At 54.2% G+C, this 57,671-nt stretch carries 36 protein-coding genes (2 of these 36 cut by a window edge); 26 read left to right on the forward strand and 10 right to left on the reverse strand.

Annotated elements, in window-relative coordinates:
• The 11 genes from NSS83_RS32425 to NSS83_RS32475 all read left to right on the forward strand — a co-directional run.
• Positions 1-813, forward strand: partial view of a DUF5696 domain-containing protein gene (locus NSS83_RS32425; protein WP_341186560.1) — the 3' end only. It extends 1,752 nt beyond the left edge of the window; 813 of the gene's 2,565 nt are visible here — the last part of the coding sequence; the start codon falls outside the window, past its left edge; the stop codon is at positions 811-813.
• Entirely contained in the window at positions 810-1,715 is a 906-nt protein-coding gene (locus NSS83_RS32430; RefSeq protein ID WP_341020733.1) for a sugar ABC transporter permease, read from the forward strand. Before NSS83_RS32425 ends, NSS83_RS32430 begins: the two co-directional genes overlap by 4 nt.
• Positions 1,716-1,731: 16 nt before the next feature.
• Positions 1,732-2,682: a carbohydrate ABC transporter permease gene (locus NSS83_RS32435; RefSeq protein ID WP_341186559.1), complete on the forward strand. Its 951-nt coding sequence runs from the start codon at positions 1,732-1,734 to the stop codon at positions 2,680-2,682.
• 19 nt (positions 2,683-2,701) lie between these two features.
• Positions 2,702-3,961: an endo-1,4-beta-xylanase gene (locus NSS83_RS32440; protein WP_341347334.1), complete on the forward strand. Its 1,260-nt coding sequence runs from the start codon at positions 2,702-2,704 to the stop codon at positions 3,959-3,961.
• Between the two features lie 136 nt (positions 3,962-4,097).
• The gene (locus tag NSS83_RS32445) at positions 4,098-5,771 is read left to right on the forward strand and encodes an extracellular solute-binding protein (RefSeq protein WP_341186557.1); all 1,674 of its coding nucleotides are present in this window, start codon (positions 4,098-4,100) and stop codon (positions 5,769-5,771) included.
• Between the two features lie 33 nt (positions 5,772-5,804).
• Entirely contained in the window at positions 5,805-7,562 is a 1,758-nt protein-coding gene (locus NSS83_RS32450; protein WP_341347335.1) for a histidine kinase, read from the forward strand.
• The gene (locus NSS83_RS32455) at positions 7,531-9,174 is read left to right on the forward strand and encodes a response regulator (protein WP_341348795.1); all 1,644 of its coding nucleotides are present in this window, start codon (positions 7,531-7,533) and stop codon (positions 9,172-9,174) included. The genes NSS83_RS32450 and NSS83_RS32455 overlap by 32 nt, the downstream gene beginning before the upstream one ends.
• Before the next feature lie 128 nt (positions 9,175-9,302).
• Positions 9,303-11,009 carry an RICIN domain-containing protein gene (locus tag NSS83_RS32460; RefSeq protein ID WP_341347336.1) on the forward strand — a complete coding sequence of 569 codons (1,707 nt, stop codon included), beginning with the start codon at positions 9,303-9,305 and terminating at the stop codon, positions 11,007-11,009.
• Positions 11,010-11,832: 823 nt separating this feature from the next.
• On the forward strand, positions 11,833-13,026 hold the full coding sequence (locus NSS83_RS32465; protein WP_341346975.1) for an IS256 family transposase: 1,194 nt from the start codon (positions 11,833-11,835) through the stop codon (positions 13,024-13,026).
• 585 nt (positions 13,027-13,611) lie between these two features.
• Positions 13,612-14,775: a glycoside hydrolase family 27 protein gene (locus NSS83_RS32470; RefSeq protein ID WP_341186552.1), complete on the forward strand. Its 1,164-nt coding sequence runs from the start codon at positions 13,612-13,614 to the stop codon at positions 14,773-14,775.
• Between the two features lie 15 nt (positions 14,776-14,790).
• Positions 14,791-14,988 carry a hypothetical protein gene (locus tag NSS83_RS32475; RefSeq protein WP_341347337.1) on the forward strand — a complete coding sequence of 66 codons (198 nt, stop codon included), beginning with the start codon at positions 14,791-14,793 and terminating at the stop codon, positions 14,986-14,988.
• Positions 14,989-15,087: 99 nt separating this feature from the next.
• Here the strand turns inward: NSS83_RS32475 and NSS83_RS32480 are convergent, their stop codons facing one another.
• Positions 15,088-15,696, reverse strand: a complete 609-nt coding sequence (locus NSS83_RS32480; protein WP_341347338.1) for a TetR-like C-terminal domain-containing protein — start codon at positions 15,694-15,696, stop codon at positions 15,088-15,090.
• A gap of 188 nt (positions 15,697-15,884) precedes the next feature.
• Here NSS83_RS32480 and NSS83_RS32485 point away from each other — a divergent pair, with 188 nt between their 5' ends.
• Entirely contained in the window at positions 15,885-16,913 is a 1,029-nt protein-coding gene (locus NSS83_RS32485) for an aldo/keto reductase (protein WP_341347339.1), read from the forward strand.
• 109 nt (positions 16,914-17,022) lie between these two features.
• Here the strand turns inward: NSS83_RS32485 and NSS83_RS32490 are convergent, their stop codons facing one another.
• Positions 17,023-22,230, reverse strand: a complete 5,208-nt coding sequence (locus tag NSS83_RS32490; RefSeq protein ID WP_341347340.1) for an S-layer homology domain-containing protein — start codon at positions 22,228-22,230, stop codon at positions 17,023-17,025.
• A 424-nt stretch (positions 22,231-22,654) separates the two neighbouring features.
• On the opposite strand from NSS83_RS32490, the gene NSS83_RS32495 reads away from it, so the two are divergent.
• The 7 genes from NSS83_RS32495 (at position 22,655) to NSS83_RS32525 (ending at position 32,000) form a co-directional block, all read left to right on the forward strand.
• On the forward strand, positions 22,655-24,475 hold the full coding sequence (locus tag NSS83_RS32495) for a sensor histidine kinase (RefSeq protein ID WP_341186549.1): 1,821 nt from the start codon (positions 22,655-22,657) through the stop codon (positions 24,473-24,475).
• 2 nt (positions 24,476-24,477) lie between these two features.
• Positions 24,478-26,064 (forward strand): response regulator, encoded by a 1,587-nt coding sequence (locus tag NSS83_RS32500; protein ID WP_341186833.1) that lies wholly within the window; start codon positions 24,478-24,480, stop codon positions 26,062-26,064.
• Between the two features lie 199 nt (positions 26,065-26,263).
• Positions 26,264-27,577, forward strand: coding sequence for a sugar ABC transporter substrate-binding protein (locus tag NSS83_RS32505; RefSeq protein WP_341186548.1), 1,314 nt, complete (start codon positions 26,264-26,266; stop codon positions 27,575-27,577).
• A gap of 63 nt (positions 27,578-27,640) precedes the next feature.
• On the forward strand, positions 27,641-28,552 hold the full coding sequence (locus tag NSS83_RS32510) for a sugar ABC transporter permease (protein ID WP_341186547.1): 912 nt from the start codon (positions 27,641-27,643) through the stop codon (positions 28,550-28,552).
• An 11-nt stretch (positions 28,553-28,563) separates the two neighbouring features.
• The gene (locus NSS83_RS32515; RefSeq protein ID WP_339313710.1) at positions 28,564-29,394 is read left to right on the forward strand and encodes a carbohydrate ABC transporter permease; all 831 of its coding nucleotides are present in this window, start codon (positions 28,564-28,566) and stop codon (positions 29,392-29,394) included.
• 100 nt (positions 29,395-29,494) lie between these two features.
• Complete coding sequence (locus tag NSS83_RS32520; RefSeq protein ID WP_341347341.1) at positions 29,495-30,802, forward strand: extracellular solute-binding protein; 1,308 nt, start codon at positions 29,495-29,497, stop codon at positions 30,800-30,802.
• A 79-nt stretch (positions 30,803-30,881) separates the two neighbouring features.
• Complete coding sequence (locus NSS83_RS32525) at positions 30,882-32,000, forward strand: GNAT family N-acetyltransferase (RefSeq protein WP_341347342.1); 1,119 nt, start codon at positions 30,882-30,884, stop codon at positions 31,998-32,000.
• Positions 32,001-32,436: 436 nt separating this feature from the next.
• On the opposite strand, the gene NSS83_RS32530 is transcribed toward NSS83_RS32525, so the two are convergent.
• Together NSS83_RS32530 and NSS83_RS32535 are read right to left on the reverse strand one after the other, a co-directional pair.
• Positions 32,437-34,044 (reverse strand): helix-turn-helix domain-containing protein, encoded by a 1,608-nt coding sequence (locus NSS83_RS32530; RefSeq protein ID WP_209992378.1) that lies wholly within the window; start codon positions 34,042-34,044, stop codon positions 32,437-32,439.
• Complete coding sequence (locus NSS83_RS32535) at positions 34,034-35,833, reverse strand: histidine kinase (protein ID WP_341347343.1); 1,800 nt, start codon at positions 35,831-35,833, stop codon at positions 34,034-34,036. Before NSS83_RS32535 ends, NSS83_RS32530 begins: the two co-directional genes overlap by 11 nt.
• Before the next feature lie 190 nt (positions 35,834-36,023).
• Here NSS83_RS32535 and NSS83_RS32540 point away from each other — a divergent pair, with 190 nt between their 5' ends.
• The 4 genes from NSS83_RS32540 to uidA are packed head-to-tail and all read left to right on the forward strand — an operon-like array spanning position 36,024 to position 41,035.
• Positions 36,024-36,968, forward strand: coding sequence for a sugar ABC transporter permease (locus NSS83_RS32540; protein WP_341186542.1), 945 nt, complete (start codon positions 36,024-36,026; stop codon positions 36,966-36,968).
• Between the two features lie 11 nt (positions 36,969-36,979).
• Positions 36,980-37,810, forward strand: coding sequence for a carbohydrate ABC transporter permease (locus NSS83_RS32545; RefSeq protein ID WP_341186541.1), 831 nt, complete (start codon positions 36,980-36,982; stop codon positions 37,808-37,810).
• 27 nt (positions 37,811-37,837) lie between these two features.
• A complete protein-coding gene (locus NSS83_RS32550; protein WP_341347344.1) occupies positions 37,838-39,187 on the forward strand; it encodes a sugar ABC transporter substrate-binding protein in 1,350 nt (449 codons plus the stop codon).
• Positions 39,188-39,223: 36 nt separating this feature from the next.
• Positions 39,224-41,035 (forward strand): beta-glucuronidase, encoded by a 1,812-nt coding sequence (uidA, locus tag NSS83_RS32555; protein ID WP_341347345.1) that lies wholly within the window; start codon positions 39,224-39,226, stop codon positions 41,033-41,035.
• Positions 41,036-41,510: 475 nt separating this feature from the next.
• Here uidA and NSS83_RS32560 read toward each other — a convergent pair whose 3' ends face one another.
• Positions 41,511-42,353: an AraC family transcriptional regulator gene (locus NSS83_RS32560; protein ID WP_341347346.1), complete on the reverse strand. Its 843-nt coding sequence runs from the start codon at positions 42,351-42,353 to the stop codon at positions 41,511-41,513.
• A 149-nt stretch (positions 42,354-42,502) separates the two neighbouring features.
• On the opposite strand from NSS83_RS32560, the gene NSS83_RS32565 reads away from it, so the two are divergent.
• A complete protein-coding gene (locus tag NSS83_RS32565) occupies positions 42,503-44,479 on the forward strand; it encodes a hypothetical protein (protein ID WP_341347347.1) in 1,977 nt (658 codons plus the stop codon).
• A gap of 67 nt (positions 44,480-44,546) precedes the next feature.
• On the opposite strand, the gene NSS83_RS32570 is transcribed toward NSS83_RS32565, so the two are convergent.
• Together NSS83_RS32570 and NSS83_RS32575 are read right to left on the reverse strand one after the other, a co-directional pair.
• On the reverse strand, positions 44,547-45,047 hold the full coding sequence (locus NSS83_RS32570; RefSeq protein WP_341347348.1) for a GNAT family N-acetyltransferase: 501 nt from the start codon (positions 45,045-45,047) through the stop codon (positions 44,547-44,549).
• Between the two features lie 119 nt (positions 45,048-45,166).
• The gene (locus tag NSS83_RS32575) at positions 45,167-46,024 is read right to left on the reverse strand and encodes an AraC family transcriptional regulator (protein ID WP_341186535.1); all 858 of its coding nucleotides are present in this window, start codon (positions 46,022-46,024) and stop codon (positions 45,167-45,169) included.
• A gap of 249 nt (positions 46,025-46,273) precedes the next feature.
• Here NSS83_RS32575 and NSS83_RS32580 point away from each other — a divergent pair, with 249 nt between their 5' ends.
• Together NSS83_RS32580 and NSS83_RS32585 are read left to right on the forward strand one after the other, a co-directional pair.
• Complete coding sequence (locus NSS83_RS32580; RefSeq protein ID WP_341347349.1) at positions 46,274-47,950, forward strand: carbohydrate-binding protein; 1,677 nt, start codon at positions 46,274-46,276, stop codon at positions 47,948-47,950.
• Positions 47,951-48,211: 261 nt separating this feature from the next.
• Entirely contained in the window at positions 48,212-53,986 is a 5,775-nt protein-coding gene (locus NSS83_RS32585) for an S-layer homology domain-containing protein (protein ID WP_341347350.1), read from the forward strand.
• 346 nt (positions 53,987-54,332) lie between these two features.
• Here the strand turns inward: NSS83_RS32585 and NSS83_RS32590 are convergent, their stop codons facing one another.
• The 3 genes in view from NSS83_RS32590 to NSS83_RS32600 are tightly spaced (at most 2 nt apart) and all read right to left on the reverse strand, a layout consistent with a single transcriptional unit that may run on beyond the window.
• Complete coding sequence (locus NSS83_RS32590) at positions 54,333-55,295, reverse strand: substrate-binding domain-containing protein (RefSeq protein ID WP_341186532.1); 963 nt, start codon at positions 55,293-55,295, stop codon at positions 54,333-54,335.
• Complete coding sequence (locus NSS83_RS32595; RefSeq protein ID WP_341186531.1) at positions 55,292-56,890, reverse strand: response regulator; 1,599 nt, start codon at positions 56,888-56,890, stop codon at positions 55,292-55,294. Before NSS83_RS32595 ends, NSS83_RS32590 begins: the two co-directional genes overlap by 4 nt.
• 2 nt (positions 56,891-56,892) lie before the next feature.
• Positions 56,893-57,671: the end of a sensor histidine kinase gene (locus NSS83_RS32600; RefSeq protein WP_341347351.1), read on the reverse strand. Its footprint extends 1,024 nt past the window's final position; only the last 779 of its 1,803 coding nucleotides appear in the window; its start codon lies beyond the right edge, outside the window; it ends in the stop codon at positions 56,893-56,895.

Below are 57,671 nucleotides of genomic sequence, written 5' to 3' on the forward strand. Positions count from 1 at the left end.
TCCCGGATGCTCAGTGAGATTCCGGCCGCCGTCTATCCGTATAATATGGCCTTGAACCGGCGGGACCGTTCCTTCACCCCTGCCTATATTATTTCGCCAAGCAGGATCGGCGGATATGTTGATGCCACGCTGAAGGAGATTGCGCCGTTTCAGACCGGCGGCATCTCCCTGAGGGATATGGCCGATCAATTGAACAGCGATTTCCGTAAAAATCAAGAGATTGACCGGTCAGCGTCCGAGCAGATATCGGTCCAGTCTCTGGAGAAGATCACCGGAGCGTCCATGCGCATTCTCGCGGACGGCGGGAATGCCTACGCCCTTCCGTATCTCTCTGACATTACGGATGCTCCGGTGTCCAGCAGCCGGTTCAAGCTGGAGGATGAGGAGATTCCGTTCTATCCGATGGTGGTGCGGGGATATGTGAATTACACCGGCAAGCCTTTTAACCTGTCCACGTTCACGAATCCAAGGCAATATATCCTGAAGAGCCTGGAGTATGGCTCCGGCCTCTATTATGAATGGATGCATGCGCCTAATTACAAGGTGAAGGATACCGACTTCGATAACCTGTATGCGGTCCATTATGAGCAGTGGATTAACCAGGCGGCTGATATGTATACCGAAGTGAACGGAGTGATGAAGAACGTTCAGAATCAGCGGCTGACCGGTCATGAGAAGCTGGCAGACGGTGTCTATAAAAGCACTTACGGTAACGGGATGTCTGTCATCGTCAACTACAATAAGACCGCAGTCCTTGCAGAGGGCCGGACGGTTGAGGCCGAAAGCTATATTACAGGTGGTGAGCAATCTTGAAATCCATACTTAGACTGGACCGCAGATCCTACAATGAGCAGAAGGCAATCATGGGTTTCTTCTATGTGCTGCCCTGGCTGCTGGGGTTCATCTTCTTCTTCCTGATTCCGTTGTTGTCTTCGCTGCGCTACAGCTTAAGCTCAGTGCAGGCCAACTCCGACGGACTGATTGTTCATTTCAGCGGCTTCCAGAATTATGTCGAAGCGCTGACGGTGAATACCGAATTCAACCGCTCGCTGGCCGATGCCATTATGAATATGGTCATCAATGTGCCGCTGATCGTGATCTTCAGCCTGTTTCTGGCCGTGCTGCTGAATCAGAAATTCATCGGCCGATCGCTGGCCCGCTCGATCTTCTTTCTGCCTGTCATTCTGGCCTCCGGGGTCATTCTAAGCCTGGAGAGCACCAGCCTGATTCAGGCGGTCAACGACCAGAATGCCGGTGCGGGAGCGATTCAGGGGCTGGGCACCTTCGAGCTGGAGGGGCTGATGTTGGACGCGGGCTTAAGCGAATGGGTCGTGAACTATCTGACCAGCGCCGTGAGCCGCATCTATAGTATCGTGAGCCAGTCCGGCGTACAGATTCTGATTTTCCTGGCCGGCATCCAGACCATCTCGCCGCAGCTGTATGAGGCGTCCAAGATGGAAGGGGCAACCGGCTATGAGGCCTTCTGGAAAATCACTTTTCCGATGGTCAGCCCGCTCATTCTGGTGAATTCCATCTATACGATTATTGATTCCTTCTCGAATAACGCCATGACGGATCTGATCCGGGAGACCGGCTTCACCCAGTTTAACTTCGGTCTAAGCTCTGCGATGGCCTGGCTGTATTTCGCCGCAGTGGCCTTAATTCTGGCTGTCAGCAGCTATCTGATCTCGAAGAAGGTCTTCTACTATGATTAAAGGGAGGATGGGACAAATGCATGCGACCCGCTTACTGTCGCTCGAACGCTGGAAGAAATGGGTATGGTCCTTCGTGCGGCTGACACTCATTGCAGGCCTGTCGTTCGTGATCCTCTATCCGGTGCTCCAGAAGATATCCACGGCCTTCAAGGCCAAGAGCGATCTGTATTCGCCGATTGTCGTCTGGCTTCCCGAGCATTACACGCTCGACAATTTCGTCAAAGCAATTGGGATTATGGACTACTGGCAGGCCTTGCTGAACACCTTCACTCTGTCGGCGCTGACTACGATCTTAACCGCCATCTCCTGCGCGCTTGCAGGGTATGGCTTCGCCCGGCTGAAGTTCAAGGGAAGCCAGCTATTGTTCGCCGGAGTTATATTGACCATTCTGGTCCCGCCGATCACGATTCTGATTCCGGTCTACCTGAATTTGAAGGATTTCAGCCTGATGGGGCTGATTCCGCTCTTAACCGGCGGCAAATCGGTGAATCTGCTTAACACCTACTGGCCGTTTATTCTAACCTCTGCTACGGCGAACTCGCTGAAGGCGGGGTTGTACATTTTCATCTTCCGGCAGTTCTTCCGGGGGATTCCCAAAGAGGTGGAGGAAGCGGCTTACATCGACGGGGCCGGGGTAGGCAAGACCTTCTACCGGATTATGCTGCCTAACGCGATACCGTCTATAGTTACGGTGCTGCTCTTCTCGTTTGTGTGGCAATGGAACGACAGCTTCTTCACCACGACCTATCTGACATCCAGCAAGGTGATGGCGACCCAGCTAGGCTCACTGCCGTATAATCTGCAGATCCTGCTGGAGGACGGCGCCAATTCCAAGGCCGATCCGTTCTACCTCAGCATGGTCCAGGATACAGGGATTCTGCTGGCAATCCTGCCGCTGATCATTATCTACCTGTTCGTGCAGCGGTATTTCGTGGAGAGTATTGAACGTACCGGGATTGTGGGTTAACTGTAGAAGGAGGATGACTGTGCGCCAAAATAACAGAACAAGCACTCCGGCCAGACTGGCCCGGAGTATAATCTTCGCAGCCGCGCTTCTATGGTTATCCGGCTGCTCCGCTTCTGGCGGGGACGCGGCTCCGGCTGCCCCCTCGCCCGGGCCGCAGGAGAGCGCGGCGTCATCCCCGGCAGCTTCTCCCGCCGGGACTCCGGTAGCTTCCGCCACAGCTTCGCCTGAAGCTGCTGCGGAAGCTCCGGTGCAACAGGAGGCCACGCCGCTGGCGGCAGCTTATGCGGATTACTTCCCCATAGGCGCTGCGGTGGAGCCGGACCAGACAGAAGGAGCGACGGCAGAGCTGCTGAAGAAGCATGTGAACTGGCTCGTGGCCGAGAATGCGATGAAGCCGGATGCGATTGCACCGGCTGAGGGCACCTTCACCTGGGAACGGGCGGACCGGATCGTCGCCTTCGCCAAGGCGAACGGCATGGGGCTGCGCTTCCACACCCTGGTATGGCACAGCCAGACCCCGGAGTGGTTCTTCCGGGATGAGGCGGGCGGAGCGATGGTCGATGAGACCGATGCGAAGAAGCGCGAAGCGAACAAGAAGCTGCTACTGAAGCGGCTCGACAGCTATGTCACTGCTGTTGTCAGCCGTTACAAGGACGACATCTCCTCCTGGGATGTAGTGAATGAGGTGATAGAGCCTAACGACCCTGACGGTATGCGGGCCAGCGACTGGTACAAGATTACCGGTACCGGATTCATTGAGACCGCCTTCCGGGCGGCCCGCAAGGCTGGAGGACCGGAGCTTAAGCTGTACATTAATGATTACGGCACAGAGAGTCCGGAGAAGCGGGACCGGCTCTACGAGCTGGTGAAGGACATGCTGGCGAAGGGAGTGCCGATCGACGGGGTTGGCCACCAGACCCATATTAATCTGGAATATCCTACGGTGGAGAGCATAATCGGGTCCATGGAGAAGTTCCATGCTCTGGGCCTGGATAATCAGATTACTGAGCTGGATATGAGCCTGTATGTCTATAATGATCTCAGCGATGTCGGCCCTGTAGTCCCCGAGGATATCCTGCAGAAGCAGGCCGCGCGGTATGGTGAGCTATTCGCTGCTCTAAGAGATCGGAAGGAGCTGCTAAGCGGGGTCATGTTCTGGGGCATTGCGGATGATCATACCTGGCTGAGCACCTTCCCGACTGAGCGCACCGAGGCTCCGATGCTGTTCGACCGGCACCATCAGCCCAAACCGGCCTTCCAGGCGGTCACTGATTTCTAAATAGTAAAGAACGGGTAAGCCAAACAAGAATTGCACCTTACAATTCCTTTATTTTTGCCGGGATAATATAATATTCTGGTAGTAATAATCTTGCAAAGTGAGGTTGCAACTGGTGCCCATAACAATCAAGAACACAATGGCCTGGACTGTCGCTGCGTGCATGGCCGTACAACTGTTGACCGCTTGTGAGAAGAGTGATAGCCTTGCGGAGCGTTCTCCGGTCCCTGAAGGACAGCCGGGGAGCGCTCCGCTCTATGAGGAGCCGGGTCTAAGCAAATATGATCCGCCGATTCAGCTGTCGTTCGTACGTGAGAACAACGATGCGCTTGAAGAAATACTGAAAGAATTGCCGGGGGAGTCGCTGGAGCATAACCGCTGGACCGAGCTGTATGAAGAGGTGCTCGGTATTAAGATCACCTATGATTGGACGGAGTGGAGTTCCATCTACTCCCGCAAGCTGGGGGTATCCCTGGCCTCCGGGGATATCCCCGATATTGTGCGGGTGAATGCTTCGCAGCTCAGGGTGCTGAGCAATGCAGGGCTGATCCAGGATTTGAGCGGAGTCTATGACCAGTATGCAACCCCGTTAACCCGCAAGGTGCTGAGCGAGGAAGGGACGGGTCCGTTCGAGACAGCTACCCTCGACGGCAAGCTTATGGCGATCCCGGAGACCAATTCGTCCATTGAGGGTGCGATGTTCCTGTGGATTCGTACGGACTGGCTGGAACGCCTTGGCCTTCAGCCGCCGAAGACGATGGCAGAGGTGCTGGCTATTTCGAAAGCGTTTACGCAGGAAGATCCTGACGGCAACGGCAGGCACGATACCTACGGCCTTGCGGTAACCAAATACCTGTGGGACCCGGTCATGGGACTTACCGGGTTCATGGCCGGTTATGGTGCTTATCCCGGAATCTGGATTAAGGACAAGACCGGCAAGCTGGTCTTTGGAGGGATCCAGCCGGAGATCAAGCATGCTCTGCAGGTGCTTCAGGACTTGTACCGGACAGGACAGATTGACAGGGAATTCGCGTTCAAAGACGGGGTCAAGGCCAGCGACTGGATTGAGCATGAGCAGGTCGGAATGATGTACGGGGAGCAGTGGGGCTCCTTCCTCGTGCAGCTCAGCCGTGAGCAGAATCCGCAGGCCGAGTGGCAGGCCTTCCCGCTGGTCTCGGAGTCCGGGGCAGCGCCGAAGGTGCCGCTTCCGTTCAGTACCAACCAGTTCCTGGCAGTTAAGCAAGGCGTCCAGCACCCCGAGGCGCTGATTAAGCTGATTAACCTGCATCTGGAGAAGAACTGGGGGACTACGAGTGAGGTAGAGCGGTACTATAACGCGCCGCAGGCGGTGTGGAAGCTGTCGCCGGTGACGCCGTTTCCGGTGCAGAAGAACCTGGAGGCCTTCCGGGAGCTGGAGACCTTCCGGCGCACCGGCGATGCCTCCGTGCTTCAGGATGAAGCGAAGACGATCCAGAAGCGGATTGCCGCTTACGAGGCAGGAGGTGCGGACAGCGAGACAGGCTGGGGCTGGGAGCGGACGTATGGGCCTTCGGGCGCTTTTTCCATCCTGGACGGGTATGAACGTAAATCTCAGCTGCTCTATGAGAGCTTCGTCGGCGCACCTACAGAGACGATGATCGAGAAGCAGAATATTCTAAATAATCTTCAGATTGATGCCTTTCTTGATATTATTCAGGGCAGACCGATCAGCGAGTTCGATAATTTCGTGGCACAGTGGAACAAGCTGGGCGGCGAGCAGATTACGGCTGAGGTTAACGACTGGTATGCTAAGAAGGGCGGGAGCGGCAAATGATCGGGCCTGAGCAGACGAGTGGAGGCGGTACACGTGCTTAAGTTTCCTGCGGTGTCGATGCGCCACACTATTTTTATCCGGATGGTTGTGACTTATCTAGCTATTATTCTGCCGATTCTGCTGCTGGGACTCTACCTCTACAACTGGAGCTACAGGAATGCAAGCCAGGATCTGTCCAGAGCGACTCTGTCGCAATTAACCTATTATCTGGAGGACCTGAACCGTGAGGTGGAGTGGATGGAGATCCAGCAGTATGATCTTGCCCAGGATACCGAGCTGAACAAGATTGCCGTTACCTGGAATTATATGGACGATGTTCAAAAGCGGGAGAGCCTGAACTACATCACGCAGCGGCTCACCTCCCTGAAGAACAGCAGCGCCTATATCGGCGATGTGTTCGTTCATATCCGTACCATTAACAAAACGCTGTCCGCGATGAACGGCATTGATCAGTTTGACAGCAGCAAGTTCAATTTCTTCCGGTCGGTCGATCTGAGAAAAGAAGGGCGGCTGATCAACTGGAACAACTTCCTGGAGCTCAGCGTTACCCAGTCAAGCGGGAGGATGGGCGAGCCGCCGCTGTTCATCGTTCAGATCGAGCTGGACAACGAGAAGCTGAGGGATTCGCTCCGGGCGATTAACGCGTACGAAGAGAGCGGCTCGCTGCTGGTCTCGCGGCTGACGGACTATGCGCTCGGTACGGAGAACAGCTCCCCGGAGCTGATTGAGAGCTATCACCAGGCGGTTGATGAAGGGAACCTGTACAACTGGGAGCTGGACGGAATACGGTATCATATCGACAGCTTCTCTTCTGACAGGCTGGGGATGGCTGTGGCCACCTATTTGCCGGAGAAGGCGGTCAAGCGCCCGCTGACCAAGTTCGTGGTCTGGGCTTGGCTGTTCGCGGCGGCGTCCTTCCTGGCGGTGCTGATCTATTCCTACGCGACCTATAAGTTCGTTCAGAAGCCGCTGCTTGTACTGATCCGCAGCTTCAAACGGATGGAGAGCGGTACGCTTGATATTCAGATTGACCATGCCCGCAAGGATGAATTCGGCTATCTGTATCTCCGGTTCAACCAGATGCTCAGCAGGCTGCGAATGCTGATTGACCAGGATTACACCCAGAAGCTGATGATGCAGCGGGCGGAGCTGAAGCAGCTCCAGTCGCAGATCAACCCGCATTTCCTCTATAACAGCTTCTTCATTCTCAGCGCCCTGGCGAAGCAGGGGGACAGCTCCCGGATTGAGGAGTTCGCTGGCATGCTGGGCGAATATTTCCGGTTCATCACCCGTAACGGAGAGGATAATGTCCGGCTTGCGGAGGAGACACGCCATTCCCGGATGTACACGGAGATCCAGAAGATGCGTTTCTCCAGGCGCATTCAGGTTCAGTTCGACGAGTTGCCGGAAGCCATGGAGGAGCTGCGGGTTCCGCGCCTGATTCTCCAGCCTATTATCGAGAATGCCTATGAGCATTGTTTGGAGAAGCAGGCGGAGGATGGGGAGCTGCGGATTTCTTTTGAACAGGAGGAACGGGAGATCCGCATTATTGTCGAGGATAACGGATGCGGGCTGACCGATGAACGGATCGAGACCTTGAGAAGGCGGCTGAATCAGAACGGCGGCACGCATGAAGTTACCGGCATGAGCAATATTCACCGGCGCATCCAGTTAATCTACGGGGAAGGCAGCGGCCTGTTCCTGGACAGAAGCACACTAAGCGGCCTCCGGGTTGAAATCCGGATTAGGCTCACGGGAGGTGAAGGTCTTGTACAGACTATTGATCGTTGATGATGAAGAGATTATAACAGACGGCTTATACGAGGCGTTCAACCAGCTGCTTCCGGACAAGCTGGATGTCTACAAGGTCTATTCGGCAAAAGCGGCCCTGGAGTGGCTCTCGCGCACCCGGATCGATATTGTGCTGACGGATATCCGCATGCCCGGCATGAGCGGGCTGGAGATGTCTGAGCAGATCCGGGAGTTTTGGCCGCGGTCGCGGATTGTTTTTCTGACCGGCTACAGCGAATTCGATTACGCTTATAGCGCGCTGCAGCTTCCCGGGGCCCGTTATCTGCTGAAGACGGAAGGCTTCGACAAGATTATTGAGACGGTGCAGGAGGTGCTGCAGGAGATTGAGCAGGGCAATATGCTGAGCGAGCTGCTGGAGCAGTCCAGGGAGCAGCGCGATTCCATGGAGACGGCGGCGCAGGGCGATTATCTCCGCCATCTGCTTCAGGACAGCCAGGCCTTGTGTGCAGATATGGATGTGTTACGTGCAGATTTCAGCAAGCTGGGCATCGGTCTGGAAGCCGAATCCCCGGTGATGCTCGTTCTTGGACGGCCTACATACGCGGAGGGTATCTCATACATGGACCGGCGCGAGCTTCTGACCTCCTCCCGCCTGATCTGGAATTCCCATCTGGCGGAGATGACCCGGCATGCCTGGGTGCTTGACCGGCACGGGGATCTCTTGTGGCTGCTGCAGCCACTGGATAATGCCGGGGCTGCCTTCGGCGGGAATTTCGCGCGGTATCTGGAGGGAACGCTGGAGATGATTCAGGATTCCTGCCGGCAGACGCTGGGCCTGCCGGTTGCTTTTACGGTCAGCGGCTCAGCCTGTGCCTGGACAGAGACCGGCCGCCATTACGAGCGGCTTCACCGGCTGCAGCAGATGAAGATCGGGGACGGCATCTCCATGGTGCAGATTGACCGCGGCGGTCCGCCGGAGCCTGACATCGTCCGTGAGACGGGGGTGCGGCTCCACCAGCGGGTGGAGAATCTTGCGGCCCATCTGGATGCCGGACGGCGTGAGCGGTTCGCGGAGACGCTGGAGGAGATCCGGGAAGGCATTCATTCGGGCGTCTCTGTGGAAGAAGCGGCCGAGCTGTATTATACGGTTGCGCTTGTGCTGCTGTCCCATATGAACCGCTCGGAGCTCTATAGCCTTGTCAATGAGTATGGCAAGCTGATGCGGCTGGACGAGCATTCGTCTCTGGGGGAAGGCATCTATTATCTGGAGCGGCTGGCCTCAGATCTCTTCGAGCGGAGAAGCACAGCCGAGAAGGAGCGCTCCTCGGAGGTCATTGAGCGGATCTGCGATTATATCCACAGCCACTTGGGTGAGGACCTGTCTCTGGTGCGGCTGGCTGAGCTCCATTATTTCAATCCGTCGTACCTGTCCCGCTTCTTCAAGCAGGAGCAGGGCATTAACCTGTCAGAATACATCGATCAGTGCCGGGCGGTCAAGGCGAAGGAGCTGCTGGGAAATGAAGCGCTCAAAATCCGCGATGTAGCAATGTATGTCGGCTATGAAGCCCACCATTCCTTCACCCGCTTCTTCAAAAAAATGACGGGAATGACCCCTCAGGAATACAGGGAGTCTCTACATGTAAATCTATAATTTGTAAGTCTATCAACTATAATCACACAGGTTTCCGCCCGTCTCCACGCAGAGTACAATTCAGATGTATTCGCTTTCATTAAGACGGCATCCGCCGATTCCACGAAATGAGAAGGAGATGGGTATCTGTGAGAAAAAGGAAGTTAAGCTTATCCATGAAGCTGCTGGTGATGCTGGCCCTGCTGTTAACGCCGATGCAGTCCGGCGGAGGCACTGCAAACGCTTGGGAGGGTTCGCCTGTTCCCAAGCTGCATGTAAGCGGCAATCAGCTGGTGAACGGCAGCGGACAGCCCGTACTGCTCAGCGGCTGGCATCAGCCTACCGGGGCTTACTGGACGTATCAGAACAGCAATTATTATCTGAACCGCAACGGCGGCAACCGGCATAAGGCCACTCTGGAGTACCTGAAAGAGATCACAGATACCTTCACCAGCACCTCCGCCAAATACGGCAACAGCCACGGCTGGTACTCGAATCAGGTCCGCCTGTTCATCGACCGCGAGGATATGGGCGATGTCGCAGCCGGAACGTATAACTTCGCGGGCCTTCAGGCAGCTACCCAGAATCTGATCATTCCTTATGTAGAGTATGCGAAGACAAAGGGGCTGTATGTCACGCTGGGGCTGGACTTCACCCTGCTGGACAACAAGGCGACTACCCAGGCCAACCTGGACAAGTTCAATCAGATCTGGGGTTATCTGGCCTCTCAGCCGGGACTCAAGAGCGCGGATAATGTGATGTTCGAGCTGGTGAACGAGCCGGTGCTGAGCGATGTGAACGGACAATGGGGCGGCAATCCCTCCCAGCCGAACTTCGCGGCGTTCTGGAATTCGCTGAAGAACTTCCAGAACTCGATGATCTCGACCATCCGCAGCAAAGGCGCGGACAATGTGATCTGGGCTTCGGGACTCGGCTGGGATCAGCATTATCAGCTGACGGCATCGAGTCCGCTGACCGATCCGCTTAACAATTACGGGTATGCCGTGCACTGGTACCCGGGCTACGGCGCTTATGACAATTTCAACTCGCTTCAGCAGATCTGGGATAGCAGCATCAAGCCTGCGGCCGATGCTTACCCGATCAATATTACGGAAACCACCTGGTTCAAGAACCAGCCGGGCGACTCCTCGTATTGGGATCTGTTCAACGGTACGAACGCGGGCTTCGGCAAGAATACCAAAGCCATCTTCACTGCCGCCGGCAATGTCAGCATTGCCGTCCATATGAACGGCTTCCTGCTTAATCCCGGTCCGAAAAGCTCCTTCGCCGATCCGGACGGCGGGCTGCTCTATGACGGCAATGCCACCCGGGACGGTATGGCACGGTTTATCTTCGAATGGTACTATGAGCGGGCACAGTTCAACCCTTGGAACGGGGTGTGGAACGGAGTTACCAACAATGCCAAGTACAAGCTGATCAACAGGGCGTCAGGCAAAGCGATTGACGTTCCGAACGGGCAGAATACGAATTCCCTTCAGCTCCAGCAGTGGCCGGAGAACACCGCGCTGGCTCAGCAATGGACGGCTACCGATATGGGCACGTACAATAATATTTACCGGCTGCGCAGCGTGAACTCCTCTGATAACAAAGTGATGGATGTGCGGAACGGCACGAAGAATAACGGCGAAGCCATCCAGCTGATGCAGGATTTGAACAACACCGCCCAGCAGTTCCGGCTCATCAAGCTGAGCAACGGCTACTGGAGCATTCTCAATGTGAACAGTAACAAGGCAGTCGAAGTCACAGGTGCCTCCACCGCAGACGGCGCGAAGCTCCAGCAGAACCTCTACCGCGGCGACCTGCACCAGCAATGGAAGCTGGTTCAGGTGAACTAGAGCTTTATGGTAAGAGCCCCCTTCTCCATCTGCAGGGCGGTCCGGGAAAGTACCGGATTGCCCTGCGGGGGGAGGGGGCTTTTTTGAGCGTGCGGGAGGTGCAAGTGAGAAATGTAATCGAAAAACCGATTAGATTCAGCGCTGCGGAGGCGTGCGGGCGAAATGTAATCGAAAAACCGATTACATTCGGCGCTGCGGAGGCGTGCGGGCGAAATGTAATCGAAAAACCGATTACACTCGGCGCTAGCGGAGGCGCGCGGGGGAAATGTAATCGAAAAACCGATTACACTTGGCGCTGCGGAGGCGTGCGGGCGAAATGTAATCGAAAAACCGATTACATTCGGCGCTGCGGAGGCGTGCGGGCGAAATGTAATCGAAAAACCGATTACATTCGGCGCTGCGGAGGCGTGCGGGCGAAATGTAATCGAAAAACCGATTACACTCGGCGCTGCGGAGGCGCGTGGGCGAAATGTAATCGAAAAACAGATTACATTCGGCGCTGCGGAGGCGCGTGGGCGAAAGGTAATCGAAAAACAGATTACATTCGGCACTGCGGAGGCGTGCGGGGGTGCGAGAGCAAATGTGTGTGAAAAACCGAATACATTTTGCGCGCGGGGAGGTACGGGAGATGGGTGGCGACGGGTGGCGGGCCGGGCGCAAATGTGCGGAGGGAAACAGTTGCCTTTTATACACTTGCTGATGAACACAAGGCTCCTCCTGATGGCGTAAAGTAAGTTGTGTACCACAATTTGGAGCCTAGCCAGGCACCAAAAAAGTAGGGTATCCTCGGGTTTACCACAACACCAAGAAGGAGCCCTACTCGATGACTATTGTACCCGAACATATGCTAAATAATCTATTTGAAAAACTTGTTAAAGACTTCATGAAAGAGAATATGGAATCGCTCCTGCGTGCCGAAATCCAAGGGTTTATGGCGAGTGAAGAAGCCGGTGCCAGCAATAGCCGTAACGGATACTATACACGGGATCTGCATACGAGATACGGCCATATCGAGGATCTTCAGGTTCCCCGGGACCGCCAGGGTCTCTTTCAAACTCAGATGTTTGAACCCTACCAACGGCGGGAGGGCTGGCTGGAAGAAGCGGTGATCCAGATGTATAAATCCGGCATGGGAACCCGGGACGTGGCCCGATTTATTGAAAGCATGTTCGGCAGCCATTACTCGCCCACCACCATCAGTAACATCACCGCTACGGTGCTGGAGGATATCCACCAGTGGCAGAAACGTCCGCTGAGCAAACGCTACTCTGTGATCTACCTGGATGGGCTGTACGTGAAGCTTAAACGGGGCACGGTCCGGGGCGAAGTCGTCTATTTTGCCATGGGAATCGACGAAGAGGGTCAGCGTCAAATTCTGGGGTTCTACGTAGGGGGTCAAGAGAGCTCGAATGGCTGGCGGGAGGTGCTCAAAGATCTTTACGCACGCGGGGCCCAGGAAGTGCTACTCGGTGTATTTGACGGACTGCCGGGGCTCGATGCGGCCTTTAAAGAAACCTACCCGCAGGCGGATGTGCAGCATTGTGTGGTGCACAAAGTACGAGCCACGTTACCCAAAATCCGTGTGGAGCACAAAACCGATGTGATTAAGGCCCTGAAGACCGTGTATGATGCACCAGATGAGGTCGTGGCCCGGGCGAACTTTGACACGGTGAAAGCGAAGTGGAATGCGTTATACCCGAAGGAAATGCGGTCTTGGGAGGAGCAGCTTTCGACGTTACTGACGTTCTACAAGTACCCGGAACCGATGCGTAAAGCGATTTACACGTCCAATCCCATTGAGCGAATGAACAAGGAAATCCGCAAACGTCTGAAGCCGATGAACAGTCTGACCAACATGGATGCGGCAGAAAAAATCGTGTATCTGGAGATGTTAGGCTACAACGAAAGGTTTGGGCAGCGAGTCACCCCTGGCTTTGGGGTGGACACGGTGAAAAAGAAGCTCAGCCAGCTCTATGAAGCCCGCTACCCTTCGTTGCCCACAGTCGTAGAAGAGTAGCCAATGAATCCAATTTCTGGGGGTCGGGGTTCCCCCTCCCCCCAGAAACACTACACCCCCAACCCGTAACCCCGGGGAGGTACTTCTACTCATTTACACAAACTTCTTGACGCTACCCTCCTCTCCTGCGCCAACGGTTGGAAAAACAACACTTAATTATACACATTTCCACTAAAGTGACGAGATCAAACTAATTAGATGCTGCTTTTCCACTTACTCCCGCCCAATCCTGAGAATCCAGCCAATTAAGATACCTTTGTCCACCTATTTCCGAGAGAGAAGATGACACAAGTAGTTTTGCTTGCAGCAGGGCCAGAGAAGGTGTGATTGTTCAACCAGCCTACCCGCCCACTCCCGTCGAAGTTGCTGTATATGCGCCCGCAAGCATCACAATCCGCATAAAACATACCAAGCTCTTTACACCTTCGATTCTCTCACTCCTTATATAAGAAAAGCAACATACATCCATACGAAAGCAACGTAAAGCTATGTATTATAAAGGTTTTATATGATTAAATACATAAATAATACAGCATTTGCCCAGGGCTCAACTCCTGTCATAATGCGAAAGGATGAATACAAATTATGGACAAACAGCAACAGCTTGGCTTGACCCCGCCGATGGGGTGGAATTCGTGGAACACTTTTACTTGGGATATCAACGAGCAATTGATCCGGGAAGCGGCCGATACGCTTGTGGCGGACGGTTATAAGGATGCAGGGTACGAATACATTGTCATTGACGATTGCTGGAGCCTCAAGGAGCGGGATGAGCAGGGCAGGCTGGTGGCAGATCCGGTTAAATTCCCGAACGGAATGAAGGCGGTTGCAGATTATATTCACTCCAAGGGACTGAAGTTCGGGATGTACTCTTGTGTGGGAACACATACCTGCGCCGGGTATCCGGGCAGTTTTGAGCATGAATTCCAGGATGCCGCTTCGCTGGCCGAATGGGGCGTAGACTTCCTGAAGTATGATTACTGCTTTAAGCCAAGACATATGTCTGGAGAGCTGCTGTACAAACGGATGAGTCTTGCGCTTAAGAACTGCGGACGGGACATCCTTTTCTCCGCTTGTAACTGGGGTGAGGATAATGTCTACCAGTGGATTCGTGAATCCGGTGCACATATGTACCGGTCTACCGGCGACATTCAGGACAGCTGGGAATCGATCAAGACTCTCGCGCTGTCGCAGCTCGACAAAGCCGCCTACACCGGAGCCTACTGCCATAATGATCTGGATATGCTCGTTGTGGGCATGTACGGGGGCAGCAACAGTGACTTCATCGGCAGTCAGATTGGCGGCTGTACAGATGTGGAATACAAGACCCACTTCTCGCTGTGGAGCCTGATGGGTTCTCCGCTAATGATCGGCAGTGACATCCGCAAGGCGAATGAGGCGACTAAGAACATTCTGCTGAACCCGGATCTGATTGCCATCAACCAGGATATCGAGGGCCGCGGAGCTTACCGCATTAAGCCTGAGCCGCAGTGGTTCCATACCAATGAAGTATTCATGCTGGTAAAAGTATTGGCAGACGGTGACCTGGCCATCGGGTTCTTCAACCTGAGCGATGGCCAGCGAGAGATGTCGCTGCAATTCTGGGATTTCGGACTTCCGTATGCCTCCGGCAAATCGCTGTCCCTGTATGACTGCTGGGAGCACAAGGAACTTGGCGTGTTCAGGGAAAGATATGCTCCGGTCATTCCGGCTCATGATTGTCTGATTGTACGGGCTAAGATCGTCTAACGGGCAGCCAAAAAAATGAGCAGAACCTGCAGAAAATGCGGCGTCCCCTTAATGACGGATGATGTGGCGATTTACCTCAAGCTGGTCACACGCAATGCCCAGGATTTCCTGTGCATCGACTGCCTTGGTGTTCAGTTGAAATGCGGACGAGAGCCGATTGAGCGGCTGATTAAGTATTTCCGGGAATCGGGAAAATGCGTGTTGTTCCGTTAACGTTACAGACAAGCCAGAGCAGCAGTCTCCAAGGATGGAGATTGCTGCTCTGTATAGGTTTTGGGGTCATCATCGAAGCTAAAGTCCCGCTTTGTGGGGTTATTTTATAGGATCAGTGTTATCAAGACAGGGCGCATTCCGTATATACACGGTTAACATTCTGGCTATGTCTTCGGGAGGCATCGCACGGCCGCTCCTAAACCAGTGATTGATAAGCCCGAATTGGGCGTTACCCAAATAGGCTATGGCATATTCAGTAAACAAGCGGCTCTCTTGATTCATCTCCGGTTGCTGTTGTATCAGATGATCATATAAGCGTGTACCGGTCAGATACCGCAGCCGTTCCTGGATCTCAGCCGGGGCATCCGGATGGAACAGCACCTTGAAAAAACTGGCGTGCTGCTGCATATACTCAAGGGCCTTAGTAATAGGAGGGAAAGCTGCTTGCGGGTCAGGATAGTCCATTAACTCTTGCATCTGGATGGGCGCAAATACCTCTAATAATCCTTGGAAAAATGATGTCTCCTCAATCAGATGAAAAATATCTTTATAATGCAAATAGAAGGTACCCCGGTTGATCCCTGCTTTTTCACAAAGATTCTTGACCTTCAGTCCTTTAATTCCTTCCTTCTCCAAGATCGAAAATAAGGCGTTCTCTATTAGGGTACGGCTGCGGACGGCTCTCATGTCTGCACTCTGTTCGGTCACGGGCGGACCTCCTTGTTATGGATAAGCATTCATTTATCAACACTTTTGACATTGTATCTATTAATATACACTTTACCTGTAATGTTCATTGCTCCTCCTAATAGGCCTGAGTATAATGGGTCCTAGCGCTGGAATCAACACGTGTTCATTATCTTCGCCATGGCAGGAGCTTAACTAGGAGGATTAACATGGAATATCGTTTTCTTGGAAAGACGGGTACTAAGGTCAGCAGCTTTGCGCTTGGCGGGTCTGGTTTTGGAACCAGGACAAGTGAGGCAGAGAGCCGGCAAATCATAGATAAGGCTTTGGATTACGGGATGAATCTGGTGGATACTTCTAATATTTACGGAAAGGGAGAATCGGAACGTGTGATAGGCCAAGCGATTAAGCACAGACGGCAGGATGTTCTGTTGGCTTCTAAATTTGGTGCGGAGTCTTCTGAGAAAATCAATCAGAACGGCGGGTCACGCCGCTGGATACGGACGGCTGTCGAGCAAAGCCTGTTACGTCTGCAAACCGATTATATAGACCTTTATCAGCTTCATCTTCCGCTCGAATGGATGGCCTATGAAGAAATTCTGCTCACGTTAAACGATTTGGTGAGGGAGGGGAAAATTCATCATATCGGCACCTCCAATCACCTTGGCGGACAGCTTGTACAAGCGCAGGCGATTAGTGACCGTTATCATATTCATCGTTTTGTAAGTGAACAGACACCCTATTCGTTGATTAACCGGCGGATGGAATTTGAACTGGCCGGAATCGCCAGGCAATACGATTTGTCTCTATTTGTGTACAGTCCCTTATCCGGGGGCTTGCTGACTGGCAAATATAAACCGGGCCAGCCCGCGCAAAGCGGCACACGCGCTTTCGAATTAAAAGGGTATATGGATAATCTCGACCCGGAACTGGCTGAAAATGAAAACAAGTTCAGGATCATAGCCCAATTGCAACAGCTGGCCAATGATTCGGGGATTTTGCTGGCGGATATGGCCACCGCTTTTACACAAAGCCATCCGGCTGTCACCTCTACGATATGGGGACCACGGACCTTGGAGCAATTGAATGCCTATATCTCCGGTGCGGAGACCAGGCTCAGTACAGATGTGCTGGATGCGATTGATGGTATTGTTACGCCAGGCAAACGGGTAGACGATAAAGAGCAAACCTGGACGCCGGTGTGGATGAAGCCGGAACAGCGCAGACGGCATATGTAGCTGCACGTACCTTAAGTATAAAAACAACAGCGGCAGAACAAGACGGATAACCGTCCCGTTCTGCCGCTGAGTCATTTATTTGTAGGGATGCAGGAAGATGCTACGGGCATCAGTTCACGAAATCCGCCTGTTCCAGCAGACGCAGAATTACCGTGGCGGCTTCCGCGCGGGTGGCGGATTGGCCCGGGTGGAATTGCCCGTCAGGCGTTCCGGTGATGAGGCCTGCCTGAACCGCCTTGGCAACATCCTGCTGTGCCCAGCCGGCAATCTGGCCTGCGTCTTTGAACGCTGCTGCCTGTGCTTCGGAAGCTGGAAGCGGCGCGCCAGCAAGCGCCATGGCCTTCACCAGAATAACTGTCATCTCCTGGCGTGTTACCTTGTCATTCGGCCGGAAGGTATTGTCCGTTCCGCCCTGTACCAGCCCGAGCTGAACGGCTGCCCCGATGCTTCCGGCATACCATGCACCGGTGGGGATATCTTTGAACGAACTGGCTGCCGGACCGGAAGAGGAGAAGCCAAGCGCACGGACAATCATCGCTGCGAATTCAGCGCGCGTTGTGGTACCGTCCGGTGCGAAGCGGCTATCCGTAAGTCCGGTTAGGATATACTTGGAGGCCAGTCGGTGAACGGCTTCCTGGGCCCAGTGGCCGTTCATATCTGCAAAGGTCTTGTTGCTGGAGATTACCGCAAACGTACCGTTGCTAGGACTGTGGAAAGATACTTCGCCTACATTAAAGGTTGCCGGTACAAAGCTGAAGCTGCCGTTATTCTCCACCCGCACGACTGTCGCATTCCGGCTGCTCACCGGAGTGCTGAGCGGCAGGGTATGCCGGGCATAACTGCCGCCGAAGCCCGGAATCTCCACCGACCGGCCACCGGCCTCAGCCTTCACTGTATACTCCACCGCCTGGCCGATGAGCTGGCCCTGGACTGTTAGAGCAGCTTGGCGAATCGCTTGCTGCTGCTCTTCCGGGAGTACCGTCATACTGACGGTAAGCTTCCAGTTCTCACTGCCCAGTTGCTGCCCCAGCGCTGCCGGATTAAGAGCACTCACAGGGAAGTGGATGGTGCCTAGTGTAGAGGTAACCGTGATCTGCTCTGCTGCCTGAACCTGCTTGGCGTCCAGAGTGGCTGTTGCTGAGGTGCCGTTAACCGTAGCTTCAACGTTAAGCTGACTGCTGCCTGGAGCTACAGGCTGCACCGAACCTACGGTGTTGCCGCTAGTAGTATTAGTGCTACTTCCACCGTTACCACTGGAAGTCCCGCCGTTGTCACCGCCGCCATTATCGCCGCCGCCGTTATTGCCGCCGCCGCCATTACCGCCGCCATTATCGCCGCCGCCGTTATCACCGCCGCCGTTATCACCGCCGCCGTTATCACCGCCGCCGTTATCACCGCCGCCGTTATCACCGCCGCCGTTATCACCGCCGCCATTATCACCGCCGCCGTTTACCTCCAGCGTGTGACGGGCATACAGATCGAACCGGTCGAATGCCGGTGTGTACTGGCGCGGGACTGCTGTGTAAGGCGTGAAGCCTTGCGCGCCGCTTCCGCCATAAGGATTGGAGCCGCCGTTGTACGTATTATTGTTAGAGAAGCGGATCGTATTCACGCCTGCCTTCAGTTCCACATCCAGCGTCTGGGTAGCGAATTGCTGCCAGGAGATGGTGTTCTTGAAGTAGACCGTCTGCGGTTCGCCGCCGTTGACACTTACTTGCGCATAACGTTCAACGACATCATTGTTGTAAGCATGGGTTCCCGCACTCTCACCATTGGCATAAGTGACCACCAGCTTGTAGGTGCCTGCCTTAGGCACGTTAATGTTCCTAAGCTCCAGATACCGCTCTGCTCCGTCGTAGGAGGTGATGCCGTTCACATATTTGCCGCCGGAGGCATATTTGGCAAAAGCATCCTCCCGGATAAGCGGCAGCTCCGAACCCGCCGGTGTTCCCACCACCACAGCCGCCTCAGACTCCACAGAATATAGAGCAGTCTTACTTACAAAGGCTGCATTAATGTAATCCAGACTAAGTGCCGCGCTGGAGCGCACGTCGATCAGGTTAATACCTCTGCGCAGGAAGACTGGAGCTTTGGCATCCTGCCATTGCCCGTTCGTATTCACCACAGGAAGATCAACCAGCGGCTTACGGTCATGGGCAAGCTGTAGCTTCCCGCCGCCCGCAGAGGCATAGCGTGCGGTTAGCTCATACATCCCGTCCTCCAGCACGCTGACGACGAACCGGGTGTTGGCCACCTGGCTGCCGCCATAGCCGCTTACATATCCGGCCCCCTCGAAGCCTTCCAGACTGCCGGCCCGGGACAAGCCCTGCTCTGAATCATAGTCGGCGAATTCCGCCTGCACCCGATAATTCGGAAGTGCGCCGGGCAGCCCGTTATACGTCAGCTCGATGGCATCCAGAGTGGATTCGCCCTGGCCTGCTTCTCCCGTATCCGGGTTGGTTCTGCTGATGCCGATGGAATGGGTGCCCCCTGTCAGATCGGCGAATATCGTATTGCCGCCAAGCAGCTGCATGTTGTAATCTGCACGCAGAACTACTTTGGTGGCCGGCTGACTGTCAATCTTGACGAACCATTCCGAATTGATGCGCTGATTGGCATCACCCGTATTCGATTGATTGCGCAGCGAAGCGGTCGCGCCGCTGCCGCCAATCAGATCCAGACGGTAATTTCCGTCTGCCGGTACGGTCACCTCTGTCCATTTCACGAGGCTGTCCGCAGCCTTGATGCTTGACACATACTGGCCGTTCGAGGCGGAGCGTCCAGTGCTTTTACGCGGATAGTGATCCGTTGTGACTACATTGGTCTGCACCTCTGCATTCTCCGCTTCATAACGCTTGACGAAGGTCTCCTGCGGAGCATGGCTAACTGCCGGTGTAATGACTGCATAGTAAGCCGAGGTGTAATCATTCAGGTTCACATCCAGCGTGACCGAGCCGTTCTTAACCGGAATATTGCGGTCCAGAATCTGCGCAGGCTCCACCAGGAAGCCGGTCAGGCCGGTGTAGCCTGCATAGAATACAGTGACATGCACCTCTTCCGCCCCGGCCAGGAAGGAAGGGCTGTTCCCGTTGCCGGTGATGTTATTGAATACGATCTGCCCGTCGCCTTGGGTCCCGCCGAAGGCGATACTGACCTGCTGCTTCTGGTCTTGAATCGAAGTTAACCCGTACAGGCCGGGGCCGAAGGCGTCATTCTCAGCTCTGGCGTTGATCACATTGACCTTGGCCATGTCGCCGCCCATCATGTCGGCATACCATTTGTAGAGCCACCATGCCCCGTTCGGCTCGTTCTGCCCGGCGAGCAGGGACCCGTAGGAGTTGGCGGTATTCCAATACGGCAGCATGCTGTTCATCTTCAGCTCATCGTAACGTGCGATGTAATGGACAAGCGAGCCGCCCACGGCAATCTCTGAAGTGGCCGCATATTCATTAATATCGACTTTGAGCGGGAAGGGAAGAGGGCGGTCCGGGTACAGCTCTTTATAGCGCTGTAAGGACTTCGCTTCCACTGCCCGGAAGGTTGTGACGTTCGAGGCAGCCTGATTAAAGGCTTTGTCCCACAGCATATGCCAGCTGATAATATCGGGCAGACAATCATTCTCCACACAGAAGGGAATGAAATCCTCGAATACTTTAGCCCCGTACTGGGTCAGATTCACGCCGGAAATGACTGCACCGGGATCGATTTCTTTGATCTTCTTAACTACGGCAAGCCAGTCGGCATTGAACACGGCTCTGGAGTTCTTCCCCGTCTGGCTGTCTGACAGCAGCTGGGGATAACGGGTGTTGTTCTGTTCAGGCTCATTGAACGGAATATAAATGAATCTGGAATTGACATCCCGGCCGGGATTTGCCGCAGCCCATTGATCCTTGTAGGCTTTAACGGCCGTTGTAATCGGAATGACAGCTTCCTGAATATATTCCTCTGCCGTTCTGGACGGATAATACCAGTGCTGGTAATAATCCTGCATCACGATATTTACGGCTTCCCCGCCAGCCTCGAAGAAATAATCCGACACTCTGAGTGCATCGCCGGTTGGATGCTGGATGCCGTTCGGCGGCTTCTGGGAGATATGTGAGGGCTTGATCGGAATCAGCGTGTTGATATCCGGCACGTTCGGCTCACTGAGGGCATACAGAGCGCCGGAAGCCCCGTGGTATACAGGTCCTAGCGAGCGGTCGGCGAGATCAACCGTTATTTTGGCCGGATTGGTTACCACGACCTCTTCATGCTTGGTCGCTGTATATAATGCGCTGACCTGACTGGCCGTGAGCTGGACATTGTAGATTCGCAGGTCGTCGAATTTCCCCTTGATGTCTCCATCCGAGGTGTAGAGCGACCGGCCGAATGCATTGAACTTCAGGGCGTCCAGATAGTCGCGCGCAAAAAAGTGCTGGAGTACGGAAGTCATCGTTGCACCTGATGTGCTTTTGCTCTGATCCAGGCCCTTGATGCCGACAGGAGCACCGTTCAGGTAAACTTCATAGGCTCCGCTGCTGTTCATCGTGACGGTCACCTGCTGCCACTTGCCCTTGGCCGGGTTGCGGTTCCAGACGACATCGCCTTTGTAGCTGGCTATCTGGCTTGGGTTCGTGCCGGTATAGATCCGGTTGCTGAACGTGCCGTCCCCGGCGATAATAATGAACTCGGAGTCCTGCCAGCCGCTTACCCCGGCATTGCTCAGTCCCTTCTCGGCAATCGTGGAGGACAGCAGACGGTTATAGGCGTTAGCCGAAGAATCGATGTTAGCCCAAAAGGAGACGGACAGCTCATCCTTGATTCCGCTGTAGAGCTGATCGGGCAGCTTCAGCCAGGCAGTACCGTTCCCGCCGCCGGGCAAGGAGAGGACGTCTCCGCGCTGGTCGTCGTAGACAATGGCAGCTACTCCCTTCAGCTCGGCGCGTTCAGCGGCTGCATCGGGGTAGACGCTGTTCACTACCGTGGTACGGTCAAGCACCTGCCCGGAGCGGAAGCTCCACTGGAACAGGGGGGCCGCTTCAGCAGCGGTTTTCATCGGGGCTTGCTCCGGCGCAGTCTCCTGAACAGGAGCAGCCTCCGGCAGTGCAGCAGCGTCCGCCACCGCACCACTATCCGGCTCTGCCGGGGAAGCAGGTGCTTCATCGGAATCAGGTGCCGTAACCGGATCGGTCACTAACACCGGCTCAGTCACCCATACAGCATCCGACGCCGGAACCGGGTCTGCAGGCAGAGCTGTGGAAGCGCTTGCCAAACTGGAGGGCAGGAGAGTCAGAATTGCCAGTATAGATATCAGTGAACGCTTAAGATATAGCCTCAATAGATACTCACCTCTTTTGTTTTTTAGAGATACCTGTCCTGGATAGAATGGTCTGTACACTTGGGGAAATTCTCTATTCACTAATCCTAATCTCCGCTAACTCCGCATAGGCACCGCAACCTCCCTGTCATGGCTGTTTCGCTTCACCGAGAATGTTAAGGGAATGACCCTTACTATAAAATCAAGCTTTTTTACTGTTTTTGTTCCTTTCTTTACGTCTCTGGGTTACTGCTTGGAGCGGGCAGCCCGGGGAGCTTAAGCGGGAGCCGCACAATTCTGCCAGCGCTTCCTCCGTTATCCCCTTACATGTAAAAAAGGGAACGAAAAGAGTAAAAAAAAGACATGCAGAGCAGGGTGGCGGGAACGCAGCCGGGAGTCTATCATTAAAGGTATTCCACAAAACTCTGCTGCCGGAGGTAATGACTTGAAAGCACCCTTCCCCTTGAAGCCCAGCCGCCGTTTTGTGAGCGTGAAGAACAAGATGCTGTTCTTTTTTCTGCTGGCCATTCTGATTCCGGTTGTGATTCTGTTCGTTAACTCCTATATCTCCTCCCAGCAGATGCTTGAACGTAAATATACGGACCTGCTGGCCGATGTGACGAGACAGTCGAATATCCGCATTGAGGAATTCCTGGAGGACACGAAGCAGATCTCCCTCATCGCCAGCTACGGGATTAACAGCTACATCTCAGCCGTGTCCCAGGAGAACTACCCGGTGCAGAATTTCTTGCACGACAGCTCTGTGACGAACGAACTTCAGGCCACGCAGCTGCTGATGAATTACATCACAATGAAGGACCGCGCCATCTCTATCTATGTCTACAATCTGGTGAACGGCAGCGACCTCTATGTGGCCCCGAACAAGCCTGTCGATTATACCTACAACCCCCGCAAGGAGGACTGGTTCACCGAATTCCTGCGTTCTGACGATATTACGCGCGATTTGCCGACCCGGCTGGACCGGCAGACCAAGGCGGACAACAACTGGACGATCTACAATCTGCGCAAAATCTTCGATATGGAGAACGGCAAGCTGCTCGGCGTTATGGCGGTAAGTGTAGACATAGATTTCATCAACCGGCTGAACAAGCGGATGGAGGCAGGCAACCGTTCAGCCTTCACCGTTACCGATGACAGCGGTATGATTATATTCAACAACAATTATAACCTGATCGGCAAGCCGTTCAGGACACTCTTTCCGGTGCGTGAGGAAGAACTCGCCGCAGGTTCAGGCAGGCAGATAGTCCGCGTAGCCGGGAAGAACTATATTCTCATCCAATCGCCGTTTGAGGTCCATAACTGGAAGACTTATATGTATATGCCGGTGGAAGAGCTGGCGGTCGAAGGCGACATCCTGAAGCGCAACCTGTGGACGATTGCTGTTGTGCTTATCCTGTTTGCCCTGGCCAGTTCGGTGTATATGTCGAATCTGATCACCCGTCCGATCAAGCAGCTGATCCGCAATATGACGCTGGTGGAGCAAGGGAAATTCGATAATCTGCCGGCGGTCCGCTCGAATGACGAGATCGGTGTCATGGCCAGCCGGTTCGAGCAGATGTCCGCTGAACTGAAGCAGCTGGTGGAGCGGATCTACGTGGAGCAGGAGCAGAAGGTGGAGGCCGAGATCCGGGCCTTGCAGGCACAGATCAGCCCCCATTTCCTGTACAATACGTTGAATTCGGTCAAATGGATCGCCACCATGCAGCAGTCTGAGAAAATTGTAGAGATGACTGGGGCGCTGATCTCCATGCTCCGCTATACCGCCAAGACGGACAACCGGCTGGTGCCGATCCGTGAGGAGCTGGAGCACATCAGGCATTATATCGTCATTCAGAAGGTGCGTTATTTCAACCGGATCGAATTTCGCTCTGAAGTGGAGGAGACCCTTGCGGAGCAGGAGATTCCGAAGCTGAGCATCCAGCCGCTGGTGGAGAATGCGATCTTCCACGGAATTGCCGACCAGGAGGACGGGCTGCTGTCTATCGGGGTCCGGCGGGCCGGGAATGCAGAACTTACCATTACGGTAAAAGACAACGGTGCAGGCATGAGCGCTGAGGCGGCTGCGAAGCTGCGCAGCAGGCTGGGCGGCGCAGAGGACAGCGGCGGCATCGGCGTGATCAATGTGCATCAGCGGGTACGCCGGTTATACGGCGAGCCGTACGGGGTATCGTTCGAGAGCAGCCCGGAGCAGGGTGCGGTATTCGTGATCACCATTCCCATTCGGGACAGGAAGGGGGGCTATTGAGTATGCTGGGTGTGATTATCGTGGATGACGAGCTGCTGATGCGTATCGGTCTGAAGTCGATTATCCAATGGGAAGATGAGGGATTCACGATTCTGGGGGAGGCCGCCAACGGACGCGAGGCGCTGGAGCTGGCCGGGACGCACCGGCCGGATCTGATTATTACGGATATCAAAATGCCGGTGATGGACGGCCTGGAGCTGATCCGGGAGGCCCGGCGGCTGGACATCGGCGGAGAGTTCGTCATCCTTAGCTGTCTGGAGGAATTCCAGTATGCCCAGGAGGCGCTCCGGCTTGGGGCGGCGGACTATCTGATCAAGAGCGATATGAAGCCGCAGCAGCTGTTGCATGTGCTGGAGACGGTCAAGAAGCGGGCCGTCCGCCTCTCCGCAGGCAGCTCCGGCGGAATGCCGCCCGGCTCCTACAAGGAGAGTATCGAGCATTTGAAGGAGACGCTGTTCAAGGAAGTGCTGAGCGGCTTCAAGGGCACCGAAGAGGTGCTCGCCCGGCGTGAAGCGCTGCACATCCGCCTGCCGGACGGGCCGATGGTGCTGATGAAGCTGAGGATCAACCGGTTCGACCAGCTCCGGCGCAAGTATGTGGAGCAGGACGAGAAGCTGCTGCGCTATTCGGTGGCGAATATACTGGAAGAGATCCTGCCCCGCAAGCGGGCGAAGGAGATCATCGTCATGAATTCTGCGGAATACGTACTGCTGCTTGATCTCGGGGAGGAAGGGCGGATTGTCCGCGCGGAGATCGAGCGCGCCGCTGCCAAGATCCAGGCGGCGATGAAGGATTTCCTGAAGCTGACCCTGTCGATCGGTATCAGTGCTCCGGCCTCCGGCTTCGACCGGCTGAAGCGTGCATACCAGGAGGCCGACATGGCCCTGGAGGCACTGTTCCTGGAGAACGGCAGCGGCCTGTGCTTCTATGATGAGGCCCGCAGCAGGCAGAGAAGCGGAGAACGGCTGACCCTCGACAAGTCTGCCCTGCGGAGATTCAGGCAGGATACAGAGAGCGGCAGCGGGGAGGCGATAACCTTCCTGAACCGCTTGAAGGAGTCCTTGCTGCAAGAAGGCTGCACGAAGCAGGCGGCGCGCTTAGTCTATATCAGGATGCTGGCGGTGATTCAGTCCTGCTTCCCGGCGTTGCCCGAGCCGAATGAAGCCGGGCTGACCCTGTACGAGAGCATTCTCGGGGAGGAGAGTCTGGAGGGGCTGCACGGGCTCATTACCGGTTATCTGGAGCAGTGCAGAGCGCAGATGTCGCAGGGACAATCCTCCCGGAGCTATGCGGAGCAGGCCAGTGAGCTGATGATGCAGCTCTATGCAGAGGATATCTCGCTGCAGTCGGTGGCGGAGCAGATTAACGTGAACGCCTCCTATCTCAGCCGGGTGTTCAAGCAGGAGACGGGCGAGAACTTCGTCAGCTTCCTGACCCGGCTGCGCATGGAGAAGGCCAAGAGCATGCTCAGGGACAGGAACACCAAGGTCTATGAAGTTGCCGAGCGCGTGGGCTATCCGAACACCGCGTATTTCAGCAAGCTGTTCAAGAAGCTGAACGGCATGAGCCCGGAGGAATACCGGGGCTAGATTGGCAATTGTCAAAAAAAGAACAGAGTCTGTAAAAGAAGTGCATCCGCTGAGGGTGCACTTTTTGCCGCTTCCGGGGAATGGTCAAAAAAAGGAAATGTTACGTAAAAAACCGCCATTTCGATACCGTCCGCCTTCGCCTACTATTGGAGGTGCAGCAGATGCAGCACATCCTAAATGGAAGTTGGGGGTAATTCTAGTGAAGAAAAAAAGCTTAGCAACCGTATTATCCATCCTGCTTGCAGCGGCCACCATGACCGCTTGCGGCAATGGTAACAGCAACAGCAATAACGAGCCGGCTGCACCATCGGCAAGCGCGTCCGCAGAGGCAGCGGCTACACAGCAAGCAGGCGGAGAGAAGGTCCAGCTGACCTACGCGATCTGGGATTCCAATCAGGAGAAGGGACTGCGGACCATTGCCGATGAATTCGAGAGCAAGAACCCGGACATCAAGGTCGATATTGAGGTGACCGGCTGGTCCGATTATTGGACGATGCTGGAAGCGGGAGCCACCGGCGGCTCGCTGCCGGATGTATTCTGGATGCATTCCAATGAGATCTACCGCTATGCGAATAACGGCATGCTGCTTGACCTGACTGATCGTATAAGCAAGAGTGAGGACGTCAAGCTTGAGAATTACCCGGAAGGCCTGAACCAGATCTATAATCTGGGGGGCAAGCAATATGCGGTTCCGAAGGATTTCGATACCATCGGGCTGTGGTACAACAAGACGCTGTTTGACCAGGCAGGTGTGAAATACCCGGATGAGAACTGGACCTGGGATGATCTGCACAGTGCAGCGAAAGCGCTCACCAAGGACGGGGTATACGGCTTCCTTGCGCCGATGCACAACCAGGAGGGGTATTACAACTTCGTCTATCAGAACGGCGGCACCATTATTACAGCGGACAAGAAGTCAGGCTATGACGATCCGAAGACGGTCGAAGCTCTGGATTTCTATGTAAGCTTTGTACGAGACGGGCTGTCGCCAGAGGTGTATGGGGATGCCGAGCGTGCCGATCTGCTGAAGAACGGCAAGGCGGCAATGGGCTTGTTCGGTTCATGGAACCTGAGCGGGTTCACAGAGAACGAATTCATGGCGAAGAATTTCGATGTGGCCGTCCTGCCCAAGAAGGCTGTGCAAGCCTCCATCTACAATGGTCTGGGCAATGCGATTGACGCCAAGGCGAAGCATCCGGAGGAAGCGTGGAAGTTCGTAGAATACTTAAGCTCCAAGGAAGGCCAGGAGCGCCAGGCGGAGCTGGGCGTTGCCATCTCGGCGTACAAAGGCGCGGCTGACAAGTGGGTGGATTCGAACAAGACCTTCAACATCAAGGCATTCGTCGATATGGTGGATTATGGCGTAATTCGTCCGTATTCCAATACAACAGCTGTCTGGGAAGACAAGGCTTATGAAGCGCTGAAGCCGGCATTCTCGGGCAAGGTTACCGTGGAGGAAGCAGCCCGTAATGCAGCCACAGTGATGAATGAGAGCCTGGCGGAAGAGAAATAAGCAAGAGTCATATGCCTGCGGCAGCCTCAGGGCTGCCGCAAGTTTGATAGGAGAGGAAAGCAGATGAATCATACCGTCAAGAGGAAAATTGGAGCCAAAACCTGGAATGAATGGTCCTGGGGCTGGTTTCTGATCGCGCCAACGATGATCGGCCTTATCGTCCTCAACTTCATCCCAATAGTGCAAACCGCTTACCTTAGCTTCTTCAAGAGCGGAGATTTCGGCAGAGGCAATATCTACATCGGCGGGGAGAATTACCGCAAGCTGATTCATGATCCCCAGGTATGGCATGCTGTCGGCAATACACTGCTCTACACCTTGCTGGTCGTTCCTGTCAGCATAGCCATAGCCATGCTGGTAGCAGTCCTGCTGAACGGTAAGCTCGCGGGCCGCTCGCTGTACCGCACGATCTATTTCATCCCGATGGTCGCCGCTCCTGCGGCAGTTACCATGGTATGGCGCTGGATGTATAACCAGCACTACGGCCTCATTAATTACGGGCTATCCAAGCTGGGCCTTCCGGCCGTCAACTGGACGACGGACCCGAGGGTAGCGATCTTATCCATTGCGGTGATCGGAATCTGGAGTGTCATCGGCTATAATATGGTGCTGCTGCTCGCCGGTCTGCAGGAGATCCCGAAGGATTACTACGAGGCCTCGGATATCGACGGAGCCAGCCGGATGCGCCAATTTTTCGTGATCACTCTGCCGCTTGTAACGCCAACACTGTTCTTTGTTGTAGTGACCACGATTATCCAGGCCATGCAAGTGTTCGATGTCATCTATATGATGATCGATGTGAGTAACCCGGCCTATGACCATACAGTATCGCTTGTGTATCTCTTCTATAATAATTCGTTCAAGTACTCGAACAAGGGTTATGGCTCAGCGATTGTAATGGTGTTGCTCGCGCTGATCATGATCATCACCTTCTTCCAGATGCGGGCGCAAAAAAAATGGGTCAACTACATGTAGGAGGCGGCACTATGGCCAAACATAAACAACTTAACCGTATCTTAGCCCACCTTGTGCTGCTCCTGGGAGCAGCCGCCATGATTCTGCCGTTCGTCTGGATGGTGCTGACCTCGTTCAAGTCGGTTACGGAGTCCACCTCGATGAATCCGTTTATCTTTTTCCCCAAGACCTGGCGGGTGGAGAATTATCTGGAGGTATGGCGTCAGAATAATTTTTTGATCCTGTACTGGAATACGTTTGCAATGATGGCGCTCAGGGTGCTGTGCGCGGTGATGTTCAGCGCGATGGCGGCGTATGCTTTTGCCAGACTAAGATTTCCGGGGCGTGACTTCTGCTTCAGTCTGGTGCTGTTCCAGATGATGGTGCCGACCCAGATCTTCATCATCCCGCAATATCTGATGGTCGATGCGCTGGGGATGCGCAATACGATCTTTGCCCTGCTGTTCCCCGGGCTGGTCAGTGCCTTCGGCACCTTCTTATTGAGACAATTCTTCATGGGCCTGCCTAAGGAGCTGGAGGAGGCGGCAAAGATCGACGGCTGCAATATCGGCCAGACCTTTGCCAGAATCATGCTCCCGCTGGTCCGCTCCGGTCTGGTGGCCCTCGGGATATTCACCGCCCTCTTCTCCTTCAAGGACTTGATGTGGCCAATGATCGTCAACACAAGCTCGGATGCAGCGACTCTCTCTTCGGCTCTGGCGAAGATTCAGAGCGCCTTTGCCGTAGACTATCCGGAGCTGATGGCGGCTTCCGTGCTGGCGATTTGGCCGATGCTGCTCATCTACATCCTGTTCCAACGGCAATTTATCGAAGGGATTGCAACTTCAGGGGGCAAGCTCTGATTGTCTGTTGACTGCCATCTATCGGATCGGCCAGAATATAACGATAGGACAAGAACGTTACAGAAGCGAACGGAGAACAGATGAAGGAAGGGGAAGCGTCATGAAGAAGTGGAGACCCGGAATCGGGGGCAGCATTGTTCTGCTGCTGTTCACGATTGGCGGCTGTGATACCCGGAGCAGTACAGACGCTTCCCTGCTGTCCGGCGGAGGCGGAGCGGCAGACATCCGCGAACCCGTCACCCTCCGGTACTCCAGCTATCTGCTGGATACGGCACAAGCAGGCAAAGTGTATTTTGACGCGATTGCCGAATTTGAGAAGCTGTATCCCCATATCCAGATCGATGCAGATTTCATCCAGAACAATAATTATACGGCGGGGATCAAGATCCGGCTGCTGGGCGGCGAGAGGGTGGATGTATTCGATACGTGGTCGCCCAGCCTGTTCGAGGAATTCCGCGCTCTGCGGAGCGATATGTACCTGGACCTGACCGGAGCCGATTTCCTCAAGGAATTCTACCCTAACTCCCTGCTGCCGGTTACGGTTGGCGGCCGCGTGTACGGCGCTCCCGAGGTGATGCACAGTGACGGGCTGCTCTACAACAAAACCTTGTTCGACTCTCTCGGGCTGGAGGTTCCGCGCACCTGGGACGAGTTCCTTGCGCTCTGCGTGAAGCTGAAGCAGGAAGGGCTTATTCCGGTGGCAATGGATGCGGAGTGGTCCACAGCCCAGTTCTTCTGGGGGTCTATCATGTCGGATAACGGGGCGGATGCCGCCTGGACGAAGAAGCTGGAGAACGGGGAGATCCGGACCCATGATCCGGTGTTCGTGGATGCCATCCAGAAGCACCGGGAGATTATCGACCGGGGGTTCGTGCCGCCGAACTGGAAGAGCCTGAAGCATGAGCAGGCCAAGGATCTGGTCGGCACAGGCCAGGCGGCTATGATTATTACCGGGACCTGGGACATTCCCAGCATCAAGGAGCGGAATCCGGCTCAGGATATCCGGTTCATGATGGTGCCGGGCAGTGTGCGGACGGTGCCGAACATCAATGTCGGCACGTACCGGGTGATCAGCTCGCGGACGGAGCATCCCGAAGAGGCCAAGCAGTTCGTGGCGTTCATGAACGGCAGGGCTACGCAGGAGAAGCTGGCCGCAGGCGCTTTGGCAGTGCCTTCGGTCATCTCGGCCCCGACGGACCGGAGTGATTCGGTCTCGTCCATTGCCGCTGCGGTAACGCGCGAGGACGCCACGCTCTATTGGCCGCATACGGTATCGACCGAGTCGCTCCAGGTGAAGATTCTGGAGGGCGTCAACCAGTATCTTGCCGGACAGCCCATGGAGACCGCACTGGCCAGTATCCAGCAGGCGATTGATGAGGCTGCGGCGAAACGGCGGAAATCAGAGTGACCTGAGCAGGAGATGGGCGATGTCTCTAGAATATAGTCAGGGAGGCAGTTGAATATATAGACTGAAAGGGTAGGACAAAATGGTTAAATACAGGACGGCAGCTCCGCACGAACGCGAGGAATACATAGATTTGGCCAACCTTGCCTTCCGCTTTGATTTTGAAATTCTGATGCCCAAGGCGTATGACAAGAGCGTAGATTCATCAGCGATGCATAAGGTTGCTGTGGATGAGCAAGGCAGGCTGCGCGCGCTGGTGGCTGTTTTTCCAGAGTCTCTGACGGTATGTGATCATACGCTGCGCACCGGCTACTTGGGTACGGTATCCGTTCATCCGCGTGCGCGCGGCGAAGGGCATATGAAGGCGCTGATGAACCTGTGGCTTGAAGAGCTGCGCGGTACATGTGATATGGTTGTATTATATGGACAGCGGCAGAGATATGAGTATTTCGGCTTCACGCTTGGCGGTGTCATGCTCAAGTATACCGTGACAGAGGCCAATGTGCGCCACAGCTTAAGAGGGTTGGATAACACCGGGATCTCCTTCCGTCCGCTGTTTGAGGTTGAGGGAGGAGCAGAATTTGCGCATAACATGAACACCTCGCGGCTTGCTTATGTTGAACGCAGCTTAGTGCAATTGCCGCTGATTTTCGGTACACTCTGTCAAAAGGCAATCGGCATTCTGGATCAGGGCAGGCTGATCGGTTATCTGGTTGCCAACGAAGCGGGCGATGATATAGCTGAATTCGCAGTGGAGAATCCGGACGATATTCTGCGGACAATTAAGGCTTACATGGCTTACAGCAGAGCCGGGCGAATAACGTTGCACGCGCCGGAATATGACATCCCGCTGAATAAGGCTCTTGGCGGCATTGCCGAAGACTTCGTAATCGAGAATTCGGATATGTATCATATTCTGGATTTCGCCAACGTCCTGAAGGCGTACCTTACGCTGAAGTTCAAGACCACAGGCATTATCCCGGGAGAATTCTCCGCAGTAATGGACGGACAGCCGGTGACGGCGCGGGTGGGCGAAGAGGGGGTTACGGTTGAGCGGTCAGCCCGGCCGGATGCCGTGATTCTTGACCGGCAGCAGGCCCAGGTCCTGCTGCTCACGCAGCACAGCCGTTATATGGCAGTGGATGCGCCTATAGGCTGGTTCCCGCTGCCCCTGTTCTGGTACAAGATTGATAAATACTGATTCATCCGTTACGTGATAATCCCGACCCGATGCGAGGAATGGACAAGCCGGATAAGAGCGCTTACGCGCCTGCCTCCGGCTTGTTAAACGTATAATATTTTGGGGAGCGCAAACAGTTGGATTCTCTCCACTTGCTGAGGAACAAATGTACCCTGGTAGAACAGCAGTTGGATAAATGGCACTTAAATAATCGCATTTCAACCCAAGCAGCTGAAACCACCCGTAGTAGTTGGAGTTTTTCCACTTGCTTGCCCGTAATCCTCCGAAATCCACAAACTAAGATACATTAATCCACTTACTTATTGTACCAGTGTAGTCGGTATCCCCCAGCGCCCGCCGGTTTGCCATCACTCTTCCATCCAGCTCATATATTTCCCGCAGTAAAGGCTTCACCGTCCTGACAGAAGGATGATGAAGCTGTTCTCGCTTCTCCAGTCTAGATGGACTTGCGGAATTCCGCCGGAGTCATGCCGGAGAAGTTACGGAACAGCTTGATGAAGTAGCTGACGTTGTCATAGCCCAGCTGCTCCGCGATCTCCACGATGGTCAGGTTCGTCTGATTCAGGAGATCGCGGGCCTGTTCCATTTTCATTCTGGTCACATACTCAATGAAGGTCAGCCCGGTCTCCAGACGGAATAACCGGCTGAAATGGGTGGGGTTCAGGCCCAGACGCTTCGCCATCTCCTCCATGCCAACCTTCTCGCCTATATGATTCATCACATAACGTTTGGCTTCGGCTATTTCTTTGCGGACATTCTGCTTCCACATGGAGCTTAGCATGAGTATTTTATCCTTCAGGAATTCCTCCAGCCATTCCATGAGCTGCTCCAGCGTTTCGAATTCCTGGATTGAGCGCTGGAGCCGCTCACTGTTGAAGTTGTTGACGAAGTTTTGCATGACGACATATTTCAATTCCAGCTCCATCACCATTTTGAGCAGCCAGCTCTTCACACTCTCCACCGGATATTTCTGGTCCCCGACATACTGCTTGATCTCCCTGACCTTGGCCGCAAGCTGCGAGCTGTCCTCCTGCTGAATGCAGTCCCTTAGCTGCTGGAGGATCTCCGAATAATGCACGAACAGGTCCTCGCCGCTGGTCTGGACAGGCGCATACTTCATAATCGCTCCCTCGGCGGTATAGAAGCGCAGGGCATGGGAATCCAGCAGCGCCTGAATCTGCTTCTTAATGTCGATCAGACTTGGAGTATCCTCCCCGTAAAAGAAGGAAATCCCCATCCGCAGATGCAGCTTCGCCATTCTCTGAACATGCCGGAATTTATTACGGAACTCCTCATAAAGATTGCGGACGAGGATATGCGGCAAAGGAATGAACAGGATGAACTGCCGTTCCGTCAGCGCGAACTGGATAATGCCGTCTATCTCCAGGAATTCCTGCAGCATATTATCCATCACGAACTGCAGGTTCACCACTCCGCCGAACCGCCTCTCCAGCTCATAGGAGCGCTCCGGGACCGCCAGTACAGGCAGATACGGGGTGCCTTTGTGCAGGCTGATGCCCATCGCTTCGGCTTGTCCGAACCACTCGGCTTCATCCCAGACCGGCTGCTCCACGAACATGCGGATGAACCTGGTCCGGATGGCGGCATGGTTCTGGCTGACCAGCTTCTCCATCTGGAGATAGTGGTTACGGGATTTCAGCTTCACCTCCAGCCGGGCCACCGCTTCCGTCAATACGGCAATCACCTGATCGATCTGCAGGCTCTCCTTCAATATATATTCGGCCACATTCAGTTTCACAGCCTTCTGGGCATATTCGAATTCCCCGTGGCAGGACAGGATAATCGTCTGAAGCTGAGGGTTCACCTCCCGCGCCTTCTGGATTAGCTCCAGTCCATTCATCGCCGGCATGCCGATATCCGTAAGCAGAATATCCGGCTGATGCAGCTGGCAGGCTTCCCAGGCCTGTCTGCCGTCCGAGCAGCAAGCCGATAGTTCAAGGCCGAGGGTGTCCCAGGGAATCGAAGTGCTTAAATACTCCAACACCGGATAATGATCGTCTGCTAGTACTACTTTATAGGTCATGATTATCTGCTCCTATCCGCTTCACGGGCATGATTAATTGTACGGTGGTGCGTCCCTTGTGAATGCTCTCAATGTTCATCTCGAAGAGCTCACCGTAGATTAGCTTAAGCCGCTGGTAGACGTTGATTAATCCGATGCCGTGAGCGGACTCTGCCACTGGCGTCCCTTCAGCACTCAGGGCGCCTATCTCCGCATCCTTCTGCCTGATGTGCTGAAGCAGAGCTACGAGCGTATGCTCCTCCATTCCCGTGCCGTTATCCTCGATGGTAATGGTTAGCCTGGACTGGACGAGTCCGATGGTGATGACGACCCGCCCTCCGCCCTGCAAGAACCCGTGCTTGTAAGCATTCTCAATAATGGGCTGCAGGATGAACCGCGGCACCGTCTCCAGCAGCAGCTCTTTGTCCACATGCACTGCATATTCCGTAGGATATCTCATCGTGAACCGCATTAACTCCATATACTGCTTCGTGAAATCAAGCTCACTGGCAATCGAGACGAATTCCTCCCGGCTGGAAAAGCTGGCCCGCAGCATAGCGGAGAGGGAGCCGACAATCGCAGCATTCTCCTCATCCTGCTTCATGAGCAGCTTCAGCCGGATCGAACTAAGCACATTGAATAGAAAATGCGGGTTAATCTGGGCCTGCAGCATCGCAATCTCCGCCTGGCGCTTCAATTCCTGCTCCGTCTCCACCTGCCTGAGCATCAGCTGCACCCGGTCCAGCATGTTATCGAAGGAGTGCCCGAGGCTGCCGATCTCATCGGTTCCCCGGATACCCGAGCGCACCATGAGATCTCCGTCCTCCACCCGGCGCGCCGCCTTGCCCAGGACAAGCACAGGCTTGGTGAATCTCCGCAGCAGCACAGTAAGCGCGAACAAGAAGCTGACCGCAAACACCGTCTGAATAATCAGGCCGGTCCGGTTTATCCCGTTCAACCGTTCCGTCAGCTGCTCATAGGGAGCAACACTGATCAACCTCCACTTGGCATATTTCAGCGGCAGCGAGAGGAGGAGCTGGTTTTCCCCTTTGAACTTGACGATGTCAGGGAAGGCCAGCTCTTCTACTGGCAGCAGCTTGTCAAAGCTAGTGCCTATCAGCTCCTGGTTCCGGTTCGACAGAATGTTCCCCTCTTCATCCAGCAGATACACATCCTCTTCCAGTGAAGCAAACCGCTCACGGATCGAAGCCTCACTGCGGCTGACAATCAGGTAAGCGTAAGGGGCGGCAGTTGTTTCTTCTCTTAAGGCGCGTGCTGTCATGAAGATATAAGGCTGCTCAGCCCTCAGGGACGTCAGGTAATTGTCTTCTGCTCCCATAAATAAGGTATCATACGGCGGGAGCTGCTCCAGAGTAGCGAACCAGCGCCGCTTCAGAAATTGCCGGGGATCATAATCATAGAAGGAATAATCGGAATAGGCATGTCCTTCCTTGTCCAGCAGGGTAATCCGCAGATCGATGGTATCTCCGGCCACCTGCTCCAGGCGGCTGGTCAGGGTCCGCGCAGCTACGGGATTAGTCTTGGCATCCTCCAGCAGGGTCTTGATCTCCGGATCGAAATGGACGAAGTTCGACACCGACACCATCTCTTCGAATATCACATCAATCTGCGACTGGACAATTCTCAGGGACTGCGTGGACTTCTCCAGGGAATGCTCCCGGATAATCAGCTTGGAATAGACATTGGTAATATAGATCATCCCCAGTGCCGGAATCACCAGGCAGGCGATGGAGGTAAGGATTAGCTTTTGCCGGAAGGAGAGCTGACTGAGCCTGTGCTTTTCTTTCATTAATATCCCTCCCGTAGTAGACCTTCACAGACTTATGGTACTTGATTCTGCGGTTCGGCTCATCCAATAATTTTTTCAATTTAGAAAAAATAATGCTATACAAAGTTTTCGCCACAGATAAATTCGTTGCATGTGCTATGAAATTTGCCCTTCTATAATAAAGCTACAAACATAAAAAGAGGTGGATAAAGTGGAGGTTATTACTGAAGAGGGAACGGCAAAACGGTCCGGCAGCCCCGGGATAAGCAAGATGCGCAAGCAATCCTTTTACGACAATATTGCAGGGTATTTATTCATTGCCCCCATGCTCATTCTGACCGTAACGCTGGTAATTATTCCGATTCTCCTATCCGGTGTGATCAGCTTCTCGAACTGGAACTTTGTATCCGGGCTGGACGGGTTTCAATTTGTCGGTCTGGATAACTACAGCCGGCTGGTGCAGGATGAGTCCTTTCACCGCTCGCTCTACAACAACCTGATCATGATCGCCGTCGTTCCGGTTGCGATGTTCCTGGCGCTGGTACTGGCGGTGCTAATCAATAAGGCAACGTATTTCAAAACCTTTTTCAAAGTGATCTATTTTATGCCCTTCATCTCAAGCTTCGTGGCGATTGCCCTGCTCTGGAGAGTGCTCTATCACCCGAACAACGGTCCGATCAACGGCTTCCTCAGATCTATAGGGTTCGAGCATCCGCCTATGTGGCTGGCTGATCCCAAGTTTGCCCTGATCTCGGTCATGATTATTATGGTCTGGACTTCCCTCGGCTTCAATATGGTCATCTATCTGGCGGGCCTGCAGAATATCTCACGGGATTTGTATGAAGCCGCCGATGTGGACGGGGCCTCACCGCTCAGACAATTCTTCAGAATTACACTGCCGATGCTGTCGCCTACGTCCTTCTTCCTGCTTATCACAGGAGTTGTGGGGTCCTTCAAGGTCTTCGATCTGATTATGGTGTTAACCGGCGGCGGTCCGGCAGGCTCAACCTCAGTTATTGTCTACTATCTGTACGAGGTGGCGTTCGTGAATCTGGAGTCGGGTTATGCTTCGGCGATGGGCATTATTCTGCTGATCCTCATCCTGCTGGTGACCTTGTTTCAATGGGTCGGACAAAAGAAATGGGTCAACTACTAGGAGGTATACACATGCGATCGATCAAGCTTAACCGGGTTATTGTCACCGTCTTCATGGCGGTTGCGGGCATTCTGTTCATTATGCCATTCTTATGGATGCTCTCTGCTTCCTTCAAGCCTGAGCTGGATGTTATGAAATATCCGATAGAGTGGATTCCGGCGAAATGGAATGCGGTGGAGAACTATAAGCAGGTCTGGGCGGGTGCCGTGCCGTTCACACTCTATTACTGGAATACGACGAAGGTTACCCTGATGTCTACAGCGCTGTCGCTGATTATCTCCGCTATGGCGGCTTACGGCTTCTCCAAAATCATTTTTAAAGGGCGGGATATTCTCTTCCTGGTTGTCCTGGCCACCTTCATGATTCCAACGCAGGCCATTCTGGTTCCGCAGTTCATTATGTACCGCTGGCTTGGACTGTTCGACAGCCATTTCGGGCTGGTGCTGCTTGCTGCCTCCGGGGTGCTGGGAACCTTCCTGCTGAGACAGTTCTTCCTTGGAATCCATGATGAAATTATTGAATCGGCGCGGATTGATGCTGCGGGCCACTGGACGATCTTCATGCGGATTGCCATGCCACTGGTGCAGCCAGCCCTTGCTACCTATATGATTCTCCGTTTTATCTGGACCTGGAATGATTACCAGAATCCGCTGATCTTCCTTCGTTCCGATTCATTGTTTACCCTGCAGCTGGGCATCCGGAAATTCGCTGATTTCAGCGGCGAGTTCTACTCCTTGATGATGGCAGGCGCTGTATCGGCCATTCTGCCGTTGTTAATTATTTTCATGGTCGGCCAGAAGCAGGTGATTGAGGGAGTTGCGATGGGCAGTGTCAAAGGCTAGACTAATTACATTACAGGGGGCCAAATCATGTCAAAAGTAAAACGCAATCTATTCATCGCCGTACCGCTGTTATCCCTGCTGGTATCCGGTTGCGGAGGCGCCGGCAATGCAGAGAAGGAGCCGGCGGCAACGGGTGCCGGAACAGGTGCAGAACAAGCGGTAACCATTAAGCTGAGCAACTGGTATGCCAAAAAAATGGACAACTGGGATGTCGTGATTGCCGAGTTTGAGAAGCAGCATCCGAACATCAAGGTGGAATTCGCCTCTGCCGAGGACAACAATTCCAATGAATATTATAAGAAGCTCGATCTCGCAGTCGCGGGCGGCGATGATCTGGATATTATCATGTTCAGTAACATGACCTTCCTGTCCCAGCGGGCGGGGCTTGGCATGATCCAGCCGCTGGATGAGTATCTGGCTAAGGACGGCATTAATTTCAAGGATGAATACACCGCCGATACCAGCATTGACGGCAAGGTCTATGGCCTGCCCGGCAAGTCCTCCCAGGGTCTGGTGATTATCAACGAGGATCATCTGAAGGAGGCGGGACTTGAGCTGCCTAAGGACTGGACCTGGGATCAGTACATGGATTACGCCAAGGCGATGACGAAGAAAACGGGCGATAAAACCCGGTACGGAACCTACTTCCACAGTTGGATTCAATATGGCTACGTAGTGCAGAACTTCGGCCAGCCGGTGAATGCCAATCTGACTACCGATGACGGCAAGACCGCCAATATCGACAATCCGTTCATGCGCAAATCGCTTGAGCTGCGGCTTCGGGGAGAAACGGAAGGCTCCGCAACCCCGTACTCCGAGGTGGTCAGCCAGAAGCTGAACTACAGACCGCAATATTTCAACCAGGACACCAGTATGCTTGTTACGGGCACCTTCCTGATCCCGGAGACTGGCGGAACGGATACCATTCCGGCTACCTTCAAGACCGTGTTCGCTCCGCTGCCGAAGATGAAGATCGAAGATCCGATGTCCTCGAACGTGAGCGGGGATGTCCTGAGCATCTACAGCAAGTCCAAGCATAAAGACGAAGCCTACACCTTTATCCGCTGGTTCTCCACTGAAGGGATTGTGCTGCAAGGGAAGAATATCCCGTCCTGGAAAAAAGCTGACTTGAAAGATGTGGTGGACCGGATTATCGCAGGCAGCAAGACCCCGGAAATGATCGACAAGGCTTCGCTGCTCTATGTTCTGGAGAATACTATACCGACTACGGCAGCTACAGCGGTGCCTTATCACGCTGAACTGGAAAAGGTACTCCTGGAGGAATTCGATAAAATGATGCTGTCAGGTCAAAGCATTGATGATACCATTCAGCACGCACAGACCAAAATACAGAAGATTATCGATTCCAAATCCTAAGAAGCAGATATCACAGAGTAGATAGGAGTGCTAACCGTGCTGTATCCAATAATGACGGAAACCCGCAGTTTGTACGATCTGGGCGGGGTATGGAATTTCAAGCTGGACGATGGCTCCGGCTGGGAGGAGAACTGGCAGGCCTCCAAGCTGACAGATACAATCCCTATGGCGGTACCTTCGGCTTATAATGATCTGGGCGTAAGCCCGGAGATTCGTAATCATGTCGGCTGGGTGTGGTATGAGCGGGAGCTGACGCTCCCTTCGAGCATCCTGAATGAGCGGCTGGTGTTGCGCTTCGGCTCGGCCACCCATAAGGCCAAGGTATATATCAATGGAAGCTTGGTCATGGAGCATGCCGGCGGATTCCTGCCCTTCGAGGGCGTGATTAACGGCTATATCCGGCCTGGAACGAACCGGTTGACCGTAGCTGTTCATAACGTCGTGGATTACACCACATTGCCTGTTGGCCTGTACACGGAGACCGAAGGCCCGGACGGGAAGAGGAAGGCGAAGAACCAGCCGAACTTCGATTTCTTCAACTTTGCCGGACTCCAGCGGCCGGTGAGAATCTACTCTACGCCGCGAACCTTCGTTCAAGATGTCACTGTCCTAACCGATTACAAGGAGGAGCTGGAGAAGGGGAAGCAGGGAACCGTCCGCTATAAAGTGGACATTAGCGGTGAAGCCGATATCCGGGTTACGGTGCTGGATGAGGAAGGGGTTGCCGTCTGCTCCGCCACGGAATCCTCCGGGGTGCTGGATATTCCCTACGTCAGGTTATGGCAGCCGCTGAATGCCTACCTGTATACCTTGAAGATTGAGCTGCTGCAATCGGGCCAACTAGTGGATGTATACGAGCTGCCGTTCGGTGTGCGGACGGTAGAAGTGAAGGACGGGCAATTCCTGATTAATGGCGAGCCCTTCTACTTCAAGGGCTACGGCAGACATGAGGATACTCCGTTCCATGGACGGGGCCTGGATGAAGCGGCGAACATTATGGATTTCAATCTGATGAAATGGTCCGGGGCCAACTCCTTCCGCACGGCCCATTATCCTTACGCCGAGGAAGTGATGCGGCTGGCCGACCGTGAAGGCTTCGTCGTGATCAATGAGACCCCGGCAGTGGGCCTGGACCTTAATTTCCTCGTGATGTTCTCAGGGGGTTCGAAGAAGGATACCTGGGCAGAGGTCCAGACCTTCGGACATCACCAGCAGGTGATCCGGGAGCTGATCAACCGGGATAAGAACCATGCCTGTGTGGTGATGTGGAATGTTGCGAACGAACCGGCCTCTTATGAGGATGGGGCGTACGAATACTTCAAGCCGCTGATCGAGCAGCTGCGGGAGGAAGATCCGCAGCACCGTCCGGTTACGCTGGTGACGCATATTGAGGCTTCACCGGCAAATGATAGGATCTCTGAGCTGATCGATGTGCTGGCCTTCAACCGGTATTACGGCTGGTATGTGGACGGGGGAGACCTGGAGTCTGCGAAGGTTAAGCTGCGGATGGAGTTGGAAGCGTGGAGCCAGCGGTGCCCCGGCAAGCCGATGATGATGACCGAATACGGAACCGATACCGTGGCCGGACTGCATGATGTGGAGCCGATCATGTTCACGGAAGAATATCAGGTGGCGTTCTACCGGGCGAATCATGAAGTCTTCGATGAGTTCCGGGAGTTTGTGGGCGAGCAGGTCTGGAATTTCGCCGACTTTGCCACCAGCCAGGGCATCATCCGCGTACAGGGGAACAAGAAGGGCATCTTCACCCGTGACCGCAAGCCCAAGGCGGCAGCCCACGAGCTGCGCCGCAGATGGACGGCGATACCGGATTTTGGCTATAAGAAGTGAAATGAACTTTCGGTTGCAGCGCAAGCTTGCAAACCTGCAAGCCTGCAAGTTTGCAAACTTGCAAGTCTCCAACCCTTCAAGCCTCCCGTTATGGGAGGCTTGTTTTTTTACAACAACCCCCGGCTCGGCTGGGGGGCCTTGATGATTCGTGGCAAGAGGGAAGGGCGGACGGAGTTGGAAAAAAGGCATTTAATTTTGCCGTAATCGAGGGTTATAGGGAAGCAGTTGGAAGAAGTACACTTAATTCCTGGAATCCGATGGATTTAGCAGAAGTTGGGCTGAGTAAGCTGCATTTTTCCAACTAATTAGTTCACGTAGCCCTTTACCGTCATATTAAATGTACAATTTCCACTTCTATAAGTCCGCCATCATGAGTCAGACGCTGTAGCCCCCCCACCCCCTAATGATCCAGTCCCGCCTTCCGCAGACACTGCGCCTTCCCGCTCCACTTCCCGCGAACATTCTACATTCTGTTTTATTCCTGCTTGGCATATCTGCCCGGGGACATGCCGGCCACTTTGGTGAAGCTGCGGATGAAATTGGCGTAATCGCTGAAGCCAGATTGATAGCAGGCCTCGGTGATGCTAAACCCTTCGCGGAGGCAGGCCTTGGCTAATGAAATCCGGCGGTCCAGTATGTAGGAACGTAGCGTCAGGCCTGTGTGCTGTTTGAACTGGCGGCTGATATAGGTGCTGTTCAAATGAAAGGTGCTGCTAAGCTGCTCAAGCGTGAGGGTCTGGCCCAGATGGGCATCAATATACTCCATGGTCCTGCGGACCAGCTCCGGCATGATATCCGCAGGAACGATGCTTGTTCTATGAAACACGGTGTTGGTCAGCACCAATAATTGAGCAAGCATGCTGTTGGCGAGGATATCTGCCCCATACGCATCGGATGAGAGGGCCTTCTCCAGATCACCGGTCAACCGGAGAACCTGCTGAAGCTCGGCTTCCTCCAGATGAACGATGTTGCCCTTTCCCTTCGGGCGGTAGTCGAAGCACCAGGATAGCGGGGTAGCCGGAGTAGACAGGCGGTGCAGATAAGATTTTTGGAGATTGATCGTAATCCGTTCATATTCCGATTCATCCTGGCTGAAGGAACGATGCATCTCTTCCGGGTTCAGTACAAGCAGATCTCCGCGCTGCAGGTGGTAGCAGCTGTTCTCAATATAGAACTTGACGTTGCCGCGCAGAAATAAGTACAGCTCATACGCTTCATGGCGGTGATAGAAGGTTCCCATATTATAGGTGGTTGTCCTGTGCAGGTAGAGGTAATCTTTATGGATAGGGTCATAGCGAAGCTCAAATGGCTCGTTCATGGGTAACCTCCGGATCATTTTGCGCAATAATAACAGCGGAACCTGCAATGATTCTTCTCTGGAACTACTTTAAAATGACATTATCCTAGCATGCAGGAATAGGATTTGCAACCCTTTTATCGTATTACAACAGACTGGAGGACAGGATAGTGGAACTGATTATAACGGCAAGAAGCAAGACTCAGGAAGGTTCTGAGTATACCAGACTTAACGGGCATGGACTACATGCATCCGTAGAGATAACAGGCGGGGCAGGCAGTGCGCGGCAGCCTTTTCAGGCTCATGTACAGATTACGAATCGGAACAGCACGCCTTGGTCAGGCGTCATTCACGTGGAGCTGCCGTTTGCCAAGAAGGATCCGCGTTTTTTTCTTCCCGCAGTTATGTATGGCCGTAACCGGGGAGAAGCTCCGCAGAATGTCCCGAACGAATTCCCAAGATTAAGGGAGGGCCAGCCCGCGCGTCCTTCTTCTTCCTGGTGGATGGTGCGCAGCGACCGGCTGTCGCACCCTGCAGCGCTTGTATATGACACGGGCAAAGTGTACGGATTATGCGCCAGCCCTTATTTTATATACAAGGAGGGAGAGAAGCTCCAGTGGAAGCCTGGGCTAAATGGGGAGTTCTTGCAGTATGGCGGCTTCACCTGCTCGCTTGCCAAGGGGACGGTCGGGTATACGCTGGGGTATGAGAATGCTCCGCTTCTGTTCATCAAATCGCATCTCGTCAAGGAGCGGGCACCGCTGGAGGAGAACTGCTTCGAGCTGGCGGCTTCGGAATCTGTAGAGTTCACATTGGATCTGTATGCGTATGCGGCCGGGTCTGAGCTGGGCATCCATGCTGCACTGGAAGAGATCTATTCCCGCTATCATCAGCCACCAAGATCCGGCAGTGATAGGCGGACCGCTGTAGCCGATCTATCGAAGGCAATCTATCAATATGCGTGGCTGCCTGAGGACCGGAGCTATACAACTTTTGTCTATGAGGATAAGGAGACAGGCGGGTACCGGTACAACAAAATCATCTCCACCAGTTGGACAAACGGACTGACTGTAGCCACTCCTATGCTGATGGCTGCGCTGCGGCTGGGAGATGAGACTATGCGCGGGCAGGCCCTCTCCTGCATTGAGAATATTATCGCGAACTCTCTGAACCCGGCTTCCGGTCTCCCTTACGAGGCCTATCAGGACGGGAAATGGAGCATTCACGGCTGGTGGTTTGACGGGATGCGCACGCCGGGACATTCCGCTTATCTGTGCGGACAGGCCTTATTCTATATTATGAAGGCCTATGAATATGAGAAAAGGCTCAATCATGTCATCCACGAGGACTGGGTGGACTTCGTGCGCAAGATTCTCCCTGTACTGGAGAGAAGCCGGAATTCGGACGGTGAGTATCCTACGATTCTCTCCGAGAGAACCGGTGCCGGGCTTGAATACGATTCCTTCAGCGGGACCTGGATCATGGCTGCAATAGCTTACTATAGCTGGCTAACCGGAAACCGGTCGCATCTGGACAGCCTGAAGCGCAGCGAGCGGCATTATTACGAGACCTATGTAAGACGGCTGGAATGCTATGGTGGGCCGCTTGACACGGATAAAGCGATAGATTCTGAAGGGATTCTGGCGTATATCCGGGCGGTCCGGTATCTGCATGCCCTTACCGGGGATGAGCTGTATCTTGATCATATGAGAGATGCCCTTGCTTACGAATTCACCTTCAAATTCGCCTATAATTCTCCGGTGAAAGTGCCGCCGCTGAGCACGGTGGGCTGGTCCAGCTCCGGGGGGAGCGTGACCTCAGTCGCCAATCCGCATATTCATCCCATGTCGAGCAGCGTGGTCGATGAGCTGTATTATTATGTGAAGCAGCGTGAAGATCCGTATGTGAAGCAGCGGATGCTGGATACCGTGGGCTGGGGCTGTCAGACCTACAACAGATATGACCGGGAGTTCGATCATGGCTTGACGGGCTGGATGTCCGAGCGCTTTTGTCATTCCGAGGGTCTGGTGACCGAGACCTACAGTGACGGCTCACCGGCCAGCACCTGGTTCTGTCTGATGCCCTGGGCCAGCAGCAGTATTATTGAAGGTCTGGTTGGCGATTACTGGGAGGCGGACAGCAAGTAGCGCTATTAATTCTCAATGTTGATATTCTGCCAAAAATATAACCGCCCTGCAGAGGGCGGTTAATTAATTAAGCTGTCGTAAATTTCATACCAGCCGTCTGCACTACATTTCCTTGAATTTCAGTGGAACCATCTTCTACGAATACCGGAATTTCAAGTGCTGATATCAACTTAGTCCAGAACTTAACAGCTTTTACATTCGATTTGAACATCCCCACCTCGTAGCGGCCAGAATACAGTTTGAAGATTTGCATGACAGCATCTTTGGCTATATTCGTGCCTCTGTATTTGGGCAATATAAACAGCTCCTGCACTGAATAGTCCACTCCCTTTGCAACATAAGGAGGGGAGGTAACCAGAATAAACCCAACGATTTTGTCATCAAACTTGATAAAGTAAGGATATAACCGTTCATCCCTATAATACGGCGAGATATCTTCCATTTCGAATGTACCTTCTGCTCCAATATCCTCCTGAGAGTAAGCAGAAAGCTCATAGAGATAATAATTAAATAAGTTTTCAAATTGTTCTTTGTTTGTACCTGTTATTTGTTGAATTGTCGCTTTCATCTTATTAACCCCCATATTTTCTCAGTACCCTAACGATAGAGTATCACACATTACGTCGAACGTAAGGTGAGAAGACAGCTATAATTAACGTTACCTTTTTCAAAAGAATGCCCGGGCACTCAGGACAGCATACTGGCCCGGTATCTGCCCGGGGACATCCCGGCGACCTTGGTGAAGCTGCGGATGAAGTTGGCGTAATCGCTGAAGCCGGACAGCTCGCAGGCGGCTGCGACACTCCTGCCGGAGGTAAGGTGGCTCATGGCCAGGGAGACGCGCTTGTTCACGATATAGGAGCGGACGGTAAGCCCCGTGTGCTCTTTGAACAGCTGGCTTATATATTTACCGCTGTAATGAAATTCCTGCTCCAGCTGGGCGGAGTAGATCGGTTCGAGCAGATGCTCCTCGATGTAAGCCATCGTCTGGCGGACCAGCTCCGGCATGAGATTATGCGGCAGGGCGGCGGAAGACTGCTGCAGAGTGTTGATGAATACTAACAGCCGGGTGGCATAGGAATCGGCCAGCAGATCCTGTCCGTATTCCTCGGAGTGAAGGCTATGGATTAATTGATCCGCCAGTCTGGAATAGAAGGCGCACTGGTCGCGGGAGAGCCGGATCAGCGTGTTCTGCCCGGAGGGAAAGGCATTGAAGCAGGCCAACAGGTTCGTGCGGCTGCTGGATAGCCGCCGCAGGGCAGATCTTCTCAGGTTCAGCCCGATCCGTTCATACATCTGATTGTCGGCACAGACACAGCGGTGCATCTCACCTGGACGGATCAGGAACAGATCGCCGGGGGAGAGCTTGTAGCAGGACTGCTCCACATACATATAGGTATTGCCTCTCAGGAACAGGTAGATTTCATAAGCATCGTGCCGGTGGTAAGGCTGAGCCGGGCTGAGCTGCTCTGTGGTGGTTGATTTGTGGAAGCAGATCATTTCTTGGGGAATCGGAGTGAACTCATACTGGGCAAGTTGTTCCATGGCATCCATTCCTTTAACTGGATATATAAGGATTATTGGTATCCGCGCAATATAGTATCGCTGATATGCAACGACGATATATCAATTATTTAATATAATACAGGAATAGGAAGCGCTTGCAAGTGCTTCAAGGAAAAAGGACAAGCCTGTACAGGGTACAGCTGCCGCTTCGATTAGACAGGAGGTGTGGCGGGAGAAGATCCGGCAGAAGTGACATGAGCCCAATTATATTGAAGAGGAGCTGAAGCAATGAAATCCAAGTTCAAAAAATCACTGTTGACCCTATTGGCTAGTGTGACCATGCTGTCTGCAATGGTAATTTCGCCGCCGCCCAAAGTAAATGCGGCCAGCGATGTGACCGTCAATCTGTCCGATCAAAAACAGGTGATCCGCGGGTTCGGAGGCATCAACCACCCGGTCTGGATCGGCGATCTGACGGCCGCGCAGCGGGAGACCGCCTTCGGCAACGGGGCGAACCAGCTTGGGTTCTCCATTCTGAGAATTTCTGTAGACGATAACAAGAATAACTGGTCTAAGGAGCTGGACACGGCCAAGGCGGCCGTTGCCAAGGGAGCCATTGTCTTCGCTTCACCCTGGAATCCGCCTGCAAGTATGACGGAGACCTTCAACCGCAACGGGAATACCTCAGCCAAGCGGCTCAGATACGATATGTATGGCGCGTACGCCCAGCATCTGAATGATTTCGTGACGTACATGAAGAATAACGGGGTGGACCTGTATGCCATCTCGGTGCAGAATGAACCGGACTACGCAGAGACCTGGACCTGGTGGACGCCTGCCGAAATGCTAAACTTTATGAAGAATTATGCCGGTGCGATTAACTGCCGGGTTATTGCTCCGGAATCTTTTCAATATCTGAAGAATATGTCTGACCCGATCCTGAATGACTCCCAGGCGCTGGCCAATATGGATATTCTGGGGGCGCATTTGTATGGCACACAGGTGAACAACTTTGCTTATCCGCTCTTCAAGCAGAAGGGTGCAGGCAAAGAGCTGTGGATGACCGAGGTCTATTACCCTAACAGCAATAACAACTCGGCCAACCTGTGGCCGGAAGCACTGGAAGTGGCATACCATATGCACAATGCGCTGGTGGAAGGGGATTTCCAGGCTTACGTATGGTGGTATATCCGCCGTCAATACAGCCCGATGAATGAGGACGGCAGTATCAGCAAGCGCGGGGACAGTATGGCCCAGTTCTCCAAGTTCGTCCGCCCGGGTTATGTCAGAGTGGATGCCACCAAGAATCCGAATACCAATGTCTATGTCTCGGCCTACAAAGGCGATAATAAAGCTGTTATTGTAGCGATTAACAAAAGTAATTCGGCAGTAAGCCAGAAGTTTGTCCTGCAGAACGGGACGGCCTCCAGTGCTTCGACATGGATCACGGACGCGAGCCGCAAGGTTGCTGCGGGAGCATCCATCAATCTATCGAACGGTTCCTTTACAGCCCAGCTTCCGGCGCTAAGTGTAACGACCTTTGTAGCGGAACTTGGAAGCGGAGGCAGCACCGGAACCGGAACTACTTATGAGGCTGAGACTGGCACCACACTGACGAATGCCGCCGCAGAGACAGTCAATGCCGGTTATACGGGCAGCGGCTACGTCAATTTTAATGCGGCAACGGATGCTGCGATCCAGTGGAACAGTGTGTACTGTGCGGTGGCCGGGACCAAGAATCTGAAATTCCGCTATGCCCTGGAGAGCGGCACAAGAAATCTGGATGTTTATGTGAACGGCAGCAAGGTCATCAGCAATACCGCGTTTACCGCAACGGGTGCCTGGTCCTCCTGGGGGGAGAAGACGGTTCAGGTCCCTATGATTGTCGGCAACAATACGGTAAAAGTGGTGACTACCGGTACGGAAGGCCCCAATGTGGACAGCATTACTGTGACCGCCCAGTAGTCTCTGGAGCCTCAACGGTTCAATAGCCTGAAATTCAATCCTGGCTTGTAGACAGCAGCTTGCACAGTGCGTTTACAGGCCGGGATTTTTAATGGGTACCGCAATACATAAGCCTAAAAAAGGCGATCGTACAAATTTGAAGGTTTATAGTGTTTTTTTATAATCTTTCGTGCATCCCTCTCATACAAATTTGCTTTTTGAATTGTTAAGCTATTACCAGGCAAAGTTATGTAAGCGCATACAATAGGAGGAATCTCTAGGATGAGTAAAAAGATCAGGAGAAAGGCACTCTCGGCTTCAATGGCTGGTGTGCTGCTGTTATCCGTCATTACCCCTATGCCATTCTCTAACCCGCTTCAAGCTGCTCCGGCTGCTATTGCTCCGGCACAGGTAACCGCCGATTGGTACAAGAGCTATCAGACGATGGATGGTGTAGGAGCCGCCTATGCGTATACGGATTCCGTGCATATGCTGCAGCTCGCTTCAGCCGGCCATCAGGATACGGTCCGGCATCTGCTCGATCTGACCTTCAGTGAACAGAAGGGTACAGGCCACGACATTGTCCGGGTGATCATCGGTGACAACGGCGGCCTGACGACTTCCGGGGCTACTGCGGCCAGCCCGGGGTTCAACCCGCTCACCAGTCTCCTGGCCGATGTAAGTAATCCCGGCTTCGACATTGAGGGGAATGCCATTCCCCTGCGCGGAACAGCGGGACAATACGGCTACAAGATCGAAGCGGAGAACCGCTATTATGACGGCAATACCGACAGCATCTGGCCGGTTGAACCGGAGCATGCTCCTGGAACCCTTGTACCTGTGCAAGACTTCATATGGGATTATCCCTCCTGGAATCAGCCGATCGGCAATGACGACGGCGGTCCGACCAATCTTCTCAGCAAGCCCGGTGAACTGCCGGTAGTCATTAAGAACTCCCCGCGTACCCGCAAAGAGCTGTTCGATATCGATCAGGTCTGGACCATGCTCCAGGCGCAGCAGTATGGCGTTAAGCAATTCTACGCCTGCACCTGGACTGTACCTTACTGGATGAGCCAATCCAACACCAATTCTCCCAGCAAAATTATCCGCGGCGACATTGCCACCATCGACGGAAAACCGGTCAAAATATATTATCAGGCCTATGCAGATTATCTTGTCAATTATATTCGCGGCATGTGGGAGCAGTGGGGCATTCCGATAACCCACATCAATCCTTTTAACGAAGTCGATCTGGCGGGCGGCTCAGCCGCTTATGTTACTGAACTGATTAACGTCTATATCGGGCCTGCCTTGAAGAAATCGATGCAGCCCGGCGGCGACCTCTATGATATTAAGAACCCGGACGGCAAGCTCATCGATTTCATTCCCCAGCTTGCCGCTGTGGACGGCACGAATCTGGGCGCTTCCTTAAGCAGAGGCGGTGAGGTGTTCTCGCAGACCGACCCTGATAATGCACTCGACAAGAATCCCTATCTCGATGTATTCACCACCCATCTCTACGGTACAGTTGGCATCGGTACGGATGAGAACAAGCTGTACCACACCGGCGATTTCTCCAAGGGCCCTCTGGATTACACCAAGGATGGAAGCAAGTATCCCGAATATCTGACGAAGTATAAGCTCTGGCAGGCAGAATTCATGAACCAGGACACCGGTGACGGATCGGCTGGCGCGTATACCCAGCGCTACGGCAATCAGAATATCAATGACGCCGTGCGCTGGTCTAATCTGATGACGAATATGTTCACCAGTAATCCGGGCTTCACCGGCTTTGTCTGGTGGAGTATGTGGGACAGCAACGGCGCGGACGGCTCTGACCTGATCCGCTTCGTGACGACCAACTCCCAGCAGGAGCCGGGACGGATCAGCACACTGACCGGTGAATACCGGTTGTTCAAGCGCTTTTACAGCTACGGGCATTTCTCCCGGTTCATGAATCCCGGCGATGTGCGCTTTGAGGTTACACGCGTACCGGCGCCTGATCTGAATGTGGTCGGCTTCAAGAATCCGGCTACGGGCGATTTCTCAATGACGGTATCGAATGCGAACAATGATGACAGCGTTCAGCCGCTGGAATTCAATCTGAAGGATTTCCCGGCAGGAACGGACAGTGTGACGGTGTTCCGCACCTCGGGAAGCGAGAACCAGAAGAAGCTGGGCACGATTCCGGTATCGGGCGGCAAGTTCGTTATTGATATTCCGTCGGCCAGCGTCGTAACGGTTGTTCCGTCCAAGGGAACCTTTGCCGCCTATCAGGGACTGGACGGGGAACGCGATATCTTCTCTACACTGGAAGCGGAGGGCAATGACAACCATGTGCCCGGTGACAGTGCAGGCCAGGCGGGCCGGGCCAATGAGGCAGTGACGCTTGGGGCAGGCGGCTACCTCGCTTACAACAATGTGAACTTTGCAGACGGCTCGGCGAACGGCGGCGTGGTCCGCAGACACTTGCTGTATCTTACCGCCCAGACGAAGTCGGCCCAGGGAGGCAAGCTTGCCGCTTATGTGCTTCCGGTGGGGGCCGCTGCCAGCAGCAGTGCCGATATCCTGTCCCAAGGTACGCGGGTCGCAGAGATTCTGGTACCGGCCAACGACAGCTACGGCAAATTCCAGACTATGGTCGATACCGGTGACCTCAGTGCTTACGGGCATAAGGATTTCTATATTGTGGCTGAGCCGAGCGGGGCCGGGGGTACCATTACCGTTGACCGCTTCCTGTTCGGCGCAGGCGATTCCGACTGGAGTACAGCCGCCAATAACTCGGTCGTGACGATTCCGGGGAACCTGCTGCTGAATGGAGATTTCGATACAGCCACAGGCTCGAATTCCGATCACTGGTCGGCAGGCCGTTACAATAACGGCAGCTTCGAGCCTGCTGTCACCGGGCCTGTGCTTACGGCAGATACAGTGCAGAGCTACTCGGGACTCTCCCGTTACCTGAAGAACAACTCTACCTCCAAGGTGGCCGGGTCCGGGAAGCTTGCGGGCCGCACAGCAGCTGCGGAGCAGTATGACGGCCTCTGGCAGGATTTGACCGGCAAGCTGACCAAGGGAGAAAGCTATAACTTCAAGGGTTATTTTCTCTCGATGATGAGCCGTCCGGACAGCTATGATGTCGCTGCGGAGCATCCAGGGGATGTGGAAGCGGCGCTGGTGTATTACGACAAGGACGGAGTCCAGCTTGGCATGGACCCGATTAATGGGCGCGATATGCCTGAACCCTACGCTGCCCGTGAAGCTGGCGATCCGGCTTACTGGCAGAACGGCAAACTGATCGGACGTATTCTTGAGGGCGGCCCGCTTGGCCTTAGCTCCTTCCAGCCTGCGGATGTGAAGGTGGCGGACTGGCATGAGACGCCTAATCAGCCGTTCACGTACAATGAACCCGCAGGCACAGCAAAGGTAATTCTGGCGGTGTATGCCAAGGATGCCAACATCCTGTATGCCGACCAAATGTCGCTTACTCCTAAGGCGGTTGTCTCCCGCAACCTTTTTATCGATGGCGTTCAGCCGTCTGATTTTGACGAAGCGAAGTACGAATATAAATTTATGGTGAAAGGGAATGCCATTCCGAAGGTTACAGCGGTAACCAGCGATCCGGCTGAGCATGTGAGTATCTCGCAGGCGAACAATGTGCAAGGAACGGCAGTGGTCCGGTTTAGCAAAGGCGAACAAGTGAAGACCTATAGAATCTTCTTCAGTACGAACGAGGTGGTTGATTTCTCGAATGGCCTTCCGGCAGGCTGGGAGGTAGTAAATCCGGCTGATCCGCAGGCGGCACTCCGCTATAGCGCGGATGGTGCAGAGATTCAGACCTTGAAGAGCGGTACGGAGTATCCGGGCAGCCATAATATGCTGCAGCTTCCAGGCTCCGCTGACGGTAACTGGACGCTGACGGCGAAGCTCACCGTTGACAAACCGTTAAATGATCCGTCCATGGGCGAGAACTCCCAGGTGGGTCTTGGCATCAGCGGCAGTTCAAGCGGAGAATTTTACCGGATCAATGCAAGGAAGGTCAGCAGCAATATCAAAGTCAATAATTCAGGCAAAATTGGTACCGAATCCTTCACCAACAACACGAACCAAACCAACTTAAGCGGTACTAACTATTTCTTGCGGATTGTAAAAGAAGGCAATGTGGTGCAGGGCTATTTCTCGACCAACAGCGGCTCTTCCTGGATTACGATGGGCAGTCCGTCCACGTATACTCCGGAATTCTTCAAGGCTGCCAAGGTGCAATTGTATGGAACCAATACGAGCGCAGTAACGGATTTCAAAGTCACCTTCTCGGGGGTTACCCTGGTGAAGACCCTGGGAGAGACGGGGGAAATAATCTGGCCTGAGGGAAGCAAGCTTGAAGCTACCGGTATTACGCGTACAGGGGTTACCTTATCGTGGCCGGCGGCAATGGATAATCTGGGCGTTACCGGCTACCGTATCTACAATGGGATTGATGCCGAGCCGCTGCTTGTAACCGGCATTGAACCGGTGGAGAGCGAAGCCGGAGCCGTATACCGTTATGAGATATCCGGGCTGCTGCCGAATACGCAGTATACCTTCAAGGTGGAGGCAAGAGATGCTGCGGGGAGCTGGAGTAAGGACGGACCGTCCGTTATAGTGACCACCCTGCCGGGTGAAGACATCACACCGCCGGTCTGGGCGGAAGGAAGTACGCTTGCCGCTTCCGGTATCACGAGTGACGGGCTGACGCTGACCTGGTCAGCTACGGCTACAGATGACAGCGGCATCTACGGGTACCGGATTACGAACGGAACCGGAGAACAGGCGATTACGGTTACAGATGCTGTGTACACGGAGACCGTAACAGGTGCTGTATATAGTTATCAGGTAACGGGATTACAGCCGGGTACAACGTATAGCTTCAAAGTGGAGGCAGGAGATACAGGCGGCAATTGGAGTGCCGATGGGCCTTCGGTGCCGGCAACCACACTGTCTGCTGCAGACACCGCACCTCCGGTCTGGCCTGAGGGAAGCATGTTTGATGCTTCAAAGATCACGGCATCGGGCCTGACATTAACCTGGACGCAGGCTGAGGATGATACAGGAGTGACAGGCTACAGAATCTATAAGGGATCGGAGGAGATAGCGGCGTTGCCTGGAAAAGAGCTGCGGTACGAGGTAACCGGGCTTGCTGCGGGAACAGAGTATCATTTCTCGGTGCAGGCCGGGGATGAAGCCGGGAACTGGAGTAAGAATGGTCCCGCCCTATCTGTAACTACGCTAAAAGACAGCGGCGGTCCGTCTGAGCCGACGCCAACACCGACAACAAGACCGACGCCAACACCAACAACAAGACCAACACCGACGCCAACACCGACGCCAATATCTACACCAGCGCCGACATCTGCGCCAGGCTCTATGCCGTCATCTGCACCAACGCCAACGCCTGTGCCTGGAACAGTAGGGTCGCCAGCGCCGTCACCAGCTGTAACTTCGGCACCTTCACCGGTGCCTGTCAGCCCATTCCAGGATGTGCAGGCCAAGTATAGCTGGGCTTCCGAGGCGATTGACATGCTGTACGGGCTGGGTATTATCACAGGAACCTCCAGCACCAAGTTTAACCCGGAGAAGAACATCACAAGAGCGGATTTTGTGCTGATGCTGGTGCGGGCACTGGGACTTGAAGCGGAAACAGAAGTATCATCTGCTTCCAGCTTTGCGGATGTCAATCAGGCAGCCTATTATTATGAAGCATTGGGCATCGCCAAGCAGCTGGGAATCATTCAGGGAGTAGATGGAAGCAGGTTCAATCCGAAGGGGGAAATCACCAGACAGGATATGATGGTCATCGCTGCCAGAGCACTGAAGGCGGTGAACAAATTAACAGTTAGCGGCAGCGCCGGAGATATAAGCAGCTATTCTGACCGGAATGAAGTGGCGAAGTATGCCGTGGATAGTGTAGCTGCTCTGGTTAGAGCAGGCATCGTGCGGGGAGACGGCATATCCATTCATCCCGCCGCAGCCACCACCCGGGCGGAAGCCGCCGTCATGACTTTCCGTATGCTGAAGAAGTGATGAAGTAACACCCCGCAGGTAAAAGCATAGAATCATATCAAATCCCCCTCACGGCCGCTAGCGTCCCCCCATCGGAAGATGGGCCGGATGCCGGCTGGCCGGAGGGGTATTTTTGAGTAATATAAACGTCCACGTCCCAAGAGCAATCCCTCGCCGTACCTGCCACCGAACAACCAGCATACTAATCCTTCCGGGTGATCATGATCCTGCAAACACGAAGCTGCCAGAATCGGAATTAGGATAGGAATTAGTTGGATAAAGTACACTTGCTTCCGTACATCCCTAGGATATCAGCGAAATAAGATTCTTTTTGCCAATTGTTTGCGGCTTGAAGTGTGCGTGGAGGCTACTCCCCGATAATCGCAATGTCCGTGTTGATCCATTTGGCTGTGTCTAAGCCTTTGGCCTGTAGAAGCAGCGTGTTGATGATATCCTCGCCCCAGTTCTGCTCGTTCTGTGAGATTACGCGGGTGATCTGGCCGTTATCCAGCGCCTGCTGCAAGGCAGGGGTCAGGCCGAGGGCGAGGTTATAACGCTTCAGCCCCTTAGCCTTCCAGACCAGGACAGAGCTGGTGCTGGAGACAAAGTCCAGATTGACCAGCGCGCTGAAATGGGGATGGTCCGAGATCATCTGCTCCAGCTGCCCGGCAGCCCGCTCTGCACTGCCATCATTGTGGCGAATCTCCAGTACATCGATGTCTGTATGCTGAGTCAGGTAGGCCTCAAATCCAAGCAGACGTTCCCGGGTGCTCTGCATCCGGGACATCCCGGACTCCACCAGAATCATTCCTTTGCCGCTTAGCAGACGTTCCACCGTCTGTCCCATCACTGTGCCGGTTGCCCGGTTATCCGCCCCGATATAGGCTGCTCTCCGGCTGGCTGGTGAATCCGATTCGAAGCAGACCACAGGTATCCCTTGGGCGGCCGCCTTGTTAATCATCGCGGTGAGCGCCTGCGAATCCACCGGAGCAATTGCAATACCGTCTACGCCCCGTTTAATCATCATCTCCATGATGCGGATCTGCTGCTCCAGATTGGCCTCATCAGGGGCTTGCACCAGCAGCTCCACGTTATGCTTCCGGGCTACCGCTTCCGCTTTTCCGGTGATCATCTCGTAAGTGGCATTCACCATAGGGTAGATAATGCCGAAGGTCAGCGGAGGTTCTTCACCTGCACTTGACGGAGAATCTCCCGCGCCTATCTGAGAAGTATCCGTTGCTCCGGCTGCCTTAAGACAGCCGCCAAGCAGGAAACCTGCCGTCAGCAGCAGGAGAACCACGGACCATCCCCGAAGCCTGTTACCGCTCACGCATTTCCCGCCCCTCTGCGGATCGTGTGCAGCTGCTCCCCGGTATTTCCCTGCCTGCGGAATTCCATGGGCGTCATCCCCGTTACTTTTTTGAACAGGTTGGAGAAATAATGCTGATCGTTATAGCCGACCAGATAGGCGATTTCAAAGGTTTTGTGACCCGTGGATTTCAACAGCTCCTTGGCCCGGTCCATACGTGTAGCCGTCAGGAATTCCGTGATGGTCTGCCCGGTCGCCTGACTGAAGGTCTTGCTCAGATGGCTGGGACTGACCCTGACCACCTTGGAAATGTCATTCAGGGAGAGCTGCTCCTTGTCGTATTGCTCACGGATATATTCCTTCACCCGGTCAATCAGCTCACGGTGCTTGTCTGCTCCTTCGGAACGCCATTCCCATAGCCGCTCGTATAACTGCTTGAGATACTGAAGGCCATCCTCACTACTGGAGATTTGCTTCAGCGGTGTCTGCAATTCCTGGAGGATGCCGGCGTGGCCTGCAGCTGCGCGGAACCCGTTCTTCGCCGTCTGGACCAGCTCCAGGGTGATATCGTTCATCAGGTAACAGGCATATCCTGAGTCCCAGTTCATTTGCTCAAGCTGCTTGGACAGCTCCAGCAGGAAGCCGGACATCTGCCTGTGGTCGCCTGACTTCAGGAACTGGACCAGCCGGCTTCTGTCGAGCAGAACCCCATGGGCACTAGGGTCATAATACGCCTCAAGCATGGCGGCGGAATGCATTCTGGACATCTGCTTGAACATCCGGTCATTCTCGGCTTCCAGATAGGAGAGGTGGATGCCCTGAAGTCGTTCGCAGACCTTGCCCCGGCTGACGGACAGCTCCAGCCCGCAGCCTTCCCTCAGCCGCTGCTTCGCTGCCGCGCACAGGTCATCCAGAGTCTGGTTCATCTGGGCCGGATCACTGCCTTTATAAATCAGGACCGTCTCAGTGCGGCTGCGCTTGTAAATGAAGCTGTCGGCTGCCTCCTTGAGCAGGCTCGCTAACAATTCCTCTGCATCCGGTGAAGCGGGGGGAGGCTCCGGGGACTCCTCCATATTCTGCGGTTGCAAAGTAAATATAGCGGCGGCGTAGTAAGGAGCTGTTAACTGCAGCTCAAGCTGGGCCGCCGCTTCGTAAGCGGCAGCGGTGCTGATCAGGCCTCCGCACAGATCCGCGAACAGATTCTCGGGGGTGTAGGCATATTTGTGCCTGATCCTTAGTTCCTCATCAATCCGGGCGCTGACGCTACGAAGGAGCTGTAGCAGGTCGGCTGCGCTGAACGGCTTCAGGCAGTAGTCCTCCACCCCCAGACGCAGCGCCTTCTGGGCATACTGGAAGTCATCATGGCCGCTGAGAATGATGATTTTGATCTGCGGGAATTTCTGGCGGACGACAGAGGTAAGCTCCAGGCCGTTCATGAACGGCATTTTGATATCGGTAATCAGAATGTCGGGCAGCTGCGCTTCAATGATTGGGAGCGCCAGCTCCCCGTCGGGAGCGTCACCGCAATAGAGGAAGCCCTCCTTCTCCCAATCGATGCATTCCCGGATATTCTCGCGGATCAGGATCTCGTCATCCACCAGCATAATCTTCTTCATCACTAGACCCCCCTGTTCTTGGGTATGCGAACCGTAATCTGTGTGCCATAGCCTTCCGAGCTGTCCAGACGGATACCATATTCGGGCCCGAAATACAGACGCAGCCGCTGATGCACATTCTGCAGGCCGAAGCCGCCCTGGCCGGTGTCCTCGGGTTCCTCCGACTGGATGGGATGCTCGACCGATTCCCGCAGCGCCGCAAGCCGCCCGTCGGGGATGCCGATGCCATTGTCCGAGACCGTCAGCATAATGGTGCCTCCGTCGGTGTACCCGCCTATGCGGATCAGTCCCATGCCCCGCTTATTCTTAATTCCGTGGTACAGGGCGTTCTCGACCAGCGGCTGCAGGGTCATATTCAAAATCGGATACTCCTGCAGATCTTCCGCCACCTCAACCTTGAACTCCAGGATGTCGTGGTAGCGCATCTGCTGGATAATCAGATAGCTCTGCACATGGGCAAGCTCGGAGCGGATCTGCACCCAGTCGCGCCCGTTGTTGAGGCTAAGCCGGAAGAACGCGGATAATGCCTTTACCAGCCGGATCACGCCATCGTGATTCCCCGCTTCGGCCATCCAGACAATAGAATCCAGCGTGTTATATAGAAAATGAGGGTTAATCTGCGCCTGAAGCGTCCGCAGCTCTGCCTTCTGCAGCTGCTGCTGCTTACGGATGCTCTGGGCCAGCAGCTCTTTGATCTGCTCGACCATAATGTTGAAGCTCTGTCCGAGATCTGCGATCTCATCGGTACCGTCCGGCTTGACTTTGGCTTCCAGATAGCCAC

Source organism: Paenibacillus sp. FSL H3-0469 (assembly GCF_038051945.1).
Taxonomy (GTDB): Bacteria; Bacillota; Bacilli; order Paenibacillales; family Paenibacillaceae; genus Paenibacillus_AQ.

Coding starts and splice junctions, on each gene's coding strand:
- NSS83_RS32435 (WP_341186559.1), top strand. CDS start 1,732: ATGCATGCGACCCGCTTACTGTCGCTCGAACGCTGGAAGAAATGGGTA.
- NSS83_RS32445 (WP_341186557.1), top strand. CDS start 4,098: ATGGCCTGGACTGTCGCTGCGTGCATGGCCGTACAACTGTTGACCGCT.
- NSS83_RS32465 (WP_341346975.1), top strand. CDS start 11,833: ATGACTATTGTACCCGAACATATGCTAAATAATCTATTTGAAAAACTT.
- NSS83_RS32470 (WP_341186552.1), top strand. CDS start 13,612: ATGGACAAACAGCAACAGCTTGGCTTGACCCCGCCGATGGGGTGGAAT.
- NSS83_RS32475 (WP_341347337.1), top strand. CDS start 14,791: ATGAGCAGAACCTGCAGAAAATGCGGCGTCCCCTTAATGACGGATGAT.
- NSS83_RS32485 (WP_341347339.1), top strand. CDS start 15,885: ATGGAATATCGTTTTCTTGGAAAGACGGGTACTAAGGTCAGCAGCTTT.
- NSS83_RS32500 (WP_341186833.1), top strand. CDS start 24,478: ATGCTGGGTGTGATTATCGTGGATGACGAGCTGCTGATGCGTATCGGT.
- NSS83_RS32510 (WP_341186547.1), top strand. CDS start 27,641: ATGAATCATACCGTCAAGAGGAAAATTGGAGCCAAAACCTGGAATGAA.
- NSS83_RS32515 (WP_339313710.1), top strand. CDS start 28,564: ATGGCCAAACATAAACAACTTAACCGTATCTTAGCCCACCTTGTGCTG.
- NSS83_RS32520 (WP_341347341.1), top strand. CDS start 29,495: ATGAAGAAGTGGAGACCCGGAATCGGGGGCAGCATTGTTCTGCTGCTG.
- NSS83_RS32525 (WP_341347342.1), top strand. CDS start 30,882: ATGGTTAAATACAGGACGGCAGCTCCGCACGAACGCGAGGAATACATA.
- NSS83_RS32530 (WP_209992378.1), bottom strand. CDS start 34,044: ATGACCTATAAAGTAGTACTAGCAGACGATCATTATCCGGTGTTGGAG.
- NSS83_RS32535 (WP_341347343.1), bottom strand. CDS start 35,833: ATGAAAGAAAAGCACAGGCTCAGTCAGCTCTCCTTCCGGCAAAAGCTA.
- NSS83_RS32545 (WP_341186541.1), top strand. CDS start 36,980: ATGCGATCGATCAAGCTTAACCGGGTTATTGTCACCGTCTTCATGGCG.
- NSS83_RS32550 (WP_341347344.1), top strand. CDS start 37,838: ATGTCAAAAGTAAAACGCAATCTATTCATCGCCGTACCGCTGTTATCC.
- NSS83_RS32560 (WP_341347346.1), bottom strand. CDS start 42,353: ATGAACGAGCCATTTGAGCTTCGCTATGACCCTATCCATAAAGATTAC.
- NSS83_RS32570 (WP_341347348.1), bottom strand. CDS start 45,047: ATGAAAGCGACAATTCAACAAATAACAGGTACAAACAAAGAACAATTT.
- NSS83_RS32575 (WP_341186535.1), bottom strand. CDS start 46,024: ATGGAACAACTTGCCCAGTATGAGTTCACTCCGATTCCCCAAGAAATG.
- NSS83_RS32580 (WP_341347349.1), top strand. CDS start 46,274: ATGAAATCCAAGTTCAAAAAATCACTGTTGACCCTATTGGCTAGTGTG.
- NSS83_RS32585 (WP_341347350.1), top strand. CDS start 48,212: ATGAGTAAAAAGATCAGGAGAAAGGCACTCTCGGCTTCAATGGCTGGT.
- NSS83_RS32595 (WP_341186531.1), bottom strand. CDS start 56,890: ATGAAGAAGATTATGCTGGTGGATGACGAGATCCTGATCCGCGAGAAT.